Origin of the sequence: Pseudoalteromonas sp. A601, from assembly GCF_002165575.1 — a bacterium.
GTDB lineage: Bacteria > Pseudomonadota > Gammaproteobacteria > Enterobacterales > Alteromonadaceae > Pseudoalteromonas.
In genome coordinates, this window is sequence record NZ_MXQF01000007.1 from 1 (window position 1) to 57671 (window position 57671).

56 protein-coding genes are annotated in these 57671 nt (G+C 39.4%); 29 read left to right on the forward strand and 27 right to left on the reverse strand.

The genetic code is table 11. The features are described 5' to 3' along the window. Both B5G52_RS07080 and B5G52_RS07085 read right to left on the reverse strand, forming a co-directional pair. Positions 1–504, reverse strand: a 504-nt coding sequence (locus B5G52_RS07080) for a dienelactone hydrolase family protein (RefSeq protein ID WP_176372520.1), incomplete at its 3' end; no start/stop codon positions are given. Between the two features lie 143 nt (positions 505–647). Then, on the reverse strand, positions 648–866 hold the full coding sequence (locus B5G52_RS07085) for a hypothetical protein (RefSeq protein ID WP_087531962.1): 219 nt from the start codon (positions 864–866) through the stop codon (positions 648–650). 123 nt (positions 867–989) lie between these two features. Here B5G52_RS07085 and B5G52_RS07090 point away from each other — a divergent pair, with 123 nt between their 5' ends. Beyond that, positions 990–1850 carry a PA4780 family RIO1-like protein kinase gene (locus B5G52_RS07090; protein ID WP_087531963.1) on the forward strand — a complete coding sequence of 287 codons (861 nt, stop codon included), beginning with the start codon at positions 990–992 and terminating at the stop codon, positions 1848–1850. 1 nt (position 1851) lies between these two features. On the opposite strand, the gene B5G52_RS07095 is transcribed toward B5G52_RS07090, so the two are convergent. Further along, positions 1852–3078 carry a TMEM143 family protein gene (locus tag B5G52_RS07095; protein WP_087531964.1) on the reverse strand — a complete coding sequence of 409 codons (1227 nt, stop codon included), beginning with the start codon at positions 3076–3078 and terminating at the stop codon, positions 1852–1854. A 297-nt stretch (positions 3079–3375) separates the two neighbouring features. Here B5G52_RS07095 and B5G52_RS07100 point away from each other — a divergent pair, with 297 nt between their 5' ends. From B5G52_RS07100 to B5G52_RS07110, 3 genes are read left to right on the forward strand one after another with little or no spacing between them, the layout of a single operon-like run. Continuing rightward, the gene (locus tag B5G52_RS07100; RefSeq protein ID WP_087531965.1) at positions 3376–4740 is read left to right on the forward strand and encodes a murein L,D-transpeptidase; all 1365 of its coding nucleotides are present in this window, start codon (positions 3376–3378) and stop codon (positions 4738–4740) included. A gap of 16 nt (positions 4741–4756) precedes the next feature. After that, positions 4757–5752, forward strand: coding sequence for a D-Ala-D-Ala carboxypeptidase family metallohydrolase (locus tag B5G52_RS07105; RefSeq protein WP_087531966.1), 996 nt, complete (start codon positions 4757–4759; stop codon positions 5750–5752). A gap of 18 nt (positions 5753–5770) precedes the next feature. Further along, positions 5771–6352 (forward strand): YqaA family protein, encoded by a 582-nt coding sequence (locus B5G52_RS07110; RefSeq protein ID WP_087532119.1) that lies wholly within the window; start codon positions 5771–5773, stop codon positions 6350–6352. 2 nt (positions 6353–6354) lie between these two features. Here B5G52_RS07110 and B5G52_RS07115 read toward each other — a convergent pair whose 3' ends face one another. From B5G52_RS07115 to B5G52_RS07145, 7 genes are all read right to left on the reverse strand, one after another. Then, positions 6355–7452 carry a hypothetical protein gene (locus tag B5G52_RS07115; protein WP_254911160.1) on the reverse strand — a complete coding sequence of 366 codons (1098 nt, stop codon included), beginning with the start codon at positions 7450–7452 and terminating at the stop codon, positions 6355–6357. Between the two features lie 115 nt (positions 7453–7567). Further along, positions 7568–8041: a hypothetical protein gene (locus B5G52_RS07120; protein ID WP_087531968.1), complete on the reverse strand. Its 474-nt coding sequence runs from the start codon at positions 8039–8041 to the stop codon at positions 7568–7570. Further along, on the reverse strand, positions 8041–9183 hold the full coding sequence (locus B5G52_RS07125) for a PepSY domain-containing protein (protein ID WP_087531969.1): 1143 nt from the start codon (positions 9181–9183) through the stop codon (positions 8041–8043). The genes B5G52_RS07120 and B5G52_RS07125 overlap by 1 nt, the downstream gene beginning before the upstream one ends. Positions 9184–9308: 125 nt before the next feature. Then, complete coding sequence (locus tag B5G52_RS07130) at positions 9309–10133, reverse strand: mechanosensitive ion channel family protein (RefSeq protein WP_087531970.1); 825 nt, start codon at positions 10131–10133, stop codon at positions 9309–9311. A gap of 49 nt (positions 10134–10182) precedes the next feature. Then, positions 10183–10890 (reverse strand): LrgB family protein, encoded by a 708-nt coding sequence (locus B5G52_RS07135; RefSeq protein WP_087531971.1) that lies wholly within the window; start codon positions 10888–10890, stop codon positions 10183–10185. Beyond that, positions 10883–11269 carry a CidA/LrgA family protein gene (locus B5G52_RS07140; protein WP_087531972.1) on the reverse strand — a complete coding sequence of 129 codons (387 nt, stop codon included), beginning with the start codon at positions 11267–11269 and terminating at the stop codon, positions 10883–10885. Before B5G52_RS07140 ends, B5G52_RS07135 begins: the two co-directional genes overlap by 8 nt. A gap of 77 nt (positions 11270–11346) precedes the next feature. Beyond that, positions 11347–12138 (reverse strand): crotonase/enoyl-CoA hydratase family protein, encoded by a 792-nt coding sequence (locus B5G52_RS07145; RefSeq protein WP_087531973.1) that lies wholly within the window; start codon positions 12136–12138, stop codon positions 11347–11349. 254 nt (positions 12139–12392) lie between these two features. Here B5G52_RS07145 and B5G52_RS07150 point away from each other — a divergent pair, with 254 nt between their 5' ends. The 5 genes from B5G52_RS07150 (at position 12393) to B5G52_RS07170 (ending at position 18496) form a co-directional block, all read left to right on the forward strand. After that, complete coding sequence (locus B5G52_RS07150; protein WP_254911161.1) at positions 12393–13598, forward strand: efflux RND transporter periplasmic adaptor subunit; 1206 nt, start codon at positions 12393–12395, stop codon at positions 13596–13598. 11 nt (positions 13599–13609) lie between these two features. Beyond that, positions 13610–16726 carry an efflux RND transporter permease subunit gene (locus tag B5G52_RS07155; protein ID WP_087531974.1) on the forward strand — a complete coding sequence of 1039 codons (3117 nt, stop codon included), beginning with the start codon at positions 13610–13612 and terminating at the stop codon, positions 16724–16726. A 106-nt stretch (positions 16727–16832) separates the two neighbouring features. After that, complete coding sequence (locus tag B5G52_RS07160) at positions 16833–17153, forward strand: HI1450 family dsDNA-mimic protein (RefSeq protein ID WP_087531975.1); 321 nt, start codon at positions 16833–16835, stop codon at positions 17151–17153. A 59-nt stretch (positions 17154–17212) separates the two neighbouring features. After that, positions 17213–18028, forward strand: coding sequence for a DUF481 domain-containing protein (locus B5G52_RS07165; RefSeq protein WP_087531976.1), 816 nt, complete (start codon positions 17213–17215; stop codon positions 18026–18028). Between the two features lie 18 nt (positions 18029–18046). Continuing rightward, entirely contained in the window at positions 18047–18496 is a 450-nt protein-coding gene (locus B5G52_RS07170; RefSeq protein WP_087531977.1) for a hypothetical protein, read from the forward strand. Positions 18497–18547: 51 nt separating this feature from the next. Here the strand turns inward: B5G52_RS07170 and B5G52_RS07175 are convergent, their stop codons facing one another. Next, a complete protein-coding gene (locus tag B5G52_RS07175) occupies positions 18548–19033 on the reverse strand; it encodes a peptidylprolyl isomerase (RefSeq protein WP_087531978.1) in 486 nt (161 codons plus the stop codon). Between the two features lie 12 nt (positions 19034–19045). Continuing rightward, positions 19046–19957: a tRNA-modifying protein YgfZ gene (ygfZ, locus tag B5G52_RS07180; protein WP_087531979.1), complete on the reverse strand. Its 912-nt coding sequence runs from the start codon at positions 19955–19957 to the stop codon at positions 19046–19048. A gap of 174 nt (positions 19958–20131) precedes the next feature. Between ygfZ and B5G52_RS07185 the strand changes: the two genes are divergently transcribed. Then, on the forward strand, positions 20132–20383 hold the full coding sequence (locus B5G52_RS07185; RefSeq protein WP_087531980.1) for a succinate dehydrogenase assembly factor 2: 252 nt from the start codon (positions 20132–20134) through the stop codon (positions 20381–20383). A gap of 7 nt (positions 20384–20390) precedes the next feature. Then, on the forward strand, positions 20391–20780 hold the full coding sequence (locus tag B5G52_RS07190) for a hypothetical protein (protein WP_087531981.1): 390 nt from the start codon (positions 20391–20393) through the stop codon (positions 20778–20780). On the opposite strand, the gene nadB is transcribed toward B5G52_RS07190, so the two are convergent. Then, positions 20770–22380 (reverse strand): L-aspartate oxidase, encoded by a 1611-nt coding sequence (nadB, locus tag B5G52_RS07195; protein ID WP_087531982.1) that lies wholly within the window; start codon positions 22378–22380, stop codon positions 20770–20772. The two genes, B5G52_RS07190 and nadB, sit on opposite strands and share 11 nt — an antisense overlap. 267 nt (positions 22381–22647) lie before the next feature. On the opposite strand from nadB, the gene rpoE reads away from it, so the two are divergent. From rpoE to pdxJ, 10 genes are all read left to right on the forward strand, one after another. Further along, positions 22648–23229 (forward strand): RNA polymerase sigma factor RpoE, encoded by a 582-nt coding sequence (rpoE, locus tag B5G52_RS07200; protein ID WP_087531983.1) that lies wholly within the window; start codon positions 22648–22650, stop codon positions 23227–23229. A gap of 1 nt (position 23230) precedes the next feature. Beyond that, a complete protein-coding gene (locus tag B5G52_RS07205; protein ID WP_087531984.1) occupies positions 23231–23836 on the forward strand; it encodes a sigma-E factor negative regulatory protein in 606 nt (201 codons plus the stop codon). 4 nt (positions 23837–23840) lie between these two features. After that, the gene (locus B5G52_RS07210; protein WP_087531985.1) at positions 23841–24797 is read left to right on the forward strand and encodes a MucB/RseB C-terminal domain-containing protein; all 957 of its coding nucleotides are present in this window, start codon (positions 23841–23843) and stop codon (positions 24795–24797) included. A gap of 6 nt (positions 24798–24803) precedes the next feature. Further along, positions 24804–25253, forward strand: coding sequence for a SoxR reducing system RseC family protein (locus B5G52_RS07215; RefSeq protein WP_087531986.1), 450 nt, complete (start codon positions 24804–24806; stop codon positions 25251–25253). A gap of 69 nt (positions 25254–25322) precedes the next feature. Next, complete coding sequence (gene lepA / locus B5G52_RS07220) at positions 25323–27110, forward strand: translation elongation factor 4 (protein WP_087531987.1); 1788 nt, start codon at positions 25323–25325, stop codon at positions 27108–27110. 38 nt (positions 27111–27148) lie between these two features. Next, on the forward strand, positions 27149–28084 hold the full coding sequence (lepB, locus tag B5G52_RS07225) for a signal peptidase I (RefSeq protein WP_087531988.1): 936 nt from the start codon (positions 27149–27151) through the stop codon (positions 28082–28084). A 2-nt stretch (positions 28085–28086) separates the two neighbouring features. Further along, positions 28087–28764 carry a ribonuclease III gene (gene rnc, locus B5G52_RS07230; RefSeq protein ID WP_087531989.1) on the forward strand — a complete coding sequence of 226 codons (678 nt, stop codon included), beginning with the start codon at positions 28087–28089 and terminating at the stop codon, positions 28762–28764. Beyond that, complete coding sequence (era, locus tag B5G52_RS07235) at positions 28754–29686, forward strand: GTPase Era (protein ID WP_087531990.1); 933 nt, start codon at positions 28754–28756, stop codon at positions 29684–29686. The genes rnc and era overlap by 11 nt, the downstream gene beginning before the upstream one ends. 19 nt (positions 29687–29705) lie before the next feature. After that, a complete protein-coding gene (gene recO / locus B5G52_RS07240) occupies positions 29706–30392 on the forward strand; it encodes a DNA repair protein RecO (RefSeq protein ID WP_087531991.1) in 687 nt (228 codons plus the stop codon). 16 nt (positions 30393–30408) lie between these two features. After that, positions 30409–31140, forward strand: coding sequence for a pyridoxine 5'-phosphate synthase (gene pdxJ, locus B5G52_RS07245; RefSeq protein WP_087531992.1), 732 nt, complete (start codon positions 30409–30411; stop codon positions 31138–31140). A gap of 59 nt (positions 31141–31199) precedes the next feature. On the opposite strand, the gene B5G52_RS07250 is transcribed toward pdxJ, so the two are convergent. The 3 genes from B5G52_RS07250 to B5G52_RS07260 form a co-directional block, all read right to left on the reverse strand. Beyond that, a complete protein-coding gene (locus B5G52_RS07250; RefSeq protein ID WP_087531993.1) occupies positions 31200–34166 on the reverse strand; it encodes a TonB-dependent receptor in 2967 nt (988 codons plus the stop codon). A gap of 276 nt (positions 34167–34442) precedes the next feature. Then, the gene (locus B5G52_RS07255) at positions 34443–34634 is read right to left on the reverse strand and encodes a hypothetical protein (RefSeq protein WP_087531994.1); all 192 of its coding nucleotides are present in this window, start codon (positions 34632–34634) and stop codon (positions 34443–34445) included. A 52-nt stretch (positions 34635–34686) separates the two neighbouring features. Then, positions 34687–34857, reverse strand: a complete 171-nt coding sequence (locus tag B5G52_RS07260) for a DUF1328 domain-containing protein (protein ID WP_087531995.1) — start codon at positions 34855–34857, stop codon at positions 34687–34689. Between the two features lie 535 nt (positions 34858–35392). Between B5G52_RS07260 and B5G52_RS07265 the strand changes: the two genes are divergently transcribed. The 4 genes from B5G52_RS07265 (at position 35393) to B5G52_RS22035 (ending at position 38920) form a co-directional block, all read left to right on the forward strand. Then, positions 35393–35638 (forward strand): OadG family protein, encoded by a 246-nt coding sequence (locus tag B5G52_RS07265; protein WP_087531996.1) that lies wholly within the window; start codon positions 35393–35395, stop codon positions 35636–35638. Positions 35639–35648: 10 nt separating this feature from the next. After that, the gene (gene oadA / locus B5G52_RS07270) at positions 35649–37433 is read left to right on the forward strand and encodes a sodium-extruding oxaloacetate decarboxylase subunit alpha (protein WP_087531997.1); all 1785 of its coding nucleotides are present in this window, start codon (positions 35649–35651) and stop codon (positions 37431–37433) included. Between the two features lie 11 nt (positions 37434–37444). Further along, positions 37445–38575, forward strand: a complete 1131-nt coding sequence (locus tag B5G52_RS07275; RefSeq protein WP_087531998.1) for a sodium ion-translocating decarboxylase subunit beta — start codon at positions 37445–37447, stop codon at positions 38573–38575. A gap of 168 nt (positions 38576–38743) precedes the next feature. Then, entirely contained in the window at positions 38744–38920 is a 177-nt protein-coding gene (locus B5G52_RS22035; protein WP_176372521.1) for a hypothetical protein, read from the forward strand. Between the two features lie 187 nt (positions 38921–39107). On the opposite strand, the gene B5G52_RS07280 is transcribed toward B5G52_RS22035, so the two are convergent. Then, positions 39108–40421: a peptidoglycan DD-metalloendopeptidase family protein gene (locus tag B5G52_RS07280; protein ID WP_087531999.1), complete on the reverse strand. Its 1314-nt coding sequence runs from the start codon at positions 40419–40421 to the stop codon at positions 39108–39110. 150 nt (positions 40422–40571) lie between these two features. On the opposite strand from B5G52_RS07280, the gene tyrS reads away from it, so the two are divergent. Next, positions 40572–41771, forward strand: a complete 1200-nt coding sequence (gene tyrS / locus B5G52_RS07285; protein ID WP_087532000.1) for a tyrosine--tRNA ligase — start codon at positions 40572–40574, stop codon at positions 41769–41771. A gap of 85 nt (positions 41772–41856) precedes the next feature. Here the strand turns inward: tyrS and B5G52_RS07290 are convergent, their stop codons facing one another. From B5G52_RS07290 to folE2, 4 genes are all read right to left on the reverse strand, one after another. Beyond that, positions 41857–42801 carry a cobalamin biosynthesis protein gene (locus tag B5G52_RS07290; protein ID WP_087532001.1) on the reverse strand — a complete coding sequence of 315 codons (945 nt, stop codon included), beginning with the start codon at positions 42799–42801 and terminating at the stop codon, positions 41857–41859. A 1-nt stretch (position 42802) separates the two neighbouring features. Next, a complete protein-coding gene (gene mtnN / locus B5G52_RS07295) occupies positions 42803–43510 on the reverse strand; it encodes a 5'-methylthioadenosine/S-adenosylhomocysteine nucleosidase (protein WP_087532002.1) in 708 nt (235 codons plus the stop codon). Positions 43511–43617: 107 nt separating this feature from the next. Next, entirely contained in the window at positions 43618–44211 is a 594-nt protein-coding gene (locus B5G52_RS07300) for a DUF2726 domain-containing protein (protein ID WP_087532003.1), read from the reverse strand. A gap of 83 nt (positions 44212–44294) precedes the next feature. Beyond that, positions 44295–45215 (reverse strand): GTP cyclohydrolase FolE2, encoded by a 921-nt coding sequence (gene folE2, locus B5G52_RS07305; RefSeq protein ID WP_087532004.1) that lies wholly within the window; start codon positions 45213–45215, stop codon positions 44295–44297. A 379-nt stretch (positions 45216–45594) separates the two neighbouring features. On the opposite strand from folE2, the gene arcB reads away from it, so the two are divergent. Further along, the gene (gene arcB, locus B5G52_RS07310; RefSeq protein ID WP_087532005.1) at positions 45595–47919 is read left to right on the forward strand and encodes an aerobic respiration two-component sensor histidine kinase ArcB; all 2325 of its coding nucleotides are present in this window, start codon (positions 45595–45597) and stop codon (positions 47917–47919) included. Positions 47920–47945: 26 nt separating this feature from the next. Here arcB and arcA read toward each other — a convergent pair whose 3' ends face one another. The 5 genes from arcA to trmB all read right to left on the reverse strand — a co-directional run bounded on the left by arcA (position 47946) and on the right by trmB (position 52856). Beyond that, positions 47946–48662, reverse strand: a complete 717-nt coding sequence (gene arcA, locus B5G52_RS07315) for a two-component system response regulator ArcA (protein ID WP_087532006.1) — start codon at positions 48660–48662, stop codon at positions 47946–47948. 107 nt (positions 48663–48769) lie between these two features. Beyond that, on the reverse strand, positions 48770–49294 hold the full coding sequence (locus B5G52_RS07320; protein ID WP_087532007.1) for a YfiR family protein: 525 nt from the start codon (positions 49292–49294) through the stop codon (positions 48770–48772). Further along, on the reverse strand, positions 49291–50916 hold the full coding sequence (locus B5G52_RS07325) for a sensor histidine kinase (RefSeq protein ID WP_087532008.1): 1626 nt from the start codon (positions 50914–50916) through the stop codon (positions 49291–49293). Before B5G52_RS07325 ends, B5G52_RS07320 begins: the two co-directional genes overlap by 4 nt. A gap of 148 nt (positions 50917–51064) precedes the next feature. Then, positions 51065–52090, reverse strand: a complete 1026-nt coding sequence (gene rsmC, locus B5G52_RS07330; RefSeq protein ID WP_087532009.1) for a 16S rRNA (guanine(1207)-N(2))-methyltransferase RsmC — start codon at positions 52088–52090, stop codon at positions 51065–51067. Between the two features lie 40 nt (positions 52091–52130). Then, positions 52131–52856 carry a tRNA (guanosine(46)-N7)-methyltransferase TrmB gene (gene trmB / locus B5G52_RS07335; protein WP_087532010.1) on the reverse strand — a complete coding sequence of 242 codons (726 nt, stop codon included), beginning with the start codon at positions 52854–52856 and terminating at the stop codon, positions 52131–52133. A gap of 161 nt (positions 52857–53017) precedes the next feature. Here trmB and mutY point away from each other — a divergent pair, with 161 nt between their 5' ends. Then, positions 53018–54097 (forward strand): A/G-specific adenine glycosylase, encoded by a 1080-nt coding sequence (gene mutY, locus B5G52_RS07340; RefSeq protein WP_087532011.1) that lies wholly within the window; start codon positions 53018–53020, stop codon positions 54095–54097. A gap of 24 nt (positions 54098–54121) precedes the next feature. Next, positions 54122–54394, forward strand: coding sequence for an oxidative damage protection protein (locus tag B5G52_RS07345; RefSeq protein ID WP_087532012.1), 273 nt, complete (start codon positions 54122–54124; stop codon positions 54392–54394). Between the two features lie 55 nt (positions 54395–54449). Here the strand turns inward: B5G52_RS07345 and B5G52_RS07350 are convergent, their stop codons facing one another. Beyond that, positions 54450–57230, reverse strand: a complete 2781-nt coding sequence (locus tag B5G52_RS07350; RefSeq protein WP_087532013.1) for a hybrid sensor histidine kinase/response regulator — start codon at positions 57228–57230, stop codon at positions 54450–54452. Positions 57231–57671 lie beyond the last annotated feature (441 nt).

Genomic DNA, 57671 nt, shown 5'->3' on the forward strand with positions numbered 1-57671 from the left:
GCAGAAGGGCTTGCCCCGGGGATGTTTATTTTTTTCTCTGTCCATAGTGCGTTGCATCGCTCTACCTTCATCATCATTACCAGGGTAACCACCTAGCGGATGCAAGGCATCCGGTGCAAAAGCGATAAAGCCAGCTTTTGCTAAACGACGAGCAACGTCTTTAACATAAGGGTTTAATCCGCGGTTTTCATGAATCACTAATACAACAGGAAGTTCACCACTTTGATTCGTTGGTACGACTAAATAACCTTGTCCTTTACTATGGCCTTTTGGTGAGTCAAAGGTTTGATACGTTGCTTTGATATCATCATCATTAAAAGAGACTTGTTCTGCGAGAGCGTAATTTGGAAGCAAAGCTGAAGTTAGCACCGCCATTGAATACCCCAGAGCGGCTAAGCCACCGAGTTTTTTCATAAACGTTCGCCTATCCATCATGCCATGGGCATATTCATCATACCAATCAAAGGCTTCTTGAGGGATATGACTCGTTTTTGGCTTATTCATGTTCACTCCTTAAAGTTATGTAGCGCAGTCAATAACAAAATTATTTAGTACTGCCACTAACATAGCTGAGCTAATACAAAAAGTATATTAATCTGTTGCAAGCATAGAAATAATCGCCGTCAGTATTAATGAATCATATACTTTTAGTTAACTTCTTCACCTAGGTGCTTAGCGGCTAAGTCATCAAGCTCAGAACATGTATAATCAAACCCAGTGCCATCAAATTGGTAACTTACTTTTACATCTAACCCGCCATTGAGTAGGGTTGTTTTTACTTTCGCAACATGCCAGTCTTTAAGCTCATTTAAAAAGCGATTGGCGATTTGTCCTGACTGAAAACGATAACGTATCTCTGAGTTCATAATTACTCTCACAGTTGGAAATTTTTACCACGCAGTTTGTGCATTTAGCTTAATTAGTCAAGTTTTTTATAATATTATCAATAGAGCATTTCATCTATAAGCTAAGTACGGTATAAGGGCGGTATGAAAACACCTAAACAAATTTTACCGTTAATCGAAGACGGTATAGTTGATGAAGTCATCAGCCAATTAATGAGTGGTAAAGAAGCCTCAGTCTACGTTGTACGTTGTGGGGAGGCTATTCGCTGCGCCAAAGTTTATAAAGACGTGCAACATAGAAGCTTTAAGCAAGCAGCTAAATACCAAGAAGGCCGAAAAGTGCGCAATAGCCGTCGTGGTCGAGCGATGGAAAAAGGCTCTAAGTTTGGTCGTAAAGAGCAAGAAAACGTGTGGCAGAATGCCGAGGTAGATGCGTTATTTACTTTATCAAAAGCGGGCGTAAAAGTGCCGCAACCTTATGGCTGTTATGATGGAGTCCTAATCATGGATCTGGTAACAGACGATGAGGGTGATATTGCTCCACGTTTAAACGATGTCAGCATGACCGAAGAGCAAGCGATTGAAGATCATGCCACTATGGTGCACTACATTCGACTGATGCTATGTGCAGGCATTGTTCATGGTGACTTATCAGAGTTTAATGTGCTGGTGGATAGTTATGGTCCTGTGATTATTGATTTACCTCAGGCGGTTAATGCCGCAGCTAATAATAATGCGCAAGCTATGTTTTTACGAGATGTACGTAACATGCGCCAATACTATGGTCAGTTTGCCCCCGATATTTTAGCTACTCGTTTTGGTGAAGAAATGTGGGCGTTATACCAAGCGGGTGAATTAACACCACAAGTAACTTTGTATGGCGATCCTGAAGAAGATAACACCACTGCAAATGTTGACTCTGTGCTTGATGAAATAAAAGCTGCTTTTGAGCAGATGCAAGAAAATCAAGAGCGAATAAAGGCAGCGCAAGCACCTGATGAGTAAATTAGCTAAATTTAAATAGGTCGTCCCATTGTTTATCAAGGCTCGCTTTAGCTTGGTGCAAAGGGATGGCAGTAAAAATCTCATTTTGTTTGTTAACTAACTGCATTTTAGTTAGTTTTTGCAGCGCATCGTTGATTTCAAAATCGAGCAAACAGTGATGTTGTTGCTCAAACCAAGCCTCAATTTTTTCATCTAGTTGTGTTGGGCTCAGACCCTTAGGTGAGTTGAGTAAAAAGGTATATGCAAGTAGAGCTTCTTTAACGTCTTCTTCTTGTGCAGAGTCAACTAATGTATGAAAAACGCCGGCGTTATTATCTAAATTTTTAAAATATAAATTATCGGAAAGTGCTTTCATAAAGCGAATTTTTCGGTTTTTAAATTTACTCCATTCTTTAAATATAAATCCACCAAAAACCCCCATGCCAATTGCAAAAGTAATAAAATGTTGTTGGCCCATATGAACTTCTTCGCTGCGCCAACCAAGCCAAAAAGAGAGTAGTGCAGCTAGTAATACAATTGAAGCCCCTAATTTAGTTACCAGTACCACAGCACCACCAACCAATGCTGAAGAGGCGATAACAGCCTTATCGATGGGGCGCATTTTTACTTCACTGTTTGGAAAGAGCATTTCTAAATCGGCTTTTGGTACATTCTGGAATAACTTTACAATGGTAGAGTTTGGCTCATATCCTAGTGGTTGTTTATTTTTAGCGGCAAAGTAATCAGCATCTTTAAAGCGAATAAATACGGCTACTCGGTCGTAATTAGTAAACTGCAGAGGTTTTTTTCTTATTCCCCACCATGATGTTAAAACTTCGGTTTTTTGTGATTCACCCCGTCGATAGAAAACGACTTCTGCAAAATCATCGAACTCGACGGCCAAGCGTACTTTAAATAATGACTCTTCATTGAGAGCATCTTGTAAATCATCTTGTGTGATTTTTTCGTAATTAGCCGCATTGAGTATTTGCGCAAACCCTTTGGCAAACTCGCTTTGATGTGCAGCTTTTTGTTCTGCTGTTAGCTGTTTAATTTTTCGAGTGTCGCTGTTTGGATCAAAAGGCGCATAGTGATATTTAAGGGATTCAAGGTGAGTATAGTATTGATGATGAATTAAACTCGATAATAGGTGACTAAATTGCTTAAACGATTCAGGCTCAGGGAGTAATTGAGCACATAAATTAATAACATCGTATTTTGTAAAAGGGATAAATCTATCGTAAGGCATATTATTTTTTTCACCTATTTATCTATCTTGCGATAGTAAGAAATTCTGCAACAGAATGCGACCTAAATTTAGGGTGAGCACCTTGGCAGATTTACACATAAGAGTATCGACTTTACATTTTATATTAAACATACAATCCAGAGTTAGCTGTTAATTTTTAATGTAAGTTTATGATATTAAATATTTTAAATTCTATTCTTGTTACTGGCACCTGTATTGCAACTTGTTGTGTACGTAATAGCTCTTAAAGGATTTATTTTGAGCTTGGCATATCAATTAATGTGATAGGTGAATGTAATGAGGTTAATCAGGCAAGATAAAAGTAGTAGCTCAACTTTATTAACAGCAAAGAAAGCACTTGTTCAAGGCGCTGTATTTGCAAGTTGCATTGTTGGCTTTAATGCATCTTTGTTGTCTGCTAAAACATCGGCGGGTATAACACAAGGGCACAGTTCACAGCATGCGGCTAGTTTATTTGAACCTGTCTATTTAGATCCTAATTCCACACAGCTTATTGAGAAAATGAAGAATGTGATTAGCTGGCATCGTGAGCTGGTTAATCAAGGGGGCTGGCAAAATTTAAGTCTTGATGAAGTTCTTGAGTTTGGCAGTAAAGGACCCGCGGTTGCAGCGTTAGCAAATAGATTAATACAAGGTGGAGATCTGACTCACACTAGCTGTATTGGCTATTCAATACTTAGTCAGGCTAAAGCGATAGAGCCCTGTGTGTTTGATTTAAATATTGAGCAAGCCGTGAAAAGTTTTCAGCAACGTCATGGATTATCAGTCGATGGGGTTGTAGGTAAAAAGACCCTGCGCGAATTAAACATACCAGCGAAAAAACGTTACGCGCAACTATTACTTAACTTCCAACGCATGACTCAGTTTTCGGGGTTAACGAACGAAGAATATGTATTGGTGAATATTCCCGAGTTTAAACTTCGTTACATAAACAAAGGTAACGTCATTTTAAAAAACCGTGTCGTTGTAGGTAAACCGAGTTGGAAAACTCCCGCATTTAGTGACCAAATAGAAAAGTTTGTTGTTAATCCAACTTGGCGCATACCGCTTTCAATTGCAACAAGGGAAATCGCACCTAAAGTTGCTGATGATCCTGATTATTTAGCGAAGAAAAATATTGAAATCAGAGAGAACAGCTATATTGATAAAAATATAATTCCCGCTGATAAGATAGATTGGGATGAGATCGCGCCATACCAGTTTAAGCACTTTTTAGTAAAACGTGCAGGCAAAGATAATCCTCTAGGGGAGATAAAGTACTTATTTCCGAATGTGAATGCCATCTATATTCACGACACGCCGGCCAAAAATTGGTTCAAACAAACTAAGCGTGCGGCTTCACATGGCTGTATTCGTATGGAGCAACCCTTTTCCTTAGCTAAGGCGATTATTGAAAAGCAAGGGTTAGATGTTTTTAATGATGTAAATCAAGCGAGAGATTCAGATCAAACACGCACATTTCATTTGAAAAAGCCGGTGCCAATCCACTTAGTTTATTGGACTGCGTGGGTTGATGAAACAGATACCGTTAATTTTAGAACTGATGTTTATAACAGAGACAAGAACTTACACTTGCTTGAGTCGCAAGAACCAATGATTGCGGCTAATTACTCGGTGGATCAACGTGCAGTCACGCCTTAGTATAGTTGGAGGAGTTATGAAGTATTTTTATGTATTCACCTGGCTATGCTTCGGGTTTTTACTGCCGAATTATGTGATTGCGCAAGCTAAAAGTAATCATGAGGCGGTTGTTATTAAAAATACAGATGCCTTACCTGATGCAGAATTTAGCCTAAAAATAAACGACATTGTTGTGCCTTATAGTGTGTTTTCAGTATTTGTATTACCAAGCGAAAATGTAGAATTTGAAGTGCTTTATTCTCAATCACAAAAGGGCTATGTGTTAAAGCAAGTAGATAAACAACTCAAGGCAACATCAACGAATCGTTGGGTATGGCAAGCCCCTAACAAGCCAGGCTATTATCAGTTGGTCATAGAATCGAGAGACGGCCAGCAGCAGATGCAAATTAATGCGTTTGTTAAAGTACCATCAGAGCAAGTGGAAGGCGGGAAACTAAAATATTTTCATATTGGTCACTACCCCAATGAGACTGAGCTTGAAGGTAAAGATCACTATATTGTACCTGATGGCTACATAGAGGTAACACAACAAAATCAGAATGTTCTTGTGTCACCATATTTCAGGTTAAAAGAATTTATAAGTAAACAGCGAAGCAAGTTTCCTAAGTATTTGTATTTGCAAGGGGCATTGTTACTCAAATTAGAAAAGATAAGGAAAGAACTGGAACTTGAAGGGCATCCTGTGGCAAATATGGTTGTCATGAGCGGATACCGTACGCCTTATTACAATAAAGCAATTGGAAACGTAAAATTCAGCCGACACGTATTTGGTGATGCCGCAGACATATTTGTTGATAATGATGGTAATTACCGAATGGACGATCTTAATCGTGATGGTAAATTAACCATAGCGGACGCTGATGTGATGGCGAGCATCGTAGAGTCTTTAAACAAACGGGATTCTTTTAAAGGCTTAATAGGCGGGCTCGGTGTATACGGACCAAAGTCGCACCGCGGTGCATTTATACACATAGATACGCGTGGATTTAAGGCGCGTTGGCGCAACCCCTGATCATCGATAAGGATGGACATGTCGTTAACAAAAAATGTGAAACAAAAAACACGCAACTTTATAGATTCCAAGCATATGCTAAGTGGCATTACGGTGGCTTCTTTTTTAGAGTCAACCATAGTGCCTATTCCACTTGAAGCGGTAATGGTGCCACTTATGCAGGCTCGAAGAGAAAAGTTATGGCTTATTGCGTTAATGGCCACGATCGGCTGTATTATTGGGGCGGTTTTTGGCTATGCAATGGGTTATTATTTATTTGATTTGATAGGTGACTGGGTTATTAATTCTTTTTCATCTATTGAGCAGTTTGAAACGGTCAAGCAAAAAATGCAGGAGCAAGGGTTTTGGTTTGTTATGACCTTAGGCATAGTGCCTATCCCCTTTCAAATTGCCATGCTTGCTGCGGGAGCGACAAAGTACTCGCTAGCTTTGTTCCTTTTAGCGACGACCATTGCACGCTCGATACGTTATTTTGGTTTGGCTTTAGTGGTTTATTATGCGGGTGATAAAGCTGAAAAAGTAATTAAAAAGCACAAAACCAAAGCGTTAATTGGCATAACCGCAGTGGTGTTAATTGCATGGTGGTTAAGTACTTTGTAAGGCTATTGTTTATTTGGTAGTTGCTTGTTCATATAGCTAGGTTCTATTGAGCGCTGCCAAATAGCTTTAAAAGCTTTGTTAAATATATATAAAAATAGTAGTGGCATTAAAATGAGTTTCACAACTAGCAGAGATAAAAGATTGATAAAATCGATAAAGAGCGCCTCTAGTGACGCAACCATTTCAGTAATACCCGATGTTACCGCATCAGCTACTTTACTCACCATATTTCCTGTATTGCCTGTTAATTGATCATTATATAGCTGAACCTGTTGTTGTAATTGTTCTGTTTTAGCATGTAATGCCGCAAGCTGATTATTCAGTTTGGCTTGCTGTTGTTTTAAATCTTGTTGTTGCTTAATAAGTGGCTTAGCCTGTTCAAGTTGTGTCATTGTCAGCTTTTGTGTCAAGCTACGGTTAGCTTGAATTGCATCGATATCAGTCGTAAGTTGTTTTAATTGTTGTTGGTTATTTTTAACAATTTTGTTTAATTGGCGTTGCTCAGTACTGAGCATTGTTAGCTCATCTAAAGTTGTTTGTTTTTGGCTTGTAATTTGCGAACGCATATTTGCGGATAATGCTGAGGTGGCATTTGCCTGTTCCGTTAGATTGTTGACGGTTTGACTGACTGCTTTACTTTGCGTATCAATTTCGTCATCCAAAAACACTTGGCTTGCAAACCCTGTGGTAATTACCACAAGCGGTATTAAAAAGCGGATCAATACTAAGCTTGCTAACACGTTCGTGCTTAGTTTTTTTAAGTAACCAAAGTAATCACACACAACATAGCACGCAACACTTAAGGTAAATAGGGCACTAAAAAGTACTCCCGAGGCAATGCTAAATAAAATCCGCTGTATAAATAAAGAGCCTAAAGCTAGACGCATCGCATCTGACATATATTCAGCTAAATCATTCACAGGGTCGAGCAATTGCGCAGGTTGAATACTGGCTATACCTATGCCGACTTCAGCGGATTGTAATAGCGATATAATGGCATTTACAGAGCGAGATGAGGCATACAGAATGCCTGACTGTAATAATGCTTGATCAATGAAGTCGAGAATAAAGTGCTGAAAATGAGGTAACCAAGCTAGCAAAACTAAGCTACTTAGAAATATATACTTAATGACTTGGTGCGAAGTAAAGGGCAAGCTAACCTCTAATAAATAGCTAGGTATTATTCACTATAAAGCGAACAACACCTATTGCCAATTATTTATCACCAATGAGCTGCTGCGGAATGTCCCAACTGTGTTGGAGTAATTCATTCTGCCAAGTTTGAATGGTTACCCAAAGTTTATCATTTTGGCCAATAGTGACAGGTGCAATTGCATGAGCGTGCTGGCCGTGATCCGTGCCATGCATTATGCCTTCGTCACTTTTAGCAAACTCACTCAATGGGAGTGGTGCAGGGCCAATATTTAAGTACGCTTGGCGGATATTGCTAATGTCACCTTGGTTAAATGCTAGATAAAAGTCTTTCACATACTCGTTGTGATGAGAATATGGCTGTTCCATATTCAGTGGCATAGGAGCTATTTTATATTCCCCCATGGCGTGTTCTTGCCATAAATCAGGGAAGGTTGGGTTCAAAGCTTGGTAAATAAACACACAAGGCAGTATTAAAACCAGGGCATTGAGTAAGTATTTTTTTTGTTGCCACCAAGTGCTTTTTAAACGCGCCATTAGTTTGCCTCCGCAGTATTGCTGATGGTTGCTGAGCGAGGCTTTTTAGCTTTAACCAGTTTTTTTGAGTACATCATAAAACCTGTAATTGACATGCCACTTAAAATAACACCAAAAATAAACCAAATTATCTTCGTCCAAATACCGCCGATCGTGCCGTAATGTAGAGGGTCTGCAATGTGAGATAATGTTTGTAAAGTGGTCATTGTTTCAGGATTCTTGCTTGTGGCTATCTCACCTGACCATGGATTTACCGAGGTAGAATATGAGTAACCATCGTAAAAAATGGTATCACCCGCACCCATGATGTTGTACATACCGCGATTGTGTTCAGGCAGCATGATATAAGTAGGAGTAAAATCGCCAAATTTATTTTTAGTCAAGGCAACAGCACTATCTAAACTAATAGGTTGAGTGTTCTTAGAGCTGGGTAATTGAGCTTCGCTTATTAAAGGTGCATGCTCTTCAATATCAATTTCGTTATGCCACATAATTGATTGAGCCAAGTACCAAAGCCCAGTTAAACTCATGATTGCCATAAACCAAATGGACCACACACCACTGACCGTGTGCAAATCTTTTAATAAAGTTTTACGACCTTGATTGAAGCGAATTTTAGGTTGGACAAAGGCGCGCCAAAAGCTTTTGTAAATAATTAAGCCGGTGATCAATGCCCCTAGAATAACGATTGCCATAGCACTAACAAGGTAATAGCCAACGCTGTAACCTTCTTGCCAAGGGAAATATAGCCACCCATGCAAGGTGCGCATAAACTCAATAAAAGAAGTGGTTTGGTTTATTGCTTGTACTTCACCTGTGTATTGGTTTACGTAAGCTGTGGCGTAGGGTTTATCTGTATCAGTAAAAATAAGTGCATTTACTAAATAAGGTTCATAGCTCACAACACTCATTACATCAGCTGTGGGGTGCTGAGCTCTTAAGTTGTCGATAAGTGTTTGTTTAGATTTCTCTGGCAAGTTGTTAGGATTGCTAGCGCGTGCCTCAGAGTTTGTAAGCCAGGTTAACTCATGACTGATCACCGAAATTGTACCAGTTATACAAATAAAACAAAATAAAACCCAAATAGGCAGTGAAAACCAGCCATGTAACTGAAACCAAAATCGCTGGCTTATTTTTGCCATGTTAACCCCTGATGTTAATAATAAGAATTCTCAATGTATTTTACGATTGTACTATTAAAGATATAAGGAACTCAATTAGCTTAGCCAAATGTTCCTTATACAGGGGGGGGATTTGTTTTAAATACCTATTCTTTATTAAAAGTAACCACTCGCTGAGGAAATGGGATTTCAATATCTGCGCCTTGGATTGCGTTATAAACACCACCGTTAACAGCGAGCTTAGTTTCAATAATTTTAGTTGTCGGTACCCAATAGCGATAACTAATCGTCACGCCACTATCTGCAAAACGCTCTATACCGACTTGTGAATGAGGGTCATCGGCGACGAGTGCATGTTCTTTTAACACGCCTTCTATTAAGCCTATTGCTTGCTCCGCACTGGCGTTATAGGCAATATCTATTTCACCTTTTACCAGTGAGTAGCTAAATGAGTTATGTAATATTTCACCGACGATGTGTTTGTTTGGAATGGTAATTTCTACTTTTTCTTCGTTGATAAGTACCGTATGGCCAAGCTCAATGGTTTTTACTTGGCCACTGACGTTCTTAACTTCGATAGTGTCGCCAACAATAAAGGGGCGCGTAGCAATAATCGCAAGGCCAGCGCCATAATTTGACAGCATTCCTTGTAATGCTAAACCTGCACCTAGCGAAGCAGCACCAATTGCTGCAACAAACGGGGTAACACTAATGCCAATTTTACCCAGTGCGATAATTATAAACATGATGATTAATAGAACTTTGACAACGTTACTGACAAAGTTAGTGAGTGTGACATCGATGTTATTGCGGGACATGATCCCTGCAACCACCTTTGACAGCTTTTGCGCTATCCACAGCCCAAATATTAATATCAGTAGTGCACCAACAAGCTGCATACTGTACTTAACTAAATACTCACTAATCATTGTGTAATATTTTTCGACTTGTTCTATTTCTGTGCTGATCATCCAAAATCCATGAAGTGATAATTAAAAACGTTGTAACCAAGTGTGTTTATCATAACAGAGCTTGATACAAAAATGGATAAAGCCAAGGCACTATAAGTGCAGTTAAAAGGGCGCTTAATGCCATTGCTACTGATGCATAGGCACCAGCTGATACATTTTCGTTTAACACAGCGGCTGTGCCAATTGCATGGCAGGCTGTGCCAATTGCGACACCTTGCGCTTGGTGATTAGATATACCAATAAAGCGCAAAAATAACACGCCAAATAAAGCACCTAATACACCAATAAAAATTACCATTGCCGCTGCTAAAGAGGGCACCCCGCCTAAAGAATCAGTAACCAGCAAGGTGATAGGCGTTGTAACCGACAGAGCTGCTACTGAAGCGGCCAGTGCTTTTGGAGCAGCAAAAAACAAAGCTAGAACGGTGCCTACAAAGGTTGCATTTATAATCCCTGCGGTACAACTGAGCAAAATTAAAAGCGCATTTTTACGAACATGTACAAACTGTTGGTATAAAGGAACTGCAAGCGCAACAATTGCAGGCTCTAACAACCAGCTGAGTATTTGAGTATGTTGATAGAACGGCTTATAAGGCAACTTAAACAGCAGTAATAAAGCAGCTACAATTGTAATTGCCAGAAATACAGGGTTTGTCAGTGATTTTATAATCGAGTTACCGCTCAAGCTATTTAGCCGCTTAAGTATAATGAATAAGCCAACCACCATAAAAGAGCTTAACCACCAATAATTAATCATGCTGCGCACGACCTTTGTAATAACCAATTATGTGGCTTATCAATAATAGGCTTGTTAACGGGATGAGAATTAAAGTTGCTGTAATAAATTGCCAGTATTGCTGTATTAACCCTAAGTGTTCAATAAATCCAACCCCAGCGGGGATGAAGAACAATGGCATAAAACTTAATAGAGGTGATGCAAAGGGGATAACTTGGGCCTCTTTTATTATGCCTGACAAGAGCAAAGTAACTAAAAGTAGCATACCTAGTATGGGAGCTGGAAAGCTGCCGCCAATAAAGTGCATAGTCAACTTAGCTATTAGCAAGCAGCCCAAAATAATGCCACAACTGACTACAAGCTGGGAGCTTGTTTGCAAGAATAACTTTAACTTTGTCATAGTAGGCTCTGTAATAATTTAAGATTTTATAACACTAAAATTAATCATATTTGGTGACTTTTTAATATGTGACATATTTACCAGCGTTTTGGGTCTGAGTATTCAATGCTCTCGTCACCTTTTGCTCTAGCAATTGCTTTTTTTGTATTTTTATTGAGTAATAGTCGAATTTGGCTAAACGTTTCTTTCGCCAGAATTTTTCGTCTAGGAGTCGCGTAACTTTGCTGAGTAACACGTTTAATTGCTGCTAATGTGTCAGGTGAACGGGTCATTAAGGTATCAATCATAGCTAAACACGCTTTAAGCGGCTCGTTGCTTACCTGTGTTATTAACCCTAGTTGCTTGGCAGTCTTTGCATCAATTGCGGATGCGTGACTGGCGAGCCATTGCGCTTTATCTTTTTGCATTAAACTAGGCAGCACAACGTTCGCTCCCATGTCTGGGCATAAGCCCCAGCGCGCTTCCATAATCGCTAACTTAGCATCTTCATGTACAATTCTATAATCTGCACCTAAAGCTATTTGTAGACCACCACCGAAACAGTTACCTTGAATTACAGCAAATACAGGGATACTTAAAGACTGCCAACCTAACACAACTTGCTGAGCTAAATTACAGTTACCTGGCAACCACTTGAATAACAAGCTAATAATATTCATTGGGTTTTTCATCACAGCCGCAACATCAAGGCCAGCACAAAAATTAGCACCTTCGCCTTGGATAATAACTGCGCGAATAGAGCTATCTTTTTTAATTTGTTTAATCACTGATGCCAGCTGTTTAAACATAATGAAGTTGAGTGCGTTTTGTTTTTCTTCGCGGGTAAAAGTTACGAAAGCGATGTGTTGTTGTTTTTCAAGCTTTACCATGTTAACTGCTCTGACCTGTTTTAACTTAGCTTACGAATTAAAAAGAATGATGTAAAGCGATGCTTTTTAATTTTAAAAATATACACCTATTTGTAAACCTGACCTACAAAAGGTTACAAAGTGGTGTATATTTTTATCTGAACTAATAGCTATCTCAGAGCTCAATACTAGCCGGACAAACAAGTTATGCGTTTTGATGTAACTAACAATAATCATAAAAGGTAGTTTTTAAAAAGCTATCAAGGAGAAAAACCATGCTTAAACGGTTTACGCCAAGCATTTTAGCAAGTTATATGTCGTTAGCTGTCAAAGGTGCCTTAGGAATGGCATTTATTGTATCGTTAGCAGGTTGCTCTGATGAAAATGCAGCAAAACAAGTTGCTCCCGCGCCTGCTGTTTCTGTATTTAATGTGGTTTTTCAAGATGTTGGTGACTACCGGGAGTTTGTAGCGCGAACAGAAGCACACCAAGAAGTTAAAATAAGAGCTCGTGTTGAAGGTGAGCTGATAGAACGTCACTTTAATGAAGGCTCTTATGTAGAAAAAGGCCAGTTACTACTTCGTATTGACCCCTCAGAGTATAAATCTTCAGTGGCTGAGATTGAAGCTGATATTAAAAGTAAAATGGCAGGTGAGAATGGAGCGCAGCGTGATTTAAAACGAGGCAAAGAAGTTGCTGCACAAGGGTTTATCTCGCAATCTGATCTCGATAAATTAACAACTAATTATGAGCAAGCCGCTGCTGCAGTTAAGTCTGCCCAAGCGAGTTTAGAAAAGGCTAAACTAAATTTAAGTTATACAGAAATTCGCGCACCATTTGCCGGGCGTATTGGTAAAGTAAATTACGATGTAGGCAATATCGTAGGACCAAGCTCTAGTGAATTGGCAGAACTAACAGACGTTGACCCTATTTATGTAAACTTTCAAGTCGAAGAGGCTGATTACATAAGTTACCGGCAAAAACACCAAGATAGTGTGAATGACCCACAAAATGTGCCGATTGATTTATCACTGCGATTACCAAATAACACTAATTTTGCCGCAAAAGGGCAGTTAGATTTTGCCGATACGAAAATAGATAGAAGTACGGGTACGGTAGAGTTACGTGCAACTTTCGCAAATGAGAAAAGTATTGTTATGCCAGGATTGTTTGTAACTTTAATAGTAGAAAGTAAAAATAAGCAAGAACATGCACTGATCCCACAAGCCGCGGTACAAGAAAACCAACAAGGTAAATTCGTATTGGTGGTTGGAGACGATAATAAAGTTGCTACACGTATTGTAACTTTAGGTCGACGTATTAACGCTATGTGGGTTGTTGAATCTGGCTTAAAAGAGGGTGAAAAGGTCATCGTTGAAGGGTTACAGAAAGTACGACAAGGAGTTGAAGTAAAGCCAGTTGAGAAAATGGTTGATCACGTCACCGGTACTATCTCAAGTAAAACAGACCCAGCGAGTTAATAGGAGCGTATATGATAAGTAAAACGTTTATCGCGCGACCTAAATTTGCTTTAGTGATCTCTATAGTCATTACCTTAGCTGGTTTGATTTCAATGGGTTTGCTTCCAGTAAATATGTATCCAGAAATAACCCCGCCGCAAGTACAAATAACGGCTGTTTACCCTGGAGCGAGTGCGCAAATAGTTGAAGAGTCAGTGATTCGGCCCATTGAAGAGCAAGTCAATGGGGTTGAAGACATGATGTATATAGAATCGAGTTCCACTAATAATGGTACAGCCAACATTACGGTGTACTTTAAAGTCGGGACTGATACAGATATTGCACAAGTTAATGTGCAAAATCGGGTTGCGCTTGCTGAGCCTGGGTTGCCCTCAGAAGTCACGCGACAAGGAGTCTCGGTTAAGAAAAAATCCAGCTCTATGTTATTGGGTATTAACCTTTACTCTAATCAAGAAAATATTGATGCAATCTTTTTAAGTAACTACGCTACAAATTATATAACAGAGCCTCTTGGTCGTATTGAAGGTGTCGCGTCAGCTGAAGTGATGGGTGAACAAACTTATTCAATGAGGTTGTGGCTTCGTCCAGATAAAATGGCATCTTTGGGCCTTAGCGTGACTGAAGTGCAAGCTGCGCTGCAAGAACAAAATACCATTGTTGCTGCAGGTAAATTAGGTGCTGCGCCTTCGCTACCGAGTCAACAATTCGAATATTCAATACAAGCTAAAGGGCGTTTAAAAACCCCCGCAGAATTTGGCCAAACAATTATTCGCGCTAACCAAGGCGGTAATTTTGTGCGTTTAAATGATATTGCGCGAATAGAGCTAGGTTCGGCCGATTACAGTATAGCGGCTAAATTGAACCAACAAGATACCGCATTTGTGGTTATTTACCAGCTAACGGATGCAAACGCTACGCAAGTTGCCACAGATGTAAAAGCAACAATGGCAGAGCTTGCTAAACAACTTCCTGACGGCGTTGAGTATTCTATACCTTATGATACCACTGAGTTCATTAACCGCTCGATTGAAGAGGTGGTGGTTACCTTATTTCAAGCCGTAGGCTTGGTGGTGTTAGTTGTGTTTTTATTTTTACAAAACTGGCGAGCCACGCTTATTCCTACCATTGCAATTCCAGTTTCTTTAGTTGGTACTTTTGCTTTTATGATGGCTATGAACTACTCAATAAACCTAATAACTCTGTTTGGCTTAGTACTGGCAATAGGTATTGTGGTAGATGACGCAATTATTGTTATAGAAAACGTTGAGCGGATCTTAAAAGAAGATAAGCTACCTATCAAAGAAGCTGTAACCAAAGCGATGGAGCAAGTAACTGGGCCAATTATTGCTACAACACTAGTGTTGTTAGCTGTATTTGTTCCTGTTGGCTTTATGCCTGGTATTACTGGGGAGTTGTATAAACAGTTTTCGGTGACAATTTCATTCGCAGTGCTTATTTCTTCAGTAAATGCGTTAACACTCAGCCCCGCATTGTGTGCTTTGTTATTAAATGAAAAAGCCATGAAACCGATAAAGTGGCTTGCTCCAATTGAACGAGGCATTACTCAATCTACCTCAATTTATAGCAAAGTCATTCATTTTATCCTTAAGCGTGCTGGGCGAATGAGTTTATTTGCGATCATCATATTTGTTGCAGCCGGATGGCTTGCGAAAAGTGTTCCGACAGGGTTTGTACCAGCAGAGGATCAGGGTTTTGTATTTGTTGATGTTCAATTACCTGATGCCGCGGCGTCAGGACGCACGCAAGATGTGATGAAAAAAATAGGCGATATAGTTAAGAACGAGCCCTCTGCGACCGACTTTATTGCCGTGTCTGGTTTTTCTTTAATTGGCGGTGCAGGGTCAAATAACGCTTTAGGTATTGTTATTTTAAAAGACTGGGAAGAGCGCACAACAGCAGAGCTAGGGCTCAAAGCAACGATAGGTCGTCTTATGGGGCAAATGTGGGCGATGCCAGATGCGCAAGTAATGGTGTTTAATCCGCCGCCAATCCCAGGGCTTGGCACAAGTTCGGGGTTTGAATTTAGGTTACAGGACAGTGAAGGACGGGATCCGACTGAGTTGGCTCAAGTGCTTAATGGCTTGGTGTATGAAGCAAATCAACATCCGAGCTTAAGCAATGTATACAGTACATTTCGTGCCAATGTTCCTCAGTACTTCTTAGAAATTGATCGTAATAAAGCCAAAGCTCAAGGTGTTGCTCTAAGCGATATATTTATTACCCTGCAAGCTCAATTGGGCTCTTTATACATTAATGATTTTAATCAGTTTAGTCGCACATATAAGGTTATTATGCAGGCTGAAAGTGAGTTTCGTAAAGACCCAGCTGATTTGCAGCACTATTTTGTGCGTAATGATCAGGGTGACATGGTGCCGTTAACGACCCTTGCTAAACTTGAGCCGATCCTTGGGCCTACCACATTAAACCACTTTAACTTATACCGTAGTGCCAGTATTAGTGGTCAGGCTGCGACTGGGTTTTCAAGTGGTGACGCTATTGCCGCTATGCAAGAGCTTGCAGGGCAACTACCTAGCGGTTATACATTTGAATGGGCAGGCCAATCTAAGCAGGAAATAGAAGCAGGTAATATGGCGCCATTACTATTTGGCTTAGCGGTTTTATTTGTCTATTTATTTTTAGTTGCACAATATGAAAGTTGGACCATTCCATTTTCTGTTATTGCGGCAATACCGCTTGCGATGTTTGGCGCAATGCTTGCTTTATATGTGATTGGTATTGAAAACAATATTTATGCTCAGGTTGGCTTAGTATTATTAATAGGCATGTCGACTAAAACAGCTATTCTGATAGTTGAGTTTGCCATGGAAGAGCGAGCTGCTGGGAAAAGTATTTTTGAGGCAGCATCAAGCGCAGCTAAAATGCGATTTCGTGCAGTACTAATGACTGCATTCTCTTTCGTCTTAGGTGTGTTGCCGTTAGTGTTTGCAACAGGCGCGGGGGCTGGCAGTAGGGTGTCATTAGGTGTCACAGTGCTTGCAGGTATGCTAGCAGCTACTATTTTGGGTACTTTACTAGTGCCGTTATTTTATAGCTTAGTGCAGACTATGCGTGAAAAAATTAAAGTTACAACTAGTCCTGAATCGTAAAATTGAGTTTTGCTAAAAAAAGTCAGGGAAACCTGACTTTTTTTTGGCATAATTTTGTTGAGGTTTGATACTATAGCAACCATAAAGTCGATAAAGAGTAATGGCAATGACAGGACCACGTTTATATAGCGAAGAAGAAGTGACGCATCAAGCGTACGATATTTTTTTAGAGTTAGCGCCAGATAATTTAACCGATCAAGATGTTGAAGACTTTAATATGCACAGGGAAAACCTCGGCTTTATTGAAGAAGGTGAACCAGACGAACAGTGGCAAGACTTCGTTGCATTAGAAATAGAGCCAGAACATTTTTTACAGGTGTTAGTTGGTCTTGAATTTGAGAATCAAGACATTTTATTTGCTAAAATTTTAATCAGTCGCGATAAAGATGCGCCGTTTTGTCATATTTTGTGGAAAGATAGCGAATAAACAATGAATTATTTTGGTGAATTAGCTAGCAATAGCGTTTATGTATTAGCGAGTAAACAGTGAATCGTTTTTTACTGTTTTTTTGTTTATTTGTGAGCTTTAAAATTTGGGCAGTTGATCCGTTTGAAGACTTTCATGAATATGGCCAGCTTTCTGAAGAAGAAATACATAAAATACATCAGGGTGAAATGCTGTATGGTGATACAGAGTTTGGTTTTATTGTAAGTCGCGGCAATACAAGCTCTACCAGTTTTAAGCTCAGAGGTAATTTGTACCAAGACTTAGAGAGTTGGCGAAACCAATTCAAAATAGACACGTTGTACAAGCGTGATCGTAATGATACTACTGGTGATGATGAAGTTTCGGCTAATCGTATATTTATATCGGCGCAAGGAAACTATAAAGTAGGTGTTAAAAACGCCTCTTTCTTTGTCTACGGTGATTATGAAAATGATGAGTTTAGTGGCTTAGAATTTAAAAGCACAATTGCAACCGGTTATGGTAATCGCTTGTACCAAGGTGTAAAAAACCAAGTGGATTTTGATATAGGGCCTGGTTTATACCGCTCTGTTGCTGATGACGAAACAGAGTTGGCAACAGATGAAGATGCTACCAAAACCGGTTATTTATTACGAGTTGCGTTGCAGTGGGAGCGTACAGTTTCAAAGCGTACCCGATTCAATCAAGATGTGAGTATTGAGCAATCATTGTCTGGCTTAAACTCACGCCTTAAGTCTGAGACATCGTTGATCAGTCAAGTTATGGGGGCTGTGTCATTAAAGTTTGCCTACCTATATCGATATAATTCAAAGCCAGAAGATGACAAGCTTAAGTATGACTCTGAGCTTAGTGCTACTTTTGTATATAGTTTTTAACCCCTTATAGAGATTTTTATGTATCAACATAAGCAGTATGCTTTATTTATTTTTGCGATACTAGCGTGGATTGGCAGCTTCGTTGGCCTTGCATGGTATTTAATTGGCGCAGATATGCCATTAATGGTATTTGCTGGGATACTTGTTTTAGTGGGTTTTATTTTCCACGGTCTAACCATTAAAGTTGATAGTGAGACTATTGGTTGGGGCTTTGGTCCGGGTTTATTTGGTCAAACGTTAATGCTTGCAGATATTGTAGAAGCAAAAGCTGTGGAAAATTCATTTCGCCATGGTATTGGCTTACGGATCACTCATGATGGCTGGGTTTATACTGTGTCCGGGTTTAGTGCGGTTCAGCTAACGATGAAAGATGGTAGCCAGTATCGCTTAGGTACTAATGATCAAGCGGGGTTACTTAGCGCGCTCGAAGGTAAAATTTTTCCGTCAGAAGCAGTTGAAACAGCTTAGGAATTACCCATAAAAAAAGCGCCGAGGCGCTTTTTTTATGGGTAATTGTGATTAATGCTCGTGACCACAGCCACCTTCACCATGTACATGGCCATGAGCAAGCTCATCAGCCGTTGCGTCACGCACTTCGAGGATTTCGACGTCAAAGTTTAACGTAATACCTGCAAGTGGGTTGTTACCATCTACGATGACTTCTTCATCTTGAATATCGATGATCATAACTGATTGGTCGCCGTCATCTGTTGTTGCACGAAATTGCATACCAACCTCAATTTCCATACCTTCAAACATAGATTTAGGCACTGCTTGCATTAATTCATCATGACGTTCGCCATAGCCGTTTTCAGGCTCAACAGTAACACTAAGTGTATCACCTGCTTGCTTGCCCTGTAGCGCATCTTCTAGGCCTTGGATTAAGTACCCAGTACCAACGATAAAAATGAGTGGCTCGCCATCAAATGAATTATCGATAGAGTTATTTTCATTATCCGTTACTGAATAATGCATTTTTACCACTTTGTTTGTTGCAATGAGCATAGTCATTCCTATTTATTCGTCTTCTAGAGAGTAGGGTAGAGGCTGGATTGTGAGCTCTACCTGCGGTTCATGTTTTACACGCAGTGATTGACTAGGTTCACTGTCGTTTGGCAACACAACAAGGCCATAAAAAGTATTCGTGTGTTTATTGTAGGCTTGGCTAATTAATTTTCCAGCACGACGCCAGTTCTCCCCTACTTGGGTTTCTAAATCAAGCTCAGCAAAGGTACCTTCACTTGGGCCTGATACAATAAACATGGCGCGTTTGTTCTTGCCAAGGTATTTCATGCGGGCTACGGTTTCTTGCCCGGTGTAACAGCCTTTACGAAAGCTAATGCCACCTATCGCTTGTAGGTTAACCATTTGCGGCACATATTCACCAATCGCTGCTCGGTTAAGCGCTGGCTCACCAGCTAAAATTGCATGCTGTTGCCATAACGCATCATCGTCTAGACAAGTAATGTCTTGCGATAGAGAAAAGTCACTGTCTACCATTAATAAAATACGATTGTCTGCTAATTTAAGTGCTTTACCAGCGCTAAAGTCACATGCCGTTGCGTCTGGTGCAAACTCTATTGCTAATTCATTTTGCACTTGCGTTAAGTCATCGCCAAGTAAACCAATGAGTTGTAAAGGTGATTGCTGGATTTCAACGTTTGAAAAAACCGCATATTTTTTCAATTCGCTTAAAGACTGCTCTACTTCGTGTGCTGTGGCTGCAAGATAGAAATTATCTTGATGAGAAAATAACTTAGCAACACTCCAAAGCTTACCCTTAGCATTACAGTGTCCAGCCCACAAAAAGTTATCTTGCTTGAGCAGGTTTAAGTCCTGGGTAATTTGGCCATGAAGGTAAGCGAGTTTATCAACCCCACTTATACTGATTAGCTTATGTGATAAAGGACATGCATATACAGTGGACATAAAAACCTTCTTTGCGAGAAATTGAGATGCTTATAATAACGTAGATGATGCTATGGGTATAGATGCAGCTAAATGATATGTCAGCGTATTGGAATTATTTAGTGAGTGTTATTTAAAGCTGTTTATTCAGAGGTAATTTGGTAAACTCAATAGCAACTAAGTACGAGGTAAAAAATGACTGAAATTCATAGTAAAGCACGTATTCGATGGGCTTGTCGCCGTGGTATGTTAGAACTTGATGTATTGTTTATGCCATTTGTTGAAGAAGCGTTTGATTCATTATCTGCACAACAACAAGCAGTATTTCAGCGTTTATTAGAAGCGGACGATCCTGATTTGTTTGCTTGGTTTATGGGCCATCAAGAATGTAAAGATCCAGAACTTAAGCAAATGGTGAACCTTATTTTAGACCGAGTTCGTGTATAGATTTACATTGACGAATAATAAAGCAGACCACGCCCCTTTAGTGGTCTGCTTTAGCCTGTTTGCATTTTTTTCTGCCGCCTTTCTTACAACACCCTTGGGGCAAATTGCCAGTGTTATTGTCACAGGCATTACTGGCTACATAACTTGGCTTTACTTTAAGCGTTTACACCCACTGCGTGGTACGATAATTTTAGATTTACCACATTGTCATTTTATAAATTTTGAGCAAGAAATTAAGGGCAAAATAAGTGCGAAAAGTCGAGCTTATCAACACTGTGTTTGGCTTTATATTGAAGGGTTTGCAGCTTCCCACTGGCTGGTGATTAATGCCAGTGGGGTCGATGAGCAAAACTTTATCAGGCTCAAACGCGCAATTATTGCTAGCTCTAAGCTTTAGCTGGGGTTAAAACTGTTGGCTTTGGGTCGCCACTTTGTTCGGGGTAGTCAATGGTATAGTGTAGACCGCGACTTTCTTTACGCTCCATCGCACTGCGTATGATTAATTCAGCTACTTGCACTAAGTTTCTTAACTCGAGTAAGTTATTGGTGACTCTAAAATTTGCATAATAATCATGAATTTCTTGTTGTAATAATTCAACGCGATGCAATGCCCGTTCCAAGCGTTTTGTTGATCTAACAATGCCTACATAATCCCACATAAATAGGCGCAACTCATGCCAGTTATGTGTTATCACCACTTCTTCGTCAGAATTCGTTACGCGGCTTTCATCCCATTGCGGTAAAGCTTGCTGAGGCGGGCTGCTAGCAAGTTTTGCAAGAATATCTTTTGCTGCGGCATGGGCAAATACAATACACTCTAGCAGTGAGTTACTTGCCATTCGGTTTGCACCATGTAAGCCAGTGTACGCTACTTCGCCAACGGCATATAAATTGGCTAAATCTGTTTTACCGTTAAAGTCGGTCATTACACCGCCACAGGTATAGTGCGCTGCGGGAACCACAGGGATCGGCTCTTTGGTGATATCTAAACCTACACTTAAACACTTTGCGTAAATGGTAGGGAAGTGTTCAATTATAAAGTCTTTCTCTTTATGGCTGATATCTAAATAAACACAATTTGCACCGAGGCGTTTCATTTCAAAGTCGATTGCGCGGGCTACAATATCGCGTGGGGCAAGCTCTTCACGTTCATCAAAATCTTTCATAAAGCGAGTACCATCAGGGCGTTTTAAATAAGCCCCTTCGCCTCGCATAGCTTCAGTGATTAAGAAGTTTTGTAGTTCAGGGTGGTATAAGCTCGTTGGATGAAATTGATTAAACTCCATGTTTGCAACTCTACAGCCTGCGCGCCATGCCATAGCGATACCATCACCACTAGATACATCAGGGTTTGACGTATATAAATACACCTTGCTGGCACCACCTGTTGCTAAAGCAACGAATTTAGCAGCAATAGTTTCAACACGTTTAGCACGTCGATTCCACATGTAAACGCCGTGAATGTGATCGCCCGCGTTACCTAACTTTTTATCTCCAATTAGGTCAATTGCATTATATTGTTCAAGCAAAGTAATTTTAGGGTGGGCTTGTACTTGGCTAATTAACGTCGTTTGTACTGCGCGACCAGTGGCATCCGCGGCATGTAAAATGCGACGGTGGCTATGTCCGCCTTCGCGGGTTAAATGAAAGCGTTCTTTGCCCTTGCTGTCAAACTCCATATCAAATGGCACGCCTTGTTCAATTAGCCATTTTAAGCAATCGGGGGCATTGCTTGCAGTGTAATGGACGACTTTTCGGTCGCATAAACCCCCACCGGCATCTAGTGTATCTTGTACATGAGACTCGATACTGTCGTTCTTTTTATCGAATACAGCAGCGATACCACCTTGTGCGTATAGCGTGGAACCTTCTTTTAACTCACCTTTACTAATTACAGTAACTTTACAATGATTTGCTAATGAAAGTGCCAGAGAAAGTCCGGCAGCGCCGCTGCCAATTATGACAACGTCAGTGGCGTGGTGTTTATTTTGGTTCATGTCCGTGGTCTTTGCGGTTACAATGCTCTAGGATACTAATTTAAGTAATTGGTACGAGCAATCAATATTATTGTGATAAGCGTATATGTATCATATTTTGACATGACACTATTAGTGATTTTCAACTTTTACGTATTTATTTATGCGCTATTTTATAAAAAAATAATATTAAATGAACTTTTCATTCATGCCTCAGTCAGAGTATTTGTAAACAATGGCTAAGATATGAATAACAAGTAATAACTAGATATAGGAGTACCGGCTCGAATGAGCGAGCAGGATTTAGATTTAGCGCTAGTAAAAAGGGTTCAACAAGGCGATAAAAATGCCTTTAACCTATTAGTAAAGAAGTATCAGAATAAAATAGCCGGTTTGATCTCTCGTTATGTTTCAAATCAGGGTGATATTGCTGATGTGGCACAAGAAGCTTTTATTAAAGCGTATCGTGCACTTCCGAACTTTCGTGGAGATAGCGCCTTTTATACTTGGTTATACCGTATCGCTGTTAATTGTGCTAAAAATTACTTAGTGGCTCAAGGCCGTAAACCGCCAGCAAATGATGTAGACGCTGATGAAGCTGAGTTTTATGACGGCGCGGATGCAATGCGTTCTAACGCATCACCTGAGAATTTATTATTAAGCGACGAAGTTCGCGCTGTAATATTTAACACGATTGATAGTTTGCCTGAAGATCTTAAAACCGCGATCACCTTACGAGAAATCGAGGGGATGAGCTATGAAGAAATAGCCGTGGTAATGGATTGCCCAGTCGGGACGGTGCGTTCACGTATATTCCGTGCCCGTGAAGCAATTGATAACAAATTAAACCCATTAATAGGCGAGTCTTAATATGACAAAAGCACACGTTAACAAGTTGGATAATCAAGACTTATCCGCATTACTTGACGGCGAACAACTCTTAACAAACGAAGAGCTTGCTGCGCAAGATACTAAAACCTTAGGGCGCTACGCGTTAATAGGTGATGTAATGCGTGCTGAGTCAGAAGACGCTTTTGTGCTCGATATTAGCGACAGTGTTGCTAAAGCATTAGAAAGTGAACCTGTTTATGCTGATTTTAACCAAAAGCAAGATGCACAAGTTGCTGCCACTGGCACTGACAATGTTGTTGCTTTTAATTGGCGTAAACCAGTTGCACAGCTTGCCATTGCAGCAAGTGTCGCTATGTTTGCAATTGTTGGGGTGCAAACGCTACCTCAAGGTGAGGACTCACCTGCTAATGAAATTCCAATACTGCAAAGTACACCGTTAACCGGGGTTGCTTCTCCAGTGAGCTATTCGTCAGAGCCAGCCCTTGAAAATGCAGAGCAGGGTTTACGTGAATTACAGCAGCAACGTATTGGTGCATTAGTTTTAGAGCATCAACGTCAAGCACGCGTTGCATATTCACTTGAAAAGGCTCACACTAAGGGGCAAGCTGAAGAGGAAAAAAACTAATTAAATGAAAGTAATTACTTTTATCTTGTCGTTGGTAATACTGGCCCCCGCCTATGCCAGCGACGAACCCCCTGCAAAAGAGCTTTTGCTTAATATGGCTGAAGCCGTTCACAACCGTAATTTTGATGCGTCTTTTGTGGTTGTAAAAGGCAAGTCAATGGAACCGTATCGTTGGTTACATGCCAAGCAAAATGAGACTGAACTAGAGCACTTAAGTTTACTTAACGGTGCAGGGCTTGAAATGGTCCGAATCGATGATCAAGTAACGTACTTTGAACCGCAGTCAGCGCCTTATTCAATCGCAACAGATTCAATAGCAGGTCCAATTCCTGAAGTGCTTTTTAAAGATATTGAACGTTTGAGTAAAGAATATGACTTTGTACTGGGTGGTAAAGGGCGCATAGCAGGACGAGCAGCACAACTAGTGCGTATTGAATCAAAAGATGAATTTAAGTTTAACTATTGGCTTTGGATAGATGCTGAGTCGTCATTACTTTTAAAATCAGCCTATGTAAATCAAGCTGGTGAAATGCTGGAGCAACTACAGTTAACACATATAAGCGTGACCGAAGAGCCAGCGCCACTATTGCTCGAAATGCTTAATCGTGATTTCCCGACTCCCTTACCAAGTAATGCTGTTGCGCAAGAGCAACCCAATGTTGCGAGTAATAATTGGCAAATAGGTTGGCTACCAGATGGCTTTAGCTTACTAAAATCTGATAGACATAAGCTTGACCTAAATAATGAATTAACCGACTACTATTTATATTCAGATGGCTTTGTTGAAGTATCTGTATTTGTGCAGCGCCCGTTACCAGGACGCAGGCCTAGTGGCTCTTTATCATCTGGAGCGACTACAATTTATGTGCATAATGCAGGTAGTTTTGATGTGTCAGTGGTGGGTAATATCCCCGCTATGACAGCAAAAGCAATTGCAGAATCAGTCGCACGGCCACTTTAAAACCTCATGATTGAACAAACGCTTACCGTGGTGTCTATTACAGGCACCATTGCTCATTTAGAAGCCCAACAAAAAAAGGCCTGCGAAGGCTGTAATGGACGTTGTGGTTCACAAGTTTTTGGTAAACTATTCGGCACTGCAAAAAAAACGTTCCCGTATCAATTCGACATCCCAGTCCAAGTTGGGCAAAAAATAACCTTGGCTTTAGATGACAGGCACATGGTTAAACATGCTTTTGCCGTGTATATGTTACCTTTGTTATTAAGTATGCTATTTGCTTTGCTTGCTAGTGAATTATTTAAAGCCGCAGAGTGGATACAAATAATTGCCGCTGTAGGCGGTGGCATAACAGGCTTTGGGATTGCTAAAAGTCGGGTCAAAAGTCTAAAGCACGATATAAAAGTAATAAAAATTCACCCAATTAGCCTCCCTTTAACTCAAATAGATGGTGATTGAAGCCAATTAAATGTAAAATTGCGGCTTTATACACTTAGTCCATTAAAATAGAAGTTTAGAATCCAGTTTATGAAGCATATCCGTAATTTTTCGATCATCGCCCATATTGACCACGGTAAATCGACCCTTTCTGATCGTTTGATCCAAGTTTGTGGTGGCCTAACCGACCGTGAAATGCAAAAGCAAGTATTGGATTCAATGGACATTGAGCGTGAACGTGGTATTACCATTAAAGCGCAAAGTGTTACCCTAAATTATAAAGCTAATGATGGTGAGACCTACCAGTTAAACTTTATCGATACACCAGGGCACGTTGACTTCACTTATGAAGTATCGCGTTCACTTGCCGCTTGTGAAGGTGCATTACTGGTTGTTGATGCAGGGCAAGGCGTAGAAGCGCAAACATTAGCAAATTGCTACACTGCGATAGAGATGGACTTAGAAGTTATTCCGGTGCTCAATAAAATTGATTTACCGCAAGCTGATCCACTACGTGTAGCTGAAGAAATTGAAGATATTATTGGTATTGATGCTTTAGATGCAGTGCAATGTAGTGCTAAAACAGGTGTTGGTATTGCCGAAGTGTTAGAAATGATTGTAAAGGATGTCCCGCCGCCAGAAGGCGACAAGGATGCACCGTTACAAGCATTGATCATCGATTCATGGTTTGACCCATACCAAGGTGTTGTATCGCTTGTTCGTATTAAGCACGGCGAGTTACGTGCTGGCGATAAAATAAAGATTATGTCGAATGAGCAAGTACATATTGCCGATCACGTGGGTATATTTACACCAAAACAAACAAATACAGGTGTACTTAAAACCGGTGAAGTTGGCTTTGTAATTGCGGGTATCAAAGAGATTCATGGTGCACCAGTAGGTGACACAATTACGCATCAGAAAAATGCTGCACCTGCGCGTTTACCGGGTTTCCAGAAAATTAAACCACAAGTTTATGCGGGTATGTTCCCAATTGCATCTGACGAGTATGAATCGTTCCGTGATGCGCTTAATAAATTAAGCCTAAACGATGCGTCACTGTTCTTTGAGCCAGAAAATTCAACAGCACTAGGCTTTGGTTTCCGTTGTGGTTTCTTAGGCATGTTGCACATGGAAATTATTCAAGAGCGTCTAGAGCGTGAATACGATATTGATTTGATAACCACTGCACCAACGGTAATCTATGAAGTAGTGACTAAAGATGGTACAACGCAAATAGATAATCCGTCTGATTTACCGCCAGTAAATGATATTTTAGAAATTCGTGAGCCCGTTGTTGAAGCAAATATTCTTGTGCCGCAAGAGTATTTAGGTAGTGTGATCACTTTATGTGTCGAAAAACGTGGCATGCAAACAAAAATGAGTTATCACGGTAAGCAAGTTGCAGTGACATACGAACTACCTATGGCTGAAGTGGTCATGGACTTTTTTGATAAATTAAAATCAACTAGTCGTGGTTTTGCCTCGCTTGATTATAACTTTAAACACTTCCAAGTGTCTGACATGGTACGTGTAGATATCTTAATCAATGGCGACAGAGTTGATGCCCTTGCTATTATTGTACACAGAGAAAGTGCGCAATCACGCGGACGTCAATTAGCCGATGCACTTAAAGAGCTTATTCCTCGCCAGATGTTTGATATTGCAATTCAAGCTGCAATTGGTCAGCATGTTATTGCCCGTACGACAGTTAAGCAATTACGTAAAAATGTAATCGCTAAATGTTATGGTGGTGATGTAAGCCGTAAGAAGAAACTTCTTCAGAAACAAAAAGACGGTAAAAAGCGAATGAAGCAACTAGGTAATGTTGAGGTACCACAAGATGCGTTCTTAGCTATTCTTAAAGTTGGTAAATAAGTTTAAAACCCAAGTTAGTAAGATAAAGGAATGAATGAATGGCAGGTTATTTTTCAATATTTTTAGTGCTATTAACTTTAGGTTCGGGCTTAATCTGGTTAATTGATCATTTTATGTTTGCACCTAAAAGACAAGAGCGCTTAGCCTTGGCTACGAGTTCTGCAGGGGGCGAATTAGATGAAGAAACTGCATCGTTGATTGCACCTGAGCCTACAATTACTGAAACGGCAAAGTCTATTTTTCCGATGATTGCAGCGATTACTATTTTTCGCTCGTTCTTATTTGAACCGTTTCAAATCCCGTCAGGCTCTATGATGCCAACCTTATTAGTTGGCGACTTTATCCTAGTACAAAAATACTCATACGGGGTAAAAGACCCGGTATGGCGTACGCAACTGATGGATGTTGCTGAACCGGAACGTGGTGATATTGTAGTGTTTAAATACCCGCTTGATGAGCGTGTGGATTACATTAAACGTGCTATTGGTCTACCAGGTGATAAAATAGTATACCGTAATAAACGCTTATACATTCAGCCTAATTGTGAGCAAGGACAAACTCAGCAAGGTGATTTATTGTGTAATGAGTTTAATAAGATTGATATGGAAATCATCAATCGTGACGAATTTAAGCAAGGCTCTATGGATTTAGTACGTTTAAATGAGAATTTAACAACACTAAACCATGATATTTTAATCAACCCAGAAGCGCTTGAAATGAAAGGGCGCTACTATCAACAACCGGGTACACGTTCTGATGAATGGGTAGTACCGGCTGATCATTATTTTATGATGGGTGATAACCGCGATAATAGCCAAGATAGTCGTGTGTGGGGCTTTGTACCAAAAGAAAACTTGGTGGGTAAAGCCGTCTTTATATGGATGAGTTTTGAATTTGATAATGGCCCAGATGACATTTTACCAGGCTGGGTTCCAACTGGAGTTCGTTTTGAACGCCTAGGTAATATTCAGTAACAATGAAAAAAAATGTAACAGAGTTATATAAAAAAATAGGGTATACGTTTACTGATCAAGGTTTACTTGAGCAGGCAATGACCCACCGCAGCCATAAAGGCCAGCATAATGAACGTTTAGAGTTTTTAGGTGACTCGATTCTAAGCTTCGTCATTGCCAATGCACTTTATAGCAAATTTCCAAAAGCCCGTGAAGGTGACTTAAGCCGTATGCGCTCTACTTTAGTGCGTGGGCAAACTCTGGCTGAGTTTGGCCTTGAATTTGGTTTAGGTGACTATTTACGTTTAGGTCCAGGTGAGCTTAAAAGTGGCGGTTTTAGACGCGAGTCTACACTGGCCGATGCCGTAGAAGCTATTATTGGTGCTGTATTCTTAGACTCCGGTATCGATGTATGTGGTGAGCTAATTTTACAATGGTATGAAGCGCGTCTTGATGCGATTTCTCCAGGTTTAAATCAAAAAGATCCTAAAACCTTACTACAAGAGTACCTTCAAGCCCGTAAATTATCACTGCCAGGCTATACTGTAGTGGATACTAAAGGCCAAGCACATAATCAAACATTCACGGTTGAATGTATTGTTGAAGGTATGGATAGCATTATCTCAGTAGGTAGCTCACGTCGTAAAGCCGAGCAAAAAGCCGCTGAAAAAGCATTGAAGATACTAAAAAATGAATCTTGATACATTGATCCAACCACATGAAGGTGAGCTTGATACTTTTTGTGGCATGATAGCCATTGTTGGTCGTCCTAATGTCGGTAAATCAACCTTACTTAATGAGATCATTGAGCAAAAGGTAAGTATTACTTCGCGTAAGCCGCAAACAACACGTCACCGTATTATGGGTATTCATACAGAAGGTCAGCATCAAGCTGTTTATGTAGATACACCCGGATTGCACGTTGAGGAAAAGCGCGCCATTAACCGTTTAATGAACCGTGCAGCTTCAAGTTCGATTGGCGATGTTGAGCTCATTATTTTTGTGGTTGAAGGCACTCATTGGAATGCTGATGATGAGATGGTTCTTAATAAAGTGAGCCAAAGTGGCAAACCAGTATTATTAGTCATTAATAAAATTGACCAGGTTAAAGATCGTGACTTAGTACTTCCACATATGAAGTGGTTAGGCGATAAGTTTGATTTTGTAGGTATTATGCCAGTGTCAGCGACACAGGGTAAAAATATTAACTTGATCAAAGATGAAGTAACGAAACGCCTTCCACCGTGTGAATTTTATTTTCCGGATGACTATGTTACAGACCGTTCTATGCGCTTTATGGCAGCTGAAGTTATTCGTGAAAAGCTGATGCGCTTTATGGGTGAGGAGCTACCTTACTCAGTGACTGTTGAAATAGAGCAGTTTAAGTGGCAAGACAATGGTGTTTGGCATATCAATGGCTTGATTTTGGTTGAGCGTGAAACACAAAAACGGATGGTTATAGGTAACAAAGGCGAAAAGCTAAAAGTTATTGGCCGTGAAGCACGCAAAGATCTTGAAGAAATGCTTGATAACAAAGTATTTTTAGAGCTTTGGGTAAAAGTAAAATCGGGTTGGGCTGATGATGAACGAGCCCTGCGCAGTTTAGGCTATGGTGAAGATTAACTTCTGCCTAAATTGACCTATGGATAGCGACTTCTACACAGCATATTTATTACACCGACGTCCTTATAGCGACTCACAAGTAATGCTTGATATGCTAGTAGAAGGTGTTGGCCAATTGCGAATGTTAGCCCGCATCAATGGCCGACAAGCAACAAAGCATAAAGCACAGTTACAACCCTTCCAAACCTTACTAGTAAACTACACTGGTAGGCATGATTTAAAATATATCCAACGCTTTGAATTACATGGTGCGCAATCACCACTGGTAGGTGATCAGCTTTACTGTGGATTTTATTTAAATGAACTCACTAACCGCATTGTGCCAATTAATGAGCCAATTGATCATGCTTATAAGTTATATAAAACTCACCTCAAGCAACTAAACCAGCATCCAAACTTACAAGCCGTGTTGCGCTCTTATGAGTTTCAGTTACTAGAATTGCTGGGCTATGGTGTTGATTTTACTTTCGATGCGGCGGGCGATCCAATTGATGCGTCGTACACGTATAGTTACTTTGCCGAATACGGTTTTGTTGTTCAGGATTTAAAAGGGGATGGGTTTACGGGAGCTCAGTTAAATGCAATTGCAGATCATGACTTTAGTGCACCTGATGTGCTATATATGGCGAAGCAATTAAGCCGTCATTTAATGAAGCCATTGCTTGGTAAAAAACCATTAAAAAGCCGCGAGCTTTTTATTAAATAATTTATATAGGTAAAAAATGAAAGACATTCTGTTAGGTATCAACGTTGATCATATTGCAACTTTACGCCAAGCACGCGGCACAAACTACCCGGATCCCGCTCATGCAGCAAGTGTAGCTGAACATGCTGGCGCTGATGGCATTACAATTCACTTGCGTGAAGATCGTCGTCACATTCAAGACCGCGACGTTTATGTTATGGCAAAGACAATTCAAACCCGTATGAACTTAGAAATTGCAGTGACCGATGAAATGCTGGATATCGCGTTAGATGTTAAGCCTGAGTATGTATGCCTAGTACCAGAAAAACGTGAAGAGCTCACTACTGAAGGTGGCTTAGATGTTGTTGGTAATCTAGACAAAATTAAAGCTGCCACTGCTAAGCTAACTGACGCGGGCATCAAAGTATCATTATTTATTGATGCAGATAAAGCGCAGCTAGATGCAGCGAAAGCATGTAATGCCCCTTATGTAGAAATACACACAGGTGCTTACGCAGATGCAGAAAATGACAGCGATATGCAAAAAGAACTTGAACATATTCGCCAAGGTGTAGAGTATGCTGCGGGCTTAGGGTTAACGGTTAATGCAGGGCATGGCCTGCATTATCATAACGTCAAACCAATCGCTGCGATGAAGGACATTTACGAGCTTAACATTGGTCATGCCATAATCGCTCGTGCTGCTATTGATGGCCTTGATAAAGCCGTACGTGATATGAAACGTTTAATGCTTGAAGCAAGAGCGTAGATAAAAATAAAAAAGCACCGCAAATTGCGGTGCAAGTTACTACCTACTACCAGGAATCATTAAAACTGGATTTTTATACCCATTTTAAATTTACGACCAAGCACATCATAATTACTTGGGAATGTGTTACCAGAGTTAGAGCTAGTATCACCAGCCTCACCCCCCACTACCGGTGGTTCTTTTTCAAATATATTATCGATACCAAAGTTAACAACTATATTTTCTGTTGCGTAATAACTAGCAAATAAATCAAAGTAATCATAGCTTTCTATACTTTGGAACTCTTCGTATACGTTTGGTGCTTCAATTGGCTCAACATCAACACCATCAATATGACGCCACTGAAGCGATAGCGTTAGATCTTCCCACACCCAGCTTGTTCTTTGAACCCAGCGAAGTTCTGAAACAGGATCACAACTGGTACTAAAGTAGCCTTTACAATCAATTATACGGGCAGTGTCTGAGCTTTGAGATTCTTGAGTAAGATACTTATTAATATTACCTGAAAATTGTAACTCTCCCATCTGATCAATTAAAACAGCAAAATTAAACCCAAACTCAAGACCTTCAGCTCGTTGGTTTTTCAAGTTAGTTGTAAATTGCTCAATACCTGCACCTGCAATTGTTAAATCACCACCAATTCTATTAATTTTTGCACATTCATCAGCGTCTCCTAAAACATAACACGCATCAAGAATCTCCTGAGCTGAAAAGTTGCCAATAATATTATTAATGTCTATATCGTAATAATCTAAAGTGATAGTAAAGTTTTCTAAGCTGTTTAATTCAGGTGTCCAAACAATACCAGCCGTAAAAGTATCAGCTTCTTCGGCTCCAGGAGGGTTTAGTGGATCGCTACCGCTAATAACTTGTACTTGTCCAGATATAACATCTTGCACATTACCAACCTGTGCTTCTGTCATTCCTGTTGACATACATAATTGTTTTAAGTTTTCATCAATATTACCAGCATTAGCTATTGAACAAGGATCGCTCTGTGCGTTATCTAAACCTGTTACAACAGGAGAAGCAATCTCCCCTACATTAGGTGCTCGAGTTGCTTGTTGTTGCATAACTCGAACTAAAATGTCGCTTACCGGACGCCAGTTAAAGCCTAACTTCCAAGTTTCATTACTACCAACGGTATCGTAGTCAGCCCAACGAAAACCAAACTCTACGTCAAGAGTTTCAGCACCAGGTAATCCATCTAATACCGGTAGATAACCTTCCATGAATAGCTCATCAACAGAAAAACCACCTGAAATTGGTAATTGATTACCACCGGCGCCACCTTGACAGCTTGCAGGGGCTAGTTTTAAACACTCATCTGGTTCAAAAAGGCCTTTTTCGGTGCGTTTTTCATAACCGAAGCTAACAGCTAAAGGTGCTCCAGCACCTGGTATTTCAATAAAATCAAGACTGCCGTTTACGCTGGCAGTAAAAATTTCTTGGCTGTATTTTTGTTGTTGTAAAGCAATAGCTTGAGCGTATCCCGCCATTTCTTCAGTAATAGTTCCAAAGCCACCAAAAAGATCTATAGGTACACAGCTTGAGTCACCATTTTTACATGTTTCTCCATCTGTAGTATCTAAAGCATTTTGAATATTAGTTAGATTGGTATAGCCACCGCGAACGGTTGTCCGGTTTGATTCACCATATTGATAGCTCGCATCGTATTCCCAATCATCTAAAAAATAGCCTTTAACACCAGTTACAATTTGAAACTGAGTACTATCAAAGCGCTCTGTACGAGCTCCAAGCTCTAATGTACGTCGTCTTAATTGAACAGTTAGATAATCAGCTTCATCAACAATTCCGTTTCCATTTACATCTTGCCAGTTGCTGGAATCTAAGCTGCCTTCACCGAGTGCTTGTGCTGCACCATCAAGCATAAACTGTAGTGCTTGCTCACCAATAAATGGGTTTGCTAGAGGTAAATTAAAGCTTGAGCCAAATGTACCAGAGGGAGCGACTTGGGTATCTACACTCGTATTTGTAAAATTCACTGAAGAATATACTTGATGATCATCAGTAATATAGTAATTACCTAGAGCCGTTGCTGAGTAGCGTTCAGAGGGGGTTTGATAAAAATTGTAGGGATTAAAGTTAAACACACTACAAGTATCAGACTCTAAAGTACCATCGTTTCTAAATTGCCCTGCGCCAGTTTGGCCAGCTCCAACGATAGCAAAGCGAGTCGGAAATGCCGTAGTAGAACCACCGCTTTCAACAGAGTTAGGGCCGCTACATTCCTCTGGAGCAGGAATTGGTGGTTCGCTATTTAGAAATTGCTCATAGTTTGCACCGCTCGCAGTTTCAATACCTAAAAGACCGAGAGGACGATCACCTAATAATATTTGATCTCGTTTCATCCAGCCAAGAGAAAGTACAACATTACCTTTATCATCAGCTAAATTTGAGCCTAGAGTTAAACTGAAACTATCCTTATCACCATCACCATCACCTGTTTCAGAATGTTTTGCGTCAAAAACCACCCCTTGAAAGTCGTCTTTCAGAACAATGTTTACTGCCCCAGCAATTGCATCGGAGCCATATACTGCTGATGCACCACCAGTGACAATATCAATACGTTCAATCAAAGCGCTCGGGATTGTTGAGCTATCAACTGCACCATTATAATTGTATGGGATCATACGACGGCCGTTCATTAGTACTAATGAACGTTGTGCGCCCAGACCCCTTAGGTTTATAGTTGCTGCTCCTCCGGAACCATTATTTACATTACTGCCATCTCCAGGAACTGTTGCAGGAAGGTTTCTTAAAATTTGTTCTACCTCAGGCTCTTGTTGGAATCCAAGCTCTTTTTCTCCAATTGATATTATTGGGCTGGCGGATACAGCTCCAGGTTGACGTATTCGGCTACCTGTAACTGAAATAACTTCTACATCTTTTTCTATCGTTGTTTCTTCTTCGGCTATCGTGAGGGGGGTATAAATTAATGCAGTTGATATAAGTCCTGCGCTGAAGGCTGATTTTACACCGAGTGACACTTTATTTTTTAACATTGTAATCTCCCAAATATTTATAATAATTAGGCTAAAAACAACTGAAGGTACGCTAACGATACCTTTAATTAGCTATTTAAAGATAGTTGCAAATTTAGGACATACAAATAATAAATTTTTAGAAAAAAATATTTGCTCCAGTTTTTTCAGTAAAATTAGTAGTGTGTAAGTTTGATATTTAGAGGTATTTTTTGAGGGGGGAATAGGTGACAGATCGTTTAAAGTAAACAAAAAACAACTCAGGTGAGTCGTTTTTTGTTTACTATTAATTATGGATTAACAGTTAGTTTCTTCAGCATTTACGCCTTCTTTAACTTCTTCACAGGCGTCTTCAACACCATTTTGTACGTCTGTTACTGCTTCATCAATGCGCTCACCAGCTTCTTCTGCATGATTGTCTTCACAACCCATGATAAAAAAGCTTGCGAAAAGTGCTATAACGGCTGTTTTAACTGTTGTTGATTTCATAATGTAATTCCTTGTAAGTAATGTATGTATTAGTGTTTAAATTAATTTCCTGTTAAGGGGTTTTGCCTCGAAGCGCACCTGAAACGAGTGAAATAACTAATAATACTAAAAAGATAAAAAATATAATTTTGGCAATTCCTGCTGCGGCACCTGCGATACCACCAAAACCTAACACTGCAGCAATAAGTGCAATAACTAAAAATGTAATTGTCCAGCGTAACATTGTTGTCTCCTTGGTTTGTAAATTTGTTCGATATGGTTAATGCCAGTTATGTGCCATAAATAAAAGTACTTTAAAATCAATATCTAATATATTTATTACAAAGAAAGACAAGCGCACTGTAAGTAATATTTACTTTATTACGTGTAACTTATTCTTAAAATAAAAAATAACGTGTTATTAAAAGTCTTTCTTGGTAAGACCAATTTAACATGGTGAGGCATTTCCTCTTAAATTTAGTGCAGATTCATACTGCTATCATGATTTTTTAATCAACAGTATGCAGGATAGTTATAACTTTTAACTATATTCATTATTTATATTGTCTATATCTCAGAAAATAATAGCAAAATGTATGGTGTTAACTTTAATGTGGATATGTTAGCTTAATATTAATTGGTTTTACCAATTTACAAAGTGTTGGACTTGGTCTGTTTCTTTGTTATGATTGGTGCATAATTATTTATATAAAGTGATTTTTTACCTGTTTTAGGTTGGTAAATTAAAACTATAAGTTTAGTAATCAAGGGGGAGCAGCATGGACATAGGACAACTACTTGCGACAGCAGCAAATTTAATGGTCACTGGAATGGTGGGCGTTTTCGTATTCTTATCGCTGTTAATTTCAGCAATTATCTTTATGTCTAAAATAATGAGCCGCTTTGAAGAACCTGTGGTTGAGGCTGCTCGTACACCATCTATTAAAGCCCAAGGTGTGCCAAGTGCACATGTTGCTGCTATCAGTGCTGCAATCGCTCAGTACAAAAATAAACAAAAATCATAAGGGGTGACTCATGGCTAAATTAAAATTAACTGAGCTAGTACTCAGAGACGCGCATCAATCTTTATTAGCAACACGTATGCGTTTAGACGATATGCTACCAATTGCTGAAAAACTCGATAATGCGGGTTATTGGTCTATTGAATCTTGGGGTGGGGCAACGTTTGATTCATGTATTCGTTACTTAGGTGAAGATCCGTGGGAACGCATCCGTGCGCTTAAAAAAGCAATGCCAAACACGAAGCAACAAATGCTACTTCGTGGGCAAAACCTTTTAGGTTACCGTCATTATGCTGATGACGTTGTAGAAAAATTTGTTGAACGTGCCCACAAAAATGGTGTTGATGTATTTCGTATTTTTGATGCGATGAATGATGTGCGAAATCTTGAAACTGCAATTAAAGCCGCTGTGAAAGTGGGAGCTCATGCACAAGGCACGATTTCATATACTGTCAGCCCAGTGCACACACTTGATATGTGGCTTACTTTAGCCAAGCAGTTAGAAGATTTAGGCTGTCACTCAATTTGTATTAAGGATATGGCAGGTTTGCTTAAGCCTTATGATTGTGAGGAATTGATCAAAGGGCTAAAAGAAACCGTTTCTATTCCTATCGCTATGCAATGTCATGCAACAACAGGTTTGAGTACAGCAACTTATCAAAAAGCCATAGATGCTGGTATTGATATGCTTGATACCGCTATTTCATCAATGAGTATGACCTACGGTCACAGCGCGACGGAAACAATAGTATCAATTGTCGAAGGTACTGAGCGTGATACCGATCTTGATTTAAATCAGTTAGAAGAAATCGCGGCTTACTTCCGTGATGTGCGCAAAAAGTATGCGGCATTTGAGGGGAGCTTAAAAGGTGTAGATGGCCGTATCTTGTTAGCTCAAGTGCCAGGTGGCATGTTAACTAATATGGAAAACCAGCTAAAAGAGCAAGGCGCAGCAGATAAACTGGATCAGGTTCTACTTGAGATCCCACGCGTACGTGAAGATTTAGGTTTCTTACCATTAGTTACACCAACTTCACAAATTGTTGGTACTCAAGCAGTATTGAATGTATTGACCGGTGAACGTTATAAAACCATCACAAAAGAGACTGCAGGTGTACTTAAAGGCGAATATGGTTCAACACCAGCGCCAATGAATAAAGAATTACAGGAACGTGTACTTGATGGTAGTGAGGCAATTACTTGTCGCCCTGCTGATGTACTGCAACCAGAACTTGAAACATTGCAAGCTGAACTAATAAAAGAAGCACAAGAACAAGGTTTAGACCTTGCTGATGAGCAAATTGATGATGTATTAACGTATGCATTATTCCCACAAATTGGTTTGAAATTCCTGAAAAACCGCAATAACCCAGATGCGTTTGAAGCGGTGCCAAGTGCTGAGTCAGCTAAGCAAGACAAACCTTCTTCAAGCAATAAATCTAATAACAACACAGTTAAAGCTGAGCAGTACAGCGTAAAAGTTGATGGTAAAGTATATGACGTTGTCGTTGCACAAGGCGGTGAACTAAAAGAGGTAACCCTCAAAGACAGTGAGTTAATTCCGCAGTCTGCGTCGGTAGCATCGGGCGAAACTTTGAATGCTCCGCTTGCAGGTAACATCTTCAAGATCAAAGTGAAAGCGGGTCAAACAGTTAACGCAGGTGATGTTGTGATGATTATGGAAGCTATGAAGATGGAAACAGAAATTCGCGCTACTCACAGTGGAACTATTGCTGAACTGTTAGTTGCTGAAGGTGACTCTGTTGCCACAGGCGAAGCAATGATTGCAATGGCTTAGGAGTATAGAGGATGGAAGCGTTATTAAACCTCTGGCAAGCAACGGGTATAGCAAATTTCACTTTTCCTGCGTTAATCATGATTGCAGTAGGGTGCTTATTGTTGTACCTCGCAATTGCACGAAACTTTGAGCCACTATTACTATTACCAATAGGCTTTGGTGCAATCTTAACAAATATTCCAGTAGCGGGCTTATCAGACCCTGGTGGCTTATTATATTACGTTTATCATATTGGTATTGATACTGGTGTGTTTCCGTTACTGATCTTTATGGGAGTAGGGGCACTGACAGACTTTAGTGCCTTAATTGCAAACCCGAGAATGATGTTGCTTGGTGCTGCGGCTCAATTTGGTATTTTTGCTACATTATTTGGGGCGATTTTACTTAACTATGTACCAGGCTTTGAGTTCTCATTACAAGATGCATCAGCTATCGCTATTATTGGTGGTGCTGATGGCCCAACGGCTATCTTCTTAGCATCAAAATTAGCGCCTGATTTATTAGGTGCAATTGCAGTGGCTGCTTATTCGTATATGGCTTTAGTGCCAATTATTCAGCCGCCAATTATGCGCGCACTTACAACGCCTGAAGAACGCAAAATTCAAATGCCACAATTACGTACAGTGTCTAAGAAGGAAAAAATTATTTTTCCTCTAATGGTATTGGGCTTAACTATGTTGTTTTTACCTGCGGCAACACCGCTAGTAGGTATGTTTTGTTTAGGTAACTTAATGCGTGAATCAGGTGTGGTTGATCGATTAAGTAACAGTGCACAAAATGAGATTATCAATATCACAACGATTTTTTTAGGTTTAGCTGTAGGGTCTAAATTAGCCGCAGACAAATTCTTAACTGTCGAAACGCTGGGTATTTTAGCGCTAGGTGCACTGGCGTTCTCTATAGGTACAGCATCGGGTGTATTTATGGCGAAAGGTTTGAATAAGTTTTCCAAGTCACCGATCAACCCTTTAGTTGGCGCGGCAGGTGTTTCTGCAGTACCAATGGCTGCTCGAGTCGTTAATAAAGTTGGTCTTGAGAATAACCCACATAACTTCTTGTTGATGCATGCAATGGGGCCAAACGTAGCAGGTGTACTTGGTAGTGCCGTTGCTGCGGGTATTTTGTTAGCACTTGTAGGTTAAAATACAACACCAGTGCTCTTAATTTTGAGCACTGCTGAAGTAAACTTTTACTTCCAACCGACTGGCGCAGTTTATACTGCGCTTTTTTTTTTGCCTGCTTTTTAGGTATACTCGAATTTCGTCTTACTAATTACCTTAATTTAGCACCTGAACTTAAAAGGCAGTAGTATGAATATCTTTGTGATTTTAATCTCTTTGTTTGTCGCTCTTGTTATTCTGGTGCCACTACTTGAAAAGTACCAATCAAAAATGGGCTTAGAGGGGGCAACTAAATATGCGAAATATATTTGGCCATTAGTCATGATTTCATTGGTTGTGCAGTTGATTTATATGTTGGTGCGGTAGCCGTCAGTTTTAAGCTGCTCGGTGTTAAAATGGGCTGCGTAGGTTGTGGTTGAGCACCCCGAAACCCAACGAAAATACCCTATCAAGAAAAAACCGTTGCTATTTGCATAGCAACGGTTTTATATTTTCTGACCGCTGACCGCTGACCGCTGACCGCTGACCGCTGACCGCTGACCGCTGACAACTCTTACTTAAGCGCTAACTGTAGCTCTCTGTTGCGCTCTAATTGCGCTAAGAACGTATCTGCAATTGGCTTAAACTTCGCAAGCTCTGCGCGTGGTAATGGCTCAGACTTAGGTAGTTTAACTGTTTTAGGGTTACGGTGAACGCCGTTAACCAAAAACTCATAGTGTAAGTGTGCGCCTGTTACACGGCCTGTTGCACCTACAGTACCAATTTTTTGGCCTTGCTTAACTTTTTGCCCCGTTTTTACTGCGCGTTTATTTAAGTGTAAGTATTTAGTCACGTATTGTGTGCCGTGGCTTATAAATACATAGTTACCGTTATACTTGCTGTAGCCTGATTTAATTACTTTACCGTTACCTGATGCAACAACTGGCGTACCCGTACGTGCTGCGTAATCAATGCCGCGGTGCGCTTTTACTTGCCCAGTAACAGGGTGTAAGCGGCGCGGGTTAAAGCTTGAGCTAATATATTTAAAGTTAACCGGTGCACGTAAAAATGCTTTTTTCATGCTGCGGCCTTCAGGGGTATAAAAGTTATCATCGCTGTGGCGAATAGCGGCATAACGCTCACCCTGATTTATAAATTCAGCGGCAATAATTTTACCCGTGCCAATAAATTCACCATCTACATAGTGTGACTCGTAAATGAGACCAAACTGATCGCCTTTACGAATATCATTTGCAAAATCCACGTCCCAACCAAAAATATCAGCAAAGTTCATAATTTGGCGTTCGCTTAAACCTGCTGCAATACCTGAGGTCCAAAAGCTGTTGCTGATTTCACCGCCAGTTGATTTAGTTAGGGTTTCGATTTCTTTGCTGTCGATTGAGGTATCGTAGTTACCTTCTTCGTTTAAAGTTACAAATAAAGTATCTGTCTTTGAGATAACGTAGCGTAACTGCGCTAAAGACCCATCTTCAGCTGTGGCAAAACTAAGAATTTCACCAGGATGAATTTTAGTAAGTTTGCGAGTTTCTGCGTTGGTGTTAAGTAATTTATGAACGGTTTGCGCGTTAAAACCTGCACGCTTAAAGATAAGTGCTAAATTGTCACCGTTCTTTACTTCAAAGTCGACTAGGTCATATTCTGGTAATTTTGCTGCGTCTTCTTGCGAATTTAATTCAGTTAATTGCTCAGCATCATCAACTTTAATTTGTAATTCGTAGCGCTTGCCAATTTCTAGTGCGTCTGCACTGTTATCTTTAGAGGCGGTTGCTTTTTCAGAAGGAATAAGAGTCAGGGCAGCAATAGCAGAAACCAAACCTAGAATAAGCAATTTGTGTTTTTTTGGGAGTTTGTGCACAACGTGAACCATAACGTGCCTTTTTCTGCTGTCAAGATAATTAATCACTAATATTGCAGGATATACCTAATAAAGCGTTAATACCAGTGTTTTGTAGATTTAAACTGTGGCTAATTTACGCTAGAATCCCTAAGTTGACTGAATTTTTTGGAGTAATAAACAGTGGATTTACAAACCGCTCTAGCAGAGATTAAACGCGGTGCAGAAGAAATATTAATTGAAGACGAGTTAGTTGAGAAGCTAAAATCTGGTAAAAAGCTTAAGATCAAGGCGGGTTTTGATCCAACTGCACCTGACTTACACTTAGGGCACACAGTATTAATTAATAAAATGAAAACCTTCCAAGACTTAGGTCACGAAGTGATTTTCTTAATTGGTGATTTCACCGGCATGATTGGTGATCCAACTGGCAAAAATGTAACGCGTAAGCCACTTACTCGTGATGACGTGTTAGCAAATGCTGAAACTTATAAAGAACAAGTGTTTAAAATTTTAGACCCTGCAAAGACCACTGTTGCGTTTAACTCATCTTGGATGGAAAACCTTGGCGCTGCAGGTATGATCAAATTAGCTGCAAGGCAGACTGTTGCACGGATGCTTGAGCGTGATGACTTTAAAAAGCGTTATGCAAGCGGCCAATCGATTGCAATTCACGAATTTTTATACCCATTAGTACAAGGCTGGGATTCCGTTGCACTAGAAGCAGATGTTGAATTAGGTGGAACTGATCAACGTTTTAATTTGCTTATGGGCCGAGAGCTACAAAAAGATGAAGGTCAAAAACCGCAAACGGTACTAATGATGCCTTTATTAGAAGGTACTGACGGCGTGCAAAAAATGTCTAAGTCGTTAGGCAACTATATTGGTATTACAGATGCACCGAATGACATGTTTGGTAAAGTGATGTCAATTAGTGATGAACTCATGTGGCGCTATTATGATTTGCTAAGTAGCTTATCAATTGAAGAAATTGCTGCGCTAAAAGAAAAAGTCGCCCAGGGTACAAACCCACGAGATATCAAAATTGATTTAGCAAAAGAGATGATCGCTCGTTTTCATAGTGACGATGCTGCACAAGGTGCACATGAAGATTTCATCAAGCGTTTCCAAAAGAACGCATTACCAGATGATATCCCAGATGTCACTGTGACCATTGATGAAGATACTGTATTTGTAACTAACATGCTTAAAGAAGCGGGACTCGTTGCCAGTACTTCAGAAGCTATGCGTATGATCAAACAAGGTGCTGTGAAAATTAACGGTGAAGAGAAAGTAACAGACTCTAAGCTAGAAATCGCAAAAGGCAGTACGGCTATTTACCAAGTAGGTAAACGTAAATTTGCCAACATTACCGTTGCTTAATTAGCTAAGAATGAAAATTCAGTAATAATATAGCCAAATCATCTAGGTGGTTTGGTTATCCACAAACCAGCGTCGGCTGGTTTTTTTATATTGTTTTTATAATCTCAATACCAAAGATCACTAACAACCAAAACCCGCGAGCCTGATTTAATCGGTTTACAAGCACTGCTATATCTTCAGCTTTTGGTAGTCTGTCAGTACCTATACGCATTTTGTTAAAGCGCTGAGCTTGATACATTGCAGGTCCGCCAAGTTGAACAGCCACTGAAGCTGAGCATGCACTGAGTAGCCAACCTGAATTACTTTGATAAAAGTGTCGGCCATAATGTTTTATGTAATGAATACTTTGTTTTGTCGCTTTGCTCATAGCGATTGTAACAGCAAGCATGCGCATTGGCAGCCACTCGATAATAAATAAAAACCCTGCAATAGGTTTTAAAAAAGCATTGTTAGGGGGAAGGTCGCTGCGCCAAGTTTGATGTATTAAGCTCAATAAGTGATAACTTAAGGTCGCCATAGCTCCAAAGACTAAATATATAAAAATAACGGTGAAATAGTGGCGGGCAACTCTCAGTGCGAAAGTTTCCATGGTCGCTTTACAAATTCCCGCACTTGAAAGCTTACTTACATCGCGTGCTACTAGCGGGTTAAGTAAATCGCGCGCGGTGGCTTTTTGATTTTGTTTAACTAGTCGAGCAATGCGGAGTGCTTTTTTTTGTAAGCTTTGCCATTGCAAACACATATATAAAATTAAGCCTGCGAGTAACTCAGGGTAATAAGCAAATTCTAACAGTAAGACAGTAATAGTCATTATTACAAGAATCACTAAGCTAAAGCATAAAGTTGATGATAAATAGTGGTAGCTTTTTGGTTCTTTTTCGCGGTATATCCGTTTACCTAACGGGCGAAAAACCGCTGTGAGAAAGGTATTTGGGTGATACCAGCTACTTAAAGGTAAAAAGCGCTCAACGAGGAGCGCTAACAAAAACACAATAAAGTCCAAATGTTGTTGAACTAGATTGAGTAACACCTTATAAACTAACCGCTGTTAGTTTTTCAAGCAAAGCCACAACCATTTTAGAAGAGTTGACAGATGCAGTTTCTAAGTATTCTTCAAACGATTGCGGCGATTCTTTACCGGCTATGTCAGACATAGAGCGAATAACCACAAAAGGGGTTTCTAAGCTATGACATACTTGAGCAATCGCAGCACCTTCCATTTCTACTGCAAGCATAGTTGGAAAATCAGCACGCGCTTTATCGATACGTACAGGGTCACACATAAATGAATCGCCAGTACAAATTAAACCAATTAAGGTCTTAACGTCACTGATTTGAGCAATACTTTGCTCAGCTGCTTCAATTAGTTTTGGATGTGCAGCAAAACCAGCAGGCATTTGTGGAACTTGGCCAATTTCATAACCAAACGCAGTTACATCAACATCATGGTGGCGTACTTGTGACGAAATAACCACATCGCCCACGCTAAGTGATGGATCAAAACCACCGGCAGAGCCTGTATTGATCACGCAGTCGGGGTTAAAGTTATCAATCAATAATGTTGTTGCTATGGCTGATGCTACTTTACCAATACCTGATTGAACCAAAGTAACAGTGTTGCCAGCTAATTCACCCGTATAAAAAGTAAAACCTGCTTTTGTTAAAATTTGTGGATTTTGCATAGCTTCACGCAAAATTTTAACTTCTGGCTCCATTGCGCCAATAATACCAACATTCATAATTTTTGATTCCTCGAATTAGATAACTAGATTATACGTGAAGTTAGTACTAAAAAACAAAAATGCGAGCCTAAACTCGCATTTTTAAATATGATTTATTACTGCTGTTATATTTCTGCTAAAGCTGTTGAATGTGCTTTTGCTTGTGAAGGTGATAGTACAGCAGGTTTGGTTGCTCTGTTGCGGGTAGGTCGGGGAGCTTGAGCTGCGGGTTTACCAAGTTTAAACATAATTGCATCACGAACTTCGCTAGGGCGGTAGCCTGATTTTACTTTCATTCGAATATGAGGAATGCCAGCAGCTTCTAATGCACCGTTTACGAACCAGTCACGTTGTGCTTTGTGGCCATCTTTATTTGCGTTGTTAACTAAATCTACAGCGGCCACAATCGTCAGCTTCTCTTTATCAATCAGTACAAAATCAAGTTGCTTATTTTTTGCCTTTGCTATAGCAGCACGTTTAGCTTTAACCGATAGGCCTTTCTTACAATCAATAATGTCGATTAGTTTCACACGACTAACGATTTTATATTGATCGCCTACAGCGCGCTCGAGCAAATTTAAAAAAGCACTTTCTACTTGAGTAAATACACTCTGCTTACGGGTGAAGGGATAAGGATTGCCGCCATCATCGGTAAATTTCGATGCAACAACAGAGGCCCCTACAACTAGCACTAAAATTGATAATAAAGCGAATTCCATACGGTAACTCCACAACAACAAATTGACACTTTGCTAGTAATTAGCAATTTATGTGCCTAGTTGATGTGAAGTTATATATTAATTTAAGGTTGGTAACCGCCTGCAACACCTTTAACCGCGATTGCGAGCGCATCGTGTGCGTGCAAAGATTCATAATGGTTTATCTGTAGCCAGTAATCGGCGTACTGGGCATGCTCTAGTACTGCTTTTATTTTACGCGCAGCATCTTCGCAAAACATTAAATTTTGCCCATTTAAACGAGCAAACTCTTGTTCATCTTCACGCTTAACGGCCGCTTGTACTGGGGTTTTTAGCTCAGTTTCAAGGGTATCAATCAAACTTAAGATATCAAACTCAGTAATGTTGTTATCAAGTTTAATTTTCACGTTTGCGATTGAACGCTGTGAATGCGGAGTTGCCACAATACCACCAGTACTGCCTAACCAAGCGACTACGTCTTCTTGGTTAATTGTTTGTTGGTCAAACTTCTCTACAAACGCATTTTGTATTAGTTGACGTGCTAAAGCGGCAGAGCAAGGACAAGTTGATGAGTAAGTTACATCTAAACTAAGCTCAAAACTAAGTTGCCCGCGGTCAATTTTTGCCTCTAGTAGAATAGGGTAGCTTTTCCAACCAACTTTACCACTAAGCAATGACTTTCTGCGTAGTGGTAGTTCAAATTTGAATTCTACTTTAGCTTGATCACTTAAACCTTCGTGACTAGATATAAATGTATCGAGGGCTTGAGCAATTGTTTGCGGGTTAACATGCTGCTCAGTAGAAAGTGTATCGAGTGCCAAAAACAAGCGCGACATATGAATGCCTTTTGCATCTTCTTTATGTAGATTTACAAAAGCGCGCGCGTTGGCATTTACATTTACAGGTGCAAGGCCACGAGATTCAAAAATAAATGGCAGCTCAATATCGGCCATACCAACCCAGTCTAATTTACCGGTTTGTAAGGCGGGAGCCGTATCTGCTATATCGGGCATATTGCTTTGCATGAAAAATCTCGTTATTGGCAATTGTAAAACGCGGTATTTTACACGAAATAATTGAAAAATACGTAGTAGATGAAAATTTTATGTTTTCGTCGCGGAAGATGAAAATTGCTAATGTAAAAATGCTAAAATAGCCGTACAAGAAAATGGGCCTAGCCATCTTTTTAACATGCTGAAAATCTTAATGATTAAAATAGCGAATGGATTTACAATTTTATACCGTATTAGAGTAGTGTTATTTAGTATTATTTAATACCAAAATTGGGTTAGGCATTTTCATTTGAAGCTGTGGCGCTAGCTTTTTTATATACTAATAACACTAGATTGAAGCATTGCTTAGTCTGTTGATGTTAAAACCCATAGTCATGAGACAAGTTTATATATGATCGATTCTTCTTTGAGCCCTTGGGCTCGAATGCTTTCAAGTTTAATCACACGGTTTGGTGAGTTCAAAACGGCAGCGATTTGCTATGTGTTGCTGTTAGTTGTTTCACTGATTCTAGCCTGCATGTTTTATTATGTTGCTATCGGTCATGTGGTCATCCTTGATGTACTCGCTATGTTGTTTTTTACTGCGGTTGTATCACCTATTATGATCAGTGTGATTATAAACTCGATTCGCCAACTTGATGCCTCATACGCATACCTTGATAGTGCAACTAAACAAGAAAAGCTATTAAACCAAACGTTAAAAGATAATATCACTCGGCTAAACGTTGAGATAGACGAACGTAAAATGGCTTTTCATGCTAAGCACCGCGCAATTGAAGAGCTTAGACGCGAAATAGCAGAGCGTAAGAAAACCCAGCAAGAGCTTGCCCAACAGGGAATGTTATTACGTTCTATTGTCGATTCATCTCCTGATTTATTTTATTACCGTGACAACAATGGGGTTTTCGCCGGATGTAATAAAATGTTTGAAAAAGTGATTGGCAAGCCGGCAACTGAATTAATTGGCAAAACCGCTGAGCAAATATACCCGCAACCTTATTTACCTGAGGTTCTTAGAACAGACAATAAAGTGGAAGAGACTCACCAAGCGCTCACCCTTGATGTAGAGTACCCGGTTGATAGTGAAAATCGCTGGTTTGAAATGCGTAAATTACCTTTTATTAACGATGAAGGGGAATACATAGGCTTGCTTGCTTTTGGCCGTGATATAACGAGCCGAAAAGAAGCAGCTCAAGCCCTTGAAACCGCTTATAAAGACAAGGGGAAATTTATTGCCACTTTAAGCCATGAGCTAAGAACGCCACTTAACGGTATTGTTGGTTTAACACGAATGTTACTCGACACTGAACTTGATAAACAGCAACGTAGCTGGTGTAGTACGGTTTTTTCAAGCGCCGAAACCTTGGGTAATATTTTCAACGATATTATTGATTTAGATAAGATTGACCGTGAGCAGCTGGATATTGTCACTACACCAATAAATGTCTCTGACTTTATAAATGATGTAGTAAATTTTGCGGGCTTGATCGCAGAAGAGAAAGGACTTGAATTTGAAATTGAGCGTAAAGGCATCTTAGATATTTATGCTTCGCTAGATCCTACTCGTTTACGCCAAGTTGTTTGGAATTTAATTAATAATGCCGTTAAGTTTACTCAGCAAGGGAGAGTAGAATTATCTTGTATTAGAGAGAATCGCGCTGACGGTACGTGGTTAGTGATGAAGGTTACCGATACTGGCCAAGGAATACCGCAAGAGCAATTACAGCGTATCTTTGATATGTACTATAAAGCGCCTGACTTAAATGGCACAAATGCTATTGGTTCAGGAATTGGCCTGGCAGTAACCAAAGCACTCGTAACGGCAATGAGTGGGAAAATTCGAGTAAGTAGTACTGAAGGTGAGGGTAGTAGTTTTGTCTTTGAGATACCATTGGCTTTATGTGTTGCGCCAACAGAACAAAGTTATGCTGGGCGTAGTTTAAATATTTTGTTAGTTGAAGATGTGCCGTTAAACGCTGAAATTGCCACTAATTTACTTGAGCAGCGTGGTCATGAGGTTATTTGGGCTGAAACAGGTGAAGATGCTTTATCATTTGTTGAAACTGAGGATGACCTTGATTTAGTTTTATTAGATATGCAATTGCCAGATATTAATGGTGATGAAGTTGCAAGACAAATTCGCGCCGATAGCTATTTTGATAAATTACCTATAGTAGCATTAACGGCAAATGTACGTAGTGCCGAGGAAGAGCTAGAAGGAATCTCCATCCAAGGAGCACTCGCCAAACCAATCAATACCACTAAACTTGATAAAATACTCGCAGAGTTATTTGATATTAAACAAGCTCAGCAATGTGATGAAACGCGCTTAACGGTATCTGCGCAGGATTGTTTAAATATAAATGTAGAACTACTTGATGTTGAAACTATTGAAGACTTTGTCAATTCAATGGGAATAGATGTATTCAAGCGTAGCAGTAATTTGTTTGCCAAACTAAATCCACAGTATCAGCAAGAATTAGTGAGCTCATTAGCGCAAGGTGATAGAGAAGAATATAAATCGGTCGCACATAAGCTTAAAGGAGCTGCAGGTTCGGTTGGTCTTAATGACGTGCAGCTGCATGCTAAAATGATGGAGCATGGGGCACTTGAGCAAAATGATGGGGAGTTACAACAATGGTTGATAGAACTTACAGATAAAATAAATGAAGGACAACAAGCCCTTCATTTATTCTTACAGCAGTTAGAGAAGTAACTGCTGTAGGTTAACCAACAATATTATTAGCTGTCGATTTTACCGATGAATCTATAACCTTCACCGTGAATGGTGCTGATCAATTCAGAGGTGCTGTTGTCGCTTTCAAAATGTTTACGAATACGGCGAATAGTCACATCCACAGTACGGTCATTAGCACGTAGCTCACGACCCGTCATATGTTTAATTAACTGTTCACGACTAAAAATGCGACCTGGAGAATCAAGCATTAAACGTAGTGCTCTGTATTCACCTTTAGGAAGACGTTTAGCATCGCCGTTTGGAGATGTTAAACAACGGCTATTTTCGTCAAGCTCCCAGCCATTAAACGTAATAACACCATTTGTTTCGATATTAGCTTCCTCACCGCCAAGAGCAGTACGAGAAATTAAGTTACGAGCACGAATGGTTAGTTCACGTGGATTAAAGGGCTTAGTAATATAGTCGTCCGCACCAATTTCTAGGCCTAAAATACGGTCTACATCATTATCACGACCAGTTAGGAAAATAAGCCCAACGTTACGCTTTTGACGCAACTCACGTGCTAAAATTAGCCCGTTTTTGCCTGGTAGGTTGATATCCATAACTACAAGATTCACATCATCATTATTTGTAAGCTTGTCATGCATGTCATCGCCATCTATGGCTTCAATAACTTTATAACCTTCAGCTTCAAATAAACTAACGAGGTTTAGTCGAGTTACGTCTTCATCCTCTACAATCAGAATGACTGGCGTTTGCATTATTAATTAACCTTTTTCGGAATATTTTATTTACAATTAATTCGGTATTGTATTATAAAACCGAATACAGAGATTATAGGAGTATATCCATTTGTTAACAAGTAAAATCAATTTGGATAAAACTTTGAAACAGCTAATAACCGAGATTGCATTTTAAAACTACTACGCAATAACTGCTGTTTATTGATATACAGTCGGATTTTATTCCCTTCTTGGATCAAAGCGGCAATCCCGCCTTTTTCTAAAAAACTGATACTCTCACCAACTGTTAAGGTGTCTGACGAAATGGTATCGATCCAAAGTGGAATTATATCATCTTCTTCTGTTTCATCAATGTATGTGATATCACAAAAGCGAGAAAGTTCAGAAATTTGCTGTTTTTTATCTATTAAAATTATTTTGATGGCTTTATCGTTAACACTTAATGATGGAGTGCTGTTTAAAATCGCTCCCACCCCTAGCTTTAAGTCATAAAAACAAAAGGTCATAGCGTGGTTTTTGTCAGCTTTTGCAAACTCAACAAACTTACTAATTTGATATAAAAATGCAGATTTAACCTGCTCAGGAGACTTTGCTAAAATGCTAAATGGAGCAAAAATTATTATGCTAAGTAACATCAGCTTTAATTTCATTTTATGTTGGCCTGCTCATTCGGCAGGGTGATTATAAATCGAGTCCCTGTAGTTTCTTGTTCATCGTAGTGTACATTGCCGCCTAATGCTTGTGTAACTAAGTTATACACTAAATGCATACCCAGGCCGCTGCCTCCCTCGCCGCGTTTAGTTGTTACAAATGGGTCAAAAATTCGCTTTTTAATTGTTTTATCAACGCCAATACCATTATCAAGATAATTAATAATTAAACTGCTTTCATTACGTTCTATTGTGAATTCAATTTTATTGCCGATATCATCTTTAAAACCGTGGATGACAGAGTTGCTGATAAGCTGCTGTAACACTTGTTGAAGTGGGCCTACTTTAGTTTCAAAAATGAGTTCAGATGGACAATGAATAATAACCTCTGGGGCCTTTTCTTGCATTTCAGTACGCATGGATAACAGTACATCTGAGATCAGATTTTTTACGTTTATTAACGAATTCAGTTCACCATCTTGGTTTACCGCTACTTTTTTAAAGCTAGAGACAAGCTCTGCAGCTCTGTTTAAGTTGCGGTAAATTAAATCAAGGTTTTCTATACCATCATCTATAAAGCGTTTTAACTGGCTTGAGGTGAGTGTTTTGTTTTCAAACCCTGAATTAATTTCAGCAAGTTTATCTCGTAATAGAGTGGAACCTGTGATGCCCAGACCGATGGGAGTATTAACTTCATGGGCGACACCTGCAACCATTTGACCAAGTGAAGCCATTTTTTCACTTTCAACGATTTGATTTTGATATTGATGCATGCGCTCAAGTGTATTTAATAGCTCTTGATTCGCTTCTCTAAGTGCAATTGTCCGCTGATTTACTTTTTCTTCTAGACTTTGGTTTAGCTGTTTAATTTCGAGTTTATCATTCTTATGCCGCTCAATTTGGTTTTGCGTTCGCGTGAGCATAATATTTAAGCTACTAGCAAGAGTGTTTATTTCAGTAATGTTCGTTTTTGGTGCGCGGGCATTGTAATTGTGATTTTTAGAAACATCTTGCAGTAACATGCTTAATTCATCGATTGGGTTTGCAATACGTTTTTGGATACGCTTAGCTACAAAATACACTAGGACTAAAACAAATAGAGTTAGTAATATATCTATCAGTATTTTTTTATTTATATAGTCGTTAAGACGCTCTAGCCCGCCACGAATATAAACATAACCTTTAATTTCACCTTCATAGAGTATAGGCTTTATCAGTTCGACTTGATCGCCTGTAATTTTAGCTTCTTTTAACTGCTCGATACTATCTACACGAAGTGGTACAGGTGGCGTTTTTTTTGCGTTAAAACTGGTAAAGAACACAGCTTTATTCGATATTTCATCAATTGAGTAGATATGTATATTCTTAACTAGTGGAATGGTTTCAAAGGACTTAAGTCGTTGCTCTTCCGTTTCTATATCATCAAATAAAACGGTAATTTGGGCGTTAAATGCAACAATTTCAGCAAGGATAGTGAGTTTATTTATGATTAATTGTTTTTGCTCTTTAACATCAAGATAAGTTGAAATCGAAATAGACAATGACAAACAAAGAGCCGTAACAAACATCACTGCACTGATCAACGCTTTTCGAATACTTGTTTGTGGTAGAGATTTAGGCATTTTTTATTATAGCCTGATATTCATCATAGTGACTTCGTTTTCTAAGTCTAGCAAACGCAACGAAAAGTGACGAAGAAATATCAAATAATTGTCACTTTTTGTGTATTTACTTTAAAAACGGGGTCTATATGTTTAAGTAGGACTTTATTTAGCTACTATAAACTGCAAATTTATTGTTTTTATGAACTGTTTGATACTCACCAAATTGAGACTCTAAAATAGGTGGGTATTTTAAAAAGCAATTCGCAACAATTGTCAGTTTGCCCGATTTAGTTAAGTGTTGTTTTGCATTACTTAAAAACTGCTCTGCAATCGTATAATCAGTTGCAATACCCGTATGAAATGGTGGGTTAGAAATAATTAAATCAAATTTGCCATTAATACTAGTAAGGCCGTCACTAAGCACAGCTTTACCATTTATATTATTAAGCGCTAGAGTTTGTGTTGTGGCATAAGCTGCAAGCGCACTTACATCTGAGCAAACAAAGGATAGGGCTATATTTTTAAGGCCTAGAAATGTAGCTATTAAACCTGCGCCGCAACCAAAATCGAGCACTTGGCCACTTTTAACATTTGGTGCGTTTTCTAGTAGCATTTTAGTTCCGGCATCAAGTTCACCGTGATTAAATACTCCGGGGATACTAATTGCGTTAAACTGCGTTCCTGCTACTTCAACAGTGAATTGCTTGTGATACCGGCTAATACTGAACTCTGCTAGTTGTGCAATACCAGAGAATAAATAGAGTGCGCAGTGGCGAGCACTATCAATTTTACGGCCAAATTCGCAATGATTAGTAAATTGTTTTTCTATCGACTTTACGCCACTTTTATTCTCGCCAACAACCAGTAAATCAGCATCAGGGTTGAGAACTGCACGAATATTATCCAGCGTCATTAATGCTTCTGGTTTTGATTTTGGATAATAGTAAATCACCAAATCAAACTGTTGCTCTGTTATTTCATGGCTTATACAAACATCGATACCGTTAAGGTTGTTAGCAAATTGACCATTGGCATGGTTGTAGCTAAAAGCGGTTATTTTACTGTTAGGGTTTAAACTTTTAAGTTGAGATAAAAAGCCATCTTGCACAAAATTGACCACCAAAATAGATTCAGCATTGAGTGATTCACTATTTCGCAGTAGTAATGAACTTGGGTTAGTTAATGCGCTCATAAATGGCTTTACCTTAAGTGTTGTTTAATAAGTTACTGGTTTAGCTAATGCGTTCAAACATTAAGTCCCAAACACCATGGCCTAAACGATGGCCGCGTTGCTCAAATTTAGTCAGCGGACGTAAATCAGGACGAGGCACATAATCATTGCTTTGCGATTGGTTTTTATAGTGCTCAGCAGCTTGCATTACTTCAAGCATGTGCTCAGCGTAGTTTTCCCAATCTGTTGCCATGTGAAAAACACCACCAATTTTTAATTTACTGCGTAAGCTTTCAACAAATGCAGGTTGCACAATACGACGCTTATGGTGACGCTTTTTATGCCATGGATCAGGGAAAAACAACTGCAACTTACTAAGGCTGCCATCAGCTATACAGTCTTTGAGTACCTCAACCGCATCATGTTCAAAAACACGTAAGTTGGTTACACCAGCTTCATCTGCGTCCATCAAACATGCACCAACACCTGGGCGATGTACCTCGATACCAATAAAGTTTAAGTGCGGTGCGTTTTTAGCCATTTCAACTAATGACTTACCCATACCAAAGCCGATTTCTAAAACAACATCATTGTCATTACCAAATACTTGAGCTAAATCAAGCATGCCGTTTTGGTGCTCAAGGCCCATTGTTGACCAGCACTTTTCAATTGCTGCTGCTTGTCCTTTGGTTAAACGACCTTCACGTTTAACAAAGCTACGAATTGTACGAATATATTTACCTTCTTGCTTTGCTTGCTCAAGGTTATCGTTACTTGAATCACTCATATATTTTGGCCTGATGAAAACAACATGTTTAAAATGGTGGCGTATTATCCCTGACCGTGGGCTTGATCACAAGGCTTTATCCTTTGTGTATGTTTAGAACTTGATATTTTAACTCACTGCAATAGACTGCCCGCTATCAAGGGTCGAGTTATAAAGTAGTTATTTTGAAGTTAAACAACACTGATGCAAGTTGGTTTTCAGGGCAGGTAGTTGATTGGTATCAATTACATGGGCGTAAAACCTTACCATGGCAATTGAATAAAACACCTTATAAAGTCTGGGTGTCTGAGGTAATGCTACAACAAACTCAAGTTGTGACCGTTATTCCTTATTTTGAAAAATTTATGGCAAGTTTCCCTGATATTATCACTTTAGCGAATGCAGATGAAGATATTGTACTGCATCATTGGACTGGGCTGGGTTATTACGCAAGAGCACGTAATTTACATAAAACAGCCAAAATAGTACGTGATCAGTACGATGGTGAGTTTCCAACAAATATTGAACAAGTAATCGCATTACCAGGAATAGGGCGTTCTACAGCTGGCGCCGTTTTGTCTTTATCTCTTGGCCAGCATCACCCAATTTTAGATGGCAATGTAAAGCGTGTCTTGGCTCGCTACTTTATGGTTGAAGGCTGGTACGGGGTTAAAAAAGTCGAGAATCAACTATGGCAACTAACAGAGCAACTAACTCCTAAAGGTAATGTCACTGAGTTTAATCAGGCAATGATGGATTTAGGTGCAAGCTTATGCTCTCGTAGTAAGTTTGAATGTGAACCTTGCCCCCTTAACAGTCGTTGTAAGGCATTTAATAACGCAGTCGTTAAGCAGTTTCCTCATTCAAAACCTAAAAAAGCCGTGCCTAAAAAAAGCTGTCATCAGTTGATCATTCAATGTGATGACCAAGTATTAATGGAAAAAAGGCCAAACTCTGGTATTTGGGGGGGGTTGTTTAGCTTTTTTGAATTTGAACAAAAGGAACAACTTGATGTTTTTATCGCACAGCAGGGGCTTGAGCTGACTATCACACAAGTGGAACCATTTACTCATGTGTTTTCGCATTTTGAATTAACTATTAATCCTCATGTGCTTAAGGTTAGTAAAATGCCTGATGTAGTTAATGAGCGTCAGCTTGTTTGGTATCCGTTAGATCAGTCCATTGAGGTCGGTTTAGCAGCACCAACTAAAAAGCTGGTTAAACAAATTAGCACAATGGTTTACACTAGAGATAAGTCTTAAACGCATATTAAGAAGAGATCAATTATGGCACGTACAGTATTTTGTCAAAAGTTACAAAAAGAAGCCGAAGGCCTTGGTTATCAACTATACCCTGGTGAGCTTGGTGAAAAGATTTTCAATAATATTTCAAAAGAAGCATGGGGTCAGTGGCAGCATAAGCAGACTATGCTAATTAATGAAAAACATCTAAACATGATGGACCCAGAGCATCGCACATTTTTGGAAGAGCAGATGGTTGGCTTTTTGTTTGAAGATAAAGAGGTTGAAATCGAAGGCTACCGTCCGCCTGAGAAGTAATTTTTTGCAAGGCTAGTTGATAAAAGGGCGACGTTGCCCTTTTATCAACCACAAACTAGATACTATTTTCTTCTTGTTCGTCAGATTTTCTAATTTGCTCTTTCAGAAATTGCGCGACTCTAGAGTACTCGATTTCTAGAGTATCTCTTTGTTCTATTAGCTCATCACTCGATAAATTTTCTAAATTACAGTGCTCTTCAAAATGGGCGGATAATTTACTAATCTGTTCAGCTCCAATCGTTTTAGAAATTGATTTTAACTGGTGGCAGGCTTGTGCAATACCTTGATAGTCTGTAACCATAACAGCACTGTTTATTTCTTTAGTTAAGTTATTACTTTGCTCTAAGTACATTTTAAAAAAGCGGATTTGTTTAGCTTCATCGTTGTTTACGTATTTAGCTAGCATTTCTAAATTAACTGGGGCTGCAGGTCTTTCGCTGAGCTCGCTTACATAAACAGTACCTTGCTGACTTTTTTGAGCCCACTTCTCTAAAATAGCTTCTAAAGTATTTAATTCCACAGGCTTAGTAATAAAATCATTAATACCTGCATTTAAACAGCGTTCTTTTTCGCCTTTAAGGGCATTCGCTGTGATCGCTATTATATATGGCTGTGCATTAATATCATCAAGTAATGAAGCTTCTTCTCTGATTGTTTCGACCATATCGTAGCCTGACATTTTAGGCATATGTAAATCAGTAAGAATGAGTGAGTAGCGTTCTTTTCGCCATTTTTGCAAGCCTTGTTCACCGTTTTCAGCGACTTCAACACCAAAGCCTAGCAAATGCAATTGATCGGTTAGTACTTGTTGGTTTAAGAGGTTATCTTCAACAAGTAAAATGAGTCTATTTTCCTCTCTAGCCTGTTCTACGTTTAGGTAGTTATTTAGAGTTTTAACGGGTTTCACTTGTTTAGGTTTATGAAGTCCAGCAGCTACAAGTAATGACATCATAAAGTTAGATTTGCACAATGGTGTAGCATTAAGATAAAAAATATTTTTATGGTTAATTGCTGCTTCATCTAGCTTACTTAGTACAACAACCTGTTGGTTATGATCTTCTAGAGTGTATATTAGGCGACGTAGTAATGAATTAGTTTTTTCTATCGAATCAACACCATCAAGAACCCAGACAATACCAAAACTCTCTTGGTGCTGCTCTATCTCATCAAGAGTACCCGCTTGAAGTGTTTTAGCTCCCATAAACGATAGGTAACGTGATAACGTTTGCTTTCTCGTACTATTTTCGCTTATTAAAACTACAAGTTGATCTTTTAATGTATTTTTATGTGCGTACTTAATTGTTCCTTCGGTGCTAAAAGGTAATTCAACAACAAATTCACTGCCAATGCCTAAATCGCTTGTAACATTAATAGTACCAAGCATGAGCTCGGTTAAACTTTTACAAATTGAAAGGCCAAGCCCCGTGCCTCCATATTCTCGAGTGATAGAATTTTCAGCTTGGATAAATGGGTTAAAAATTTCACGTAATTGTGCTTGGCTCATACCTTTTCCATTATCACTGACGATAAAACGTAGAGTGAAATGATCGGTCGTGTTTTGAGCTACTTCAACGGCTATACGAACATGGCCACGACGGTTTTCATCGGTGCTAGTGAATTTAATAGCATTACTACATAAGTTGTACAGTACTTGGCGCACTCTCATGGTATCGCCAATTAAGTTTGTTGGAATATCTGGGGCAATTGCTAGTTCTAAATCGAGCTGACGTTTTTTGGCAACCGATGATAAAACTCTGGCTACTTCTTCAATAGTGTCAGAAACTGAAAATGGAGTTGGATCTATATTGAGCCTACCAGCTTCAATTTTAGAAAAATCTAATATGTCATCTAAAATACCTAATAATGAAAAAGCAGATTCACGAATAATGGTGCTTAGTCGATGTTGAGCACCATCAAGCTCTGTTTGCCTTAATAGATCTATTGTGCCAATTACACCATTCATTGGGGTGCGTATCTCATGACTCATTGTTGCTAAAAAAGTAGTTTTTGAATCACTTGCTTGTTCAGCTCTCAATGTTGCTTTCTCAAGTTGCATAGTTCGTTTTTGAACTTCTATCTCTAAGCCATTTTGCAGGCTTTGCAATTTGGATTGTGTTGCTTGATTACTAACAATCGCGTTTTGTACTTGCTTGAGAAGTTTATTTATATTTATTGCAACTGTTTTCATTCCTAAATCTAGCTGCTCTTTTACTTGTGATTCATAGTTAGATGATTGACAAATTGTATCGATTTCTAAAGCGAGATAGTCGCTACTTCTTTTTATTCGTTTGTTTAGAAAAGCATTAATATAGAAAGCAAATATAAATAAGCTAAAAAATGTCAACCCTGCCAATACGTAAGTAAGTAGCATTGAATCTGCTATAGCTGAAACTGAGCTATTTCTATCTTTAATTATTAGCTCTCCAACAGGCTGATCATTCAAAATTAATTGTTTATGGATAATTGTTTTATTTTGAGTAAAGGTGTCTAGTTTTAAAGGCTCTATAGCGGGCTTATGACTTGAATAAATGAGTTGGGGTGCACTTAATGATGTATACCTATATAAGTAATATTCAAATCGGTTATTTAGCTTTGAGCTTAAAACTAATAGTTGCTCTGCTTTGTTCTGCCCAGGTTTACTTAGAGCGATGACTAACTGCTTGTCTAAATTATCAGCTAGCTCGCTTAAGTCAGTAGTGCTCTTGACTTGAAAGTTATTAATTTGTTTATTCGGGTAGAAGTAGTAGGCAGCTAAAGCTAATGTTATTGCCACAATATTTGTAAATATAATAAGTGGTAACAAGCCCTTAACCGGCGAAGAAAATTTACTGTGCATTTATTTTCCAATTTTAATGTAGTAGCTACAAACCAATCAGCAGCTTATTTACTTGCAATCAATCCTAACATTTACTGAAATAATTCACTACGTTATGTACATAATATTGCAATATTTACTGTTTTAGATAATAAAGGGATTTAATTACCTATTAGCAATTATAAGGACTTAATCTTAATCACATATATTTGATGCAAAAAGCAGCGTTTAATATGTTTATTACCCACATTGCTGTAAAACTGTGCAAACAGTGGGGCGGGATAAAAAAAAAGTTGACTTGCAGGGGCAAAACCAGTTTAATACGCCGCACGCCCAGATAGCTAAGTCAGTAGAGCATCTAGGGAAGAGTATTAAAAATCCTTTAAGATTTTTAATTAGAGCTGAAGTTTCCTTGGTAGCTTAGTCAGTAGAGTGGTAGGAAATGTACTGAAAATCCTATAT

Bases quoted from the DNA above. Each gene is read 5' to 3' on its own strand.
- B5G52_RS07110 (WP_087532119.1), top strand. From the start codon at position 5,771: ATGTCGTTAACAAAAAATGTGAAACAAAAAACACGCAACTTTATAGAT.
- mtnN (WP_087532002.1), bottom strand. From the start codon at position 43,510: ATGAATGTTGGTATTATTGGCGCAATGGAGCCAGAAGTTAAAATTTTG.
- B5G52_RS07170 (WP_087531977.1), top strand. From the start codon at position 18,047: ATGTATCAACATAAGCAGTATGCTTTATTTATTTTTGCGATACTAGCG.
- B5G52_RS07215 (WP_087531986.1), top strand. From the start codon at position 24,804: ATGATTGAACAAACGCTTACCGTGGTGTCTATTACAGGCACCATTGCT.
- pdxJ (WP_087531992.1), top strand. From the start codon at position 30,409: ATGAAAGACATTCTGTTAGGTATCAACGTTGATCATATTGCAACTTTA.
- B5G52_RS07210 (WP_087531985.1), top strand. From the start codon at position 23,841: ATGAAAGTAATTACTTTTATCTTGTCGTTGGTAATACTGGCCCCCGCC.
- B5G52_RS07130 (WP_087531970.1), bottom strand. From the start codon at position 10,133: ATGATCAGCACAGAAATAGAACAAGTCGAAAAATATTACACAATGATT.
- arcB (WP_087532005.1), top strand. From the start codon at position 45,595: ATGATCGATTCTTCTTTGAGCCCTTGGGCTCGAATGCTTTCAAGTTTA.
- B5G52_RS07095 (WP_087531964.1), bottom strand. From the start codon at position 3,078: ATGCCTTACGATAGATTTATCCCTTTTACAAAATACGATGTTATTAAT.
- recO (WP_087531991.1), top strand. From the start codon at position 29,706: ATGGATAGCGACTTCTACACAGCATATTTATTACACCGACGTCCTTAT.
- B5G52_RS07145 (WP_087531973.1), bottom strand. From the start codon at position 12,138: ATGGTAAAGCTTGAAAAACAACAACACATCGCTTTCGTAACTTTTACC.
- B5G52_RS07185 (WP_087531980.1), top strand. From the start codon at position 20,132: ATGACTGAAATTCATAGTAAAGCACGTATTCGATGGGCTTGTCGCCGT.
- B5G52_RS07120 (WP_087531968.1), bottom strand. From the start codon at position 8,041: ATGGCGCGTTTAAAAAGCACTTGGTGGCAACAAAAAAAATACTTACTC.
- nadB (WP_087531982.1), bottom strand. From the start codon at position 22,380: ATGAACCAAAATAAACACCACGCCACTGACGTTGTCATAATTGGCAGC.
- ygfZ (WP_087531979.1), bottom strand. From the start codon at position 19,957: ATGTCCACTGTATATGCATGTCCTTTATCACATAAGCTAATCAGTATA.
- B5G52_RS07275 (WP_087531998.1), top strand. From the start codon at position 37,445: ATGGAAGCGTTATTAAACCTCTGGCAAGCAACGGGTATAGCAAATTTC.
- lepA (WP_087531987.1), top strand. From the start codon at position 25,323: ATGAAGCATATCCGTAATTTTTCGATCATCGCCCATATTGACCACGGT.
- B5G52_RS07125 (WP_087531969.1), bottom strand. From the start codon at position 9,183: ATGGCAAAAATAAGCCAGCGATTTTGGTTTCAGTTACATGGCTGGTTT.
- B5G52_RS07155 (WP_087531974.1), top strand. From the start codon at position 13,610: ATGATAAGTAAAACGTTTATCGCGCGACCTAAATTTGCTTTAGTGATC.
- B5G52_RS07300 (WP_087532003.1), bottom strand. From the start codon at position 44,211: ATGGAATTCGCTTTATTATCAATTTTAGTGCTAGTTGTAGGGGCCTCT.
- B5G52_RS07085 (WP_087531962.1), bottom strand. From the start codon at position 866: ATGAACTCAGAGATACGTTATCGTTTTCAGTCAGGACAAATCGCCAAT.
- B5G52_RS07150 (WP_254911161.1), top strand. From the start codon at position 12,393: ATGCTTAAACGGTTTACGCCAAGCATTTTAGCAAGTTATATGTCGTTA.
- era (WP_087531990.1), top strand. From the start codon at position 28,754: ATGAATCTTGATACATTGATCCAACCACATGAAGGTGAGCTTGATACT.
- B5G52_RS07090 (WP_087531963.1), top strand. From the start codon at position 990: ATGAAAACACCTAAACAAATTTTACCGTTAATCGAAGACGGTATAGTT.
- B5G52_RS07345 (WP_087532012.1), top strand. From the start codon at position 54,122: ATGGCACGTACAGTATTTTGTCAAAAGTTACAAAAAGAAGCCGAAGGC.
- B5G52_RS07175 (WP_087531978.1), bottom strand. From the start codon at position 19,033: ATGCTCATTGCAACAAACAAAGTGGTAAAAATGCATTATTCAGTAACG.
- B5G52_RS07255 (WP_087531994.1), bottom strand. From the start codon at position 34,634: ATGAAATCAACAACAGTTAAAACAGCCGTTATAGCACTTTTCGCAAGC.
- B5G52_RS07320 (WP_087532007.1), bottom strand. From the start codon at position 49,294: ATGAAATTAAAGCTGATGTTACTTAGCATAATAATTTTTGCTCCATTT.
- oadA (WP_087531997.1), top strand. From the start codon at position 35,649: ATGGCTAAATTAAAATTAACTGAGCTAGTACTCAGAGACGCGCATCAA.
- folE2 (WP_087532004.1), bottom strand. From the start codon at position 45,215: ATGCAAAGCAATATGCCCGATATAGCAGATACGGCTCCCGCCTTACAA.
- arcA (WP_087532006.1), bottom strand. From the start codon at position 48,662: ATGCAAACGCCAGTCATTCTGATTGTAGAGGATGAAGACGTAACTCGA.
- B5G52_RS07135 (WP_087531971.1), bottom strand. From the start codon at position 10,890: ATGATTAATTATTGGTGGTTAAGCTCTTTTATGGTGGTTGGCTTATTC.
- B5G52_RS07105 (WP_087531966.1), top strand. From the start codon at position 4,757: ATGAAGTATTTTTATGTATTCACCTGGCTATGCTTCGGGTTTTTACTG.
- B5G52_RS07100 (WP_087531965.1), top strand. From the start codon at position 3,376: ATGAGGTTAATCAGGCAAGATAAAAGTAGTAGCTCAACTTTATTAACA.
- B5G52_RS07160 (WP_087531975.1), top strand. From the start codon at position 16,833: ATGACAGGACCACGTTTATATAGCGAAGAAGAAGTGACGCATCAAGCG.
- B5G52_RS07250 (WP_087531993.1), bottom strand. From the start codon at position 34,166: ATGTTAAAAAATAAAGTGTCACTCGGTGTAAAATCAGCCTTCAGCGCA.
- lepB (WP_087531988.1), top strand. From the start codon at position 27,149: ATGGCAGGTTATTTTTCAATATTTTTAGTGCTATTAACTTTAGGTTCG.
- B5G52_RS22035 (WP_176372521.1), top strand. From the start codon at position 38,744: ATGAATATCTTTGTGATTTTAATCTCTTTGTTTGTCGCTCTTGTTATT.
- B5G52_RS07280 (WP_087531999.1), bottom strand. From the start codon at position 40,421: ATGGTTCACGTTGTGCACAAACTCCCAAAAAAACACAAATTGCTTATT.
- B5G52_RS07350 (WP_087532013.1), bottom strand. From the start codon at position 57,230: ATGCACAGTAAATTTTCTTCGCCGGTTAAGGGCTTGTTACCACTTATT.
- B5G52_RS07140 (WP_087531972.1), bottom strand. From the start codon at position 11,269: ATGACAAAGTTAAAGTTATTCTTGCAAACAAGCTCCCAGCTTGTAGTC.
- rsmC (WP_087532009.1), bottom strand. From the start codon at position 52,090: ATGAGCGCATTAACTAACCCAAGTTCATTACTACTGCGAAATAGTGAA.
- rpoE (WP_087531983.1), top strand. From the start codon at position 22,648: ATGAGCGAGCAGGATTTAGATTTAGCGCTAGTAAAAAGGGTTCAACAA.
- trmB (WP_087532010.1), bottom strand. From the start codon at position 52,856: ATGAGTGATTCAAGTAACGATAACCTTGAGCAAGCAAAGCAAGAAGGT.
- B5G52_RS07265 (WP_087531996.1), top strand. From the start codon at position 35,393: ATGGACATAGGACAACTACTTGCGACAGCAGCAAATTTAATGGTCACT.
- rnc (WP_087531989.1), top strand. From the start codon at position 28,087: ATGAAAAAAAATGTAACAGAGTTATATAAAAAAATAGGGTATACGTTT.
- B5G52_RS07260 (WP_087531995.1), bottom strand. From the start codon at position 34,857: ATGTTACGCTGGACAATTACATTTTTAGTTATTGCACTTATTGCTGCA.
- B5G52_RS07205 (WP_087531984.1), top strand. From the start codon at position 23,231: ATGACAAAAGCACACGTTAACAAGTTGGATAATCAAGACTTATCCGCA.
- B5G52_RS07325 (WP_087532008.1), bottom strand. From the start codon at position 50,916: ATGCCTAAATCTCTACCACAAACAAGTATTCGAAAAGCGTTGATCAGT.